This is a genomic window from Roseibium sp. RKSG952 (genome assembly GCF_009711355.1).
The window spans coordinates 49,039-106,709 of sequence record NZ_SMMF01000961.1 but is presented as its reverse complement, the minus strand read 5'-3'; the positions used below and the strand labels follow the sequence as shown (position 1 = coordinate 106,709).

General features: G+C 53.8%; 52 protein-coding genes (1 of these 52 running past the window's edge). 24 read left to right on the top strand and 28 right to left on the bottom strand.

The genetic code is table 11. From position 1 onward, the window contains the following. From E1297_RS43135 to E1297_RS43110, 6 genes are all read left to right on the top strand, one after another. On the top strand, nt 1–1,003 hold the 3' portion of the coding sequence (locus E1297_RS43135; RefSeq protein ID WP_155149360.1) for a carbohydrate ABC transporter permease. The gene continues 5 nt to the left of window position 1, outside the view; only the last 1,003 of its 1,008 coding nucleotides appear in the window; its start codon lies beyond the left edge, outside the window; its stop codon occupies nt 1,001–1,003. A 3-nt stretch (nt 1,004–1,006) separates the two neighbouring features. Then, nucleotides 1,007–2,155: a carbohydrate ABC transporter permease gene (locus E1297_RS43130; protein WP_155149358.1), complete on the top strand. Its 1,149-nt coding sequence runs from the start codon at nt 1,007–1,009 to the stop codon at nt 2,153–2,155. A gap of 9 nt (nt 2,156–2,164) precedes the next feature. After that, nucleotides 2,165–3,820: an alpha-amylase family glycosyl hydrolase gene (locus E1297_RS43125; protein WP_155149355.1), complete on the top strand. Its 1,656-nt coding sequence runs from the start codon at nt 2,165–2,167 to the stop codon at nt 3,818–3,820. 3 nt (nt 3,821–3,823) lie between these two features. Next, nucleotides 3,824–4,906: an ABC transporter ATP-binding protein gene (locus tag E1297_RS43120; protein ID WP_155149353.1), complete on the top strand. Its 1,083-nt coding sequence runs from the start codon at nt 3,824–3,826 to the stop codon at nt 4,904–4,906. A 218-nt stretch (nt 4,907–5,124) separates the two neighbouring features. Next, nucleotides 5,125–5,433 carry a helix-turn-helix transcriptional regulator gene (locus E1297_RS43115; RefSeq protein ID WP_155149352.1) on the top strand — a complete coding sequence of 103 codons (309 nt, stop codon included), beginning with the start codon at nt 5,125–5,127 and terminating at the stop codon, nt 5,431–5,433. After that, nucleotides 5,430–5,822: a VOC family protein gene (locus tag E1297_RS43110; protein WP_155149350.1), complete on the top strand. Its 393-nt coding sequence runs from the start codon at nt 5,430–5,432 to the stop codon at nt 5,820–5,822. Before E1297_RS43115 ends, E1297_RS43110 begins: the two co-directional genes overlap by 4 nt. 209 nt (nt 5,823–6,031) lie before the next feature. Here E1297_RS43110 and E1297_RS43105 read toward each other — a convergent pair whose 3' ends face one another. Then, nucleotides 6,032–7,018 (bottom strand): aldo/keto reductase, encoded by a 987-nt coding sequence (locus E1297_RS43105; RefSeq protein WP_155149348.1) that lies wholly within the window; start codon nt 7,016–7,018, stop codon nt 6,032–6,034. 80 nt (nt 7,019–7,098) lie between these two features. Here E1297_RS43105 and E1297_RS43100 point away from each other — a divergent pair, with 80 nt between their 5' ends. From E1297_RS43100 to E1297_RS43070, 7 genes are all read left to right on the top strand, one after another. Continuing rightward, nucleotides 7,099–7,926, top strand: coding sequence for a LysR family transcriptional regulator (locus E1297_RS43100; protein WP_155149345.1), 828 nt, complete (start codon nt 7,099–7,101; stop codon nt 7,924–7,926). A 370-nt stretch (nt 7,927–8,296) separates the two neighbouring features. Next, entirely contained in the window at nt 8,297–9,184 is an 888-nt protein-coding gene (locus E1297_RS43095) for an AraC family transcriptional regulator (RefSeq protein WP_196223553.1), read from the top strand. A 112-nt stretch (nt 9,185–9,296) separates the two neighbouring features. Further along, the gene (locus E1297_RS43090) at nt 9,297–10,250 is read left to right on the top strand and encodes an alpha/beta hydrolase (protein ID WP_155149341.1); all 954 of its coding nucleotides are present in this window, start codon (nt 9,297–9,299) and stop codon (nt 10,248–10,250) included. 60 nt (nt 10,251–10,310) lie between these two features. Continuing rightward, nucleotides 10,311–10,805, top strand: coding sequence for a nuclear transport factor 2 family protein (locus E1297_RS43085; protein WP_155149339.1), 495 nt, complete (start codon nt 10,311–10,313; stop codon nt 10,803–10,805). Nucleotides 10,806–10,838: 33 nt separating this feature from the next. Then, nucleotides 10,839–11,345: a nuclear transport factor 2 family protein gene (locus tag E1297_RS43080; protein ID WP_155149337.1), complete on the top strand. Its 507-nt coding sequence runs from the start codon at nt 10,839–10,841 to the stop codon at nt 11,343–11,345. Between the two features lie 18 nt (nt 11,346–11,363). After that, the gene (locus E1297_RS43075; RefSeq protein ID WP_155149336.1) at nt 11,364–11,738 is read left to right on the top strand and encodes a nuclear transport factor 2 family protein; all 375 of its coding nucleotides are present in this window, start codon (nt 11,364–11,366) and stop codon (nt 11,736–11,738) included. Between the two features lie 21 nt (nt 11,739–11,759). After that, the gene (locus E1297_RS43070) at nt 11,760–12,452 is read left to right on the top strand and encodes an SDR family oxidoreductase (RefSeq protein WP_155149334.1); all 693 of its coding nucleotides are present in this window, start codon (nt 11,760–11,762) and stop codon (nt 12,450–12,452) included. Nucleotides 12,453–12,454: 2 nt separating this feature from the next. On the opposite strand, the gene E1297_RS43065 is transcribed toward E1297_RS43070, so the two are convergent. Further along, the gene (locus E1297_RS43065) at nt 12,455–13,291 is read right to left on the bottom strand and encodes a LysR family transcriptional regulator (protein ID WP_155149332.1); all 837 of its coding nucleotides are present in this window, start codon (nt 13,289–13,291) and stop codon (nt 12,455–12,457) included. Between the two features lie 90 nt (nt 13,292–13,381). Here E1297_RS43065 and E1297_RS43060 point away from each other — a divergent pair, with 90 nt between their 5' ends. Beyond that, complete coding sequence (locus tag E1297_RS43060) at nt 13,382–14,416, top strand: quinone oxidoreductase (protein WP_155149329.1); 1,035 nt, start codon at nt 13,382–13,384, stop codon at nt 14,414–14,416. Then, nucleotides 14,413–15,153 carry an SDR family oxidoreductase gene (locus E1297_RS43055; protein WP_155149327.1) on the top strand — a complete coding sequence of 247 codons (741 nt, stop codon included), beginning with the start codon at nt 14,413–14,415 and terminating at the stop codon, nt 15,151–15,153. Before E1297_RS43060 ends, E1297_RS43055 begins: the two co-directional genes overlap by 4 nt. A 61-nt stretch (nt 15,154–15,214) precedes the next feature. Here the strand turns inward: E1297_RS43055 and E1297_RS43050 are convergent, their stop codons facing one another. Then, complete coding sequence (locus tag E1297_RS43050) at nt 15,215–16,132, bottom strand: MBL fold metallo-hydrolase (protein WP_155149325.1); 918 nt, start codon at nt 16,130–16,132, stop codon at nt 15,215–15,217. Nucleotides 16,133–16,227: 95 nt separating this feature from the next. Between E1297_RS43050 and E1297_RS43045 the strand changes: the two genes are divergently transcribed. Then, nucleotides 16,228–17,124, top strand: a complete 897-nt coding sequence (locus E1297_RS43045) for a GlxA family transcriptional regulator (RefSeq protein ID WP_155149323.1) — start codon at nt 16,228–16,230, stop codon at nt 17,122–17,124. 149 nt (nt 17,125–17,273) lie between these two features. Here E1297_RS43045 and E1297_RS43040 read toward each other — a convergent pair whose 3' ends face one another. Next, the gene (locus E1297_RS43040; RefSeq protein ID WP_155149321.1) at nt 17,274–18,218 is read right to left on the bottom strand and encodes an alpha/beta hydrolase; all 945 of its coding nucleotides are present in this window, start codon (nt 18,216–18,218) and stop codon (nt 17,274–17,276) included. Nucleotides 18,219–18,336: 118 nt separating this feature from the next. Between E1297_RS43040 and E1297_RS43035 the strand changes: the two genes are divergently transcribed. Further along, on the top strand, nt 18,337–18,927 hold the full coding sequence (locus E1297_RS43035; RefSeq protein WP_196223552.1) for a TetR/AcrR family transcriptional regulator: 591 nt from the start codon (nt 18,337–18,339) through the stop codon (nt 18,925–18,927). 168 nt (nt 18,928–19,095) lie between these two features. After that, nucleotides 19,096–19,350: a DUF1289 domain-containing protein gene (locus E1297_RS43030; protein WP_155149318.1), complete on the top strand. Its 255-nt coding sequence runs from the start codon at nt 19,096–19,098 to the stop codon at nt 19,348–19,350. A 1-nt stretch (nt 19,351) separates the two neighbouring features. On the opposite strand, the gene E1297_RS43025 is transcribed toward E1297_RS43030, so the two are convergent. Further along, entirely contained in the window at nt 19,352–19,822 is a 471-nt protein-coding gene (locus tag E1297_RS43025; RefSeq protein ID WP_155149316.1) for a Dps family protein, read from the bottom strand. Nucleotides 19,823–21,223: 1,401 nt separating this feature from the next. Here E1297_RS43025 and E1297_RS43015 point away from each other — a divergent pair. The 3 genes from E1297_RS43015 (at nt 21,224) to E1297_RS43005 (ending at nt 25,539) form a co-directional block, all read left to right on the top strand. Continuing rightward, a complete protein-coding gene (locus E1297_RS43015) occupies nt 21,224–21,907 on the top strand; it encodes a TetR/AcrR family transcriptional regulator (protein ID WP_196223551.1) in 684 nt (227 codons plus the stop codon). A 122-nt stretch (nt 21,908–22,029) separates the two neighbouring features. Further along, on the top strand, nt 22,030–23,334 hold the full coding sequence (locus tag E1297_RS43010) for an MFS transporter (RefSeq protein WP_155149310.1): 1,305 nt from the start codon (nt 22,030–22,032) through the stop codon (nt 23,332–23,334). 24 nt (nt 23,335–23,358) lie between these two features. After that, nucleotides 23,359–25,539 carry a TonB-dependent receptor gene (locus tag E1297_RS43005; RefSeq protein WP_155149308.1) on the top strand — a complete coding sequence of 727 codons (2,181 nt, stop codon included), beginning with the start codon at nt 23,359–23,361 and terminating at the stop codon, nt 25,537–25,539. Between the two features lie 97 nt (nt 25,540–25,636). Here the strand turns inward: E1297_RS43005 and E1297_RS43000 are convergent, their stop codons facing one another. From E1297_RS43000 to E1297_RS51465, 11 genes are all read right to left on the bottom strand, one after another. After that, nucleotides 25,637–26,482: a TonB family protein gene (locus E1297_RS43000; RefSeq protein ID WP_155149306.1), complete on the bottom strand. Its 846-nt coding sequence runs from the start codon at nt 26,480–26,482 to the stop codon at nt 25,637–25,639. Continuing rightward, on the bottom strand, nt 26,479–26,862 hold the full coding sequence (locus E1297_RS42995; RefSeq protein ID WP_155149666.1) for a biopolymer transporter ExbD: 384 nt from the start codon (nt 26,860–26,862) through the stop codon (nt 26,479–26,481). Before E1297_RS42995 ends, E1297_RS43000 begins: the two co-directional genes overlap by 4 nt. A 4-nt stretch (nt 26,863–26,866) precedes the next feature. After that, nucleotides 26,867–27,238, bottom strand: coding sequence for a biopolymer transporter ExbD (locus E1297_RS42990; RefSeq protein ID WP_155149305.1), 372 nt, complete (start codon nt 27,236–27,238; stop codon nt 26,867–26,869). A 4-nt stretch (nt 27,239–27,242) separates the two neighbouring features. Continuing rightward, nucleotides 27,243–28,196 carry a MotA/TolQ/ExbB proton channel family protein gene (locus E1297_RS42985; RefSeq protein WP_155149303.1) on the bottom strand — a complete coding sequence of 318 codons (954 nt, stop codon included), beginning with the start codon at nt 28,194–28,196 and terminating at the stop codon, nt 27,243–27,245. 270 nt (nt 28,197–28,466) lie between these two features. Then, nucleotides 28,467–29,528, bottom strand: a complete 1,062-nt coding sequence (locus E1297_RS42980) for a siderophore-interacting protein (RefSeq protein WP_155149301.1) — start codon at nt 29,526–29,528, stop codon at nt 28,467–28,469. Nucleotides 29,529–29,540: 12 nt separating this feature from the next. Further along, entirely contained in the window at nt 29,541–30,323 is a 783-nt protein-coding gene (locus E1297_RS42975) for an ABC transporter ATP-binding protein (RefSeq protein ID WP_155149299.1), read from the bottom strand. Between the two features lie 2 nt (nt 30,324–30,325). Then, on the bottom strand, nt 30,326–31,336 hold the full coding sequence (locus E1297_RS42970; RefSeq protein ID WP_155149298.1) for an iron chelate uptake ABC transporter family permease subunit: 1,011 nt from the start codon (nt 31,334–31,336) through the stop codon (nt 30,326–30,328). After that, on the bottom strand, nt 31,333–32,364 hold the full coding sequence (locus tag E1297_RS42965; RefSeq protein WP_155149296.1) for an iron ABC transporter permease: 1,032 nt from the start codon (nt 32,362–32,364) through the stop codon (nt 31,333–31,335). The genes E1297_RS42970 and E1297_RS42965 overlap by 4 nt, the downstream gene beginning before the upstream one ends. Before the next feature lies 1 nt (nt 32,365). Next, the gene (locus E1297_RS42960) at nt 32,366–33,352 is read right to left on the bottom strand and encodes an ABC transporter substrate-binding protein (RefSeq protein ID WP_155149294.1); all 987 of its coding nucleotides are present in this window, start codon (nt 33,350–33,352) and stop codon (nt 32,366–32,368) included. A gap of 59 nt (nt 33,353–33,411) precedes the next feature. Next, nucleotides 33,412–35,661, bottom strand: a complete 2,250-nt coding sequence (locus E1297_RS42955; RefSeq protein WP_155149292.1) for a TonB-dependent siderophore receptor — start codon at nt 35,659–35,661, stop codon at nt 33,412–33,414. Between the two features lie 435 nt (nt 35,662–36,096). Beyond that, on the bottom strand, nt 36,097–36,240 hold the full coding sequence (locus E1297_RS51465) for a DDE-type integrase/transposase/recombinase (RefSeq protein ID WP_368669842.1): 144 nt from the start codon (nt 36,238–36,240) through the stop codon (nt 36,097–36,099). A 318-nt stretch (nt 36,241–36,558) separates the two neighbouring features. Between E1297_RS51465 and E1297_RS42950 the strand changes: the two genes are divergently transcribed. Then, nucleotides 36,559–37,296 carry a methyltransferase domain-containing protein gene (locus E1297_RS42950; protein ID WP_155149289.1) on the top strand — a complete coding sequence of 246 codons (738 nt, stop codon included), beginning with the start codon at nt 36,559–36,561 and terminating at the stop codon, nt 37,294–37,296. Between the two features lie 10 nt (nt 37,297–37,306). On the opposite strand, the gene E1297_RS42945 is transcribed toward E1297_RS42950, so the two are convergent. Continuing rightward, the gene (locus E1297_RS42945; RefSeq protein ID WP_155149287.1) at nt 37,307–38,488 is read right to left on the bottom strand and encodes a GSCFA domain-containing protein; all 1,182 of its coding nucleotides are present in this window, start codon (nt 38,486–38,488) and stop codon (nt 37,307–37,309) included. A 194-nt stretch (nt 38,489–38,682) separates the two neighbouring features. Between E1297_RS42945 and E1297_RS42940 the strand changes: the two genes are divergently transcribed. Further along, nucleotides 38,683–40,422, top strand: a complete 1,740-nt coding sequence (locus E1297_RS42940; protein ID WP_155149285.1) for an FkbM family methyltransferase — start codon at nt 38,683–38,685, stop codon at nt 40,420–40,422. A gap of 78 nt (nt 40,423–40,500) precedes the next feature. Here E1297_RS42940 and E1297_RS42935 read toward each other — a convergent pair whose 3' ends face one another. The 7 genes from E1297_RS42935 to E1297_RS42900 all read right to left on the bottom strand — a co-directional run bounded on the left by E1297_RS42935 (nt 40,501) and on the right by E1297_RS42900 (nt 52,090). Continuing rightward, on the bottom strand, nt 40,501–41,427 hold the full coding sequence (locus E1297_RS42935) for a hypothetical protein (protein WP_155149283.1): 927 nt from the start codon (nt 41,425–41,427) through the stop codon (nt 40,501–40,503). Between the two features lie 141 nt (nt 41,428–41,568). Beyond that, entirely contained in the window at nt 41,569–43,641 is a 2,073-nt protein-coding gene (locus E1297_RS42930) for a hypothetical protein (protein WP_155149281.1), read from the bottom strand. 18 nt (nt 43,642–43,659) lie between these two features. Next, nucleotides 43,660–45,795 (bottom strand): sulfatase-like hydrolase/transferase, encoded by a 2,136-nt coding sequence (locus E1297_RS42925; RefSeq protein WP_155149280.1) that lies wholly within the window; start codon nt 45,793–45,795, stop codon nt 43,660–43,662. A gap of 2 nt (nt 45,796–45,797) precedes the next feature. Then, nucleotides 45,798–46,712: a hypothetical protein gene (locus E1297_RS42920; protein WP_155149278.1), complete on the bottom strand. Its 915-nt coding sequence runs from the start codon at nt 46,710–46,712 to the stop codon at nt 45,798–45,800. Nucleotides 46,713–46,717: 5 nt separating this feature from the next. Then, a complete protein-coding gene (locus tag E1297_RS49995) occupies nt 46,718–48,334 on the bottom strand; it encodes a hypothetical protein (RefSeq protein WP_209016339.1) in 1,617 nt (538 codons plus the stop codon). A gap of 103 nt (nt 48,335–48,437) precedes the next feature. Then, nucleotides 48,438–50,291, bottom strand: a complete 1,854-nt coding sequence (locus E1297_RS42905; protein ID WP_209016338.1) for a glycosyltransferase family 2 protein — start codon at nt 50,289–50,291, stop codon at nt 48,438–48,440. A 662-nt stretch (nt 50,292–50,953) separates the two neighbouring features. Next, nucleotides 50,954–52,090 carry a glycosyltransferase family 2 protein gene (locus tag E1297_RS42900; protein ID WP_155149274.1) on the bottom strand — a complete coding sequence of 379 codons (1,137 nt, stop codon included), beginning with the start codon at nt 52,088–52,090 and terminating at the stop codon, nt 50,954–50,956. 444 nt (nt 52,091–52,534) lie between these two features. Between E1297_RS42900 and E1297_RS42895 the strand changes: the two genes are divergently transcribed. Beyond that, entirely contained in the window at nt 52,535–53,410 is an 876-nt protein-coding gene (locus tag E1297_RS42895; RefSeq protein ID WP_155149272.1) for a hypothetical protein, read from the top strand. An 88-nt stretch (nt 53,411–53,498) separates the two neighbouring features. On the opposite strand, the gene E1297_RS42890 is transcribed toward E1297_RS42895, so the two are convergent. From E1297_RS42890 to E1297_RS42875, 4 genes are all read right to left on the bottom strand, one after another. Next, entirely contained in the window at nt 53,499–54,449 is a 951-nt protein-coding gene (locus E1297_RS42890) for a formylglycine-generating enzyme family protein (RefSeq protein WP_155149270.1), read from the bottom strand. Nucleotides 54,450–54,971: 522 nt separating this feature from the next. Then, complete coding sequence (locus tag E1297_RS42885) at nt 54,972–55,814, bottom strand: fumarylacetoacetate hydrolase family protein (protein ID WP_155149268.1); 843 nt, start codon at nt 55,812–55,814, stop codon at nt 54,972–54,974. 17 nt (nt 55,815–55,831) lie between these two features. Further along, nucleotides 55,832–56,587 (bottom strand): SDR family oxidoreductase, encoded by a 756-nt coding sequence (locus E1297_RS42880; protein ID WP_155149266.1) that lies wholly within the window; start codon nt 56,585–56,587, stop codon nt 55,832–55,834. An 8-nt stretch (nt 56,588–56,595) separates the two neighbouring features. Next, on the bottom strand, nt 56,596–57,671 hold a 1,076-nt coding region (locus E1297_RS42875), incomplete at its 5' end, for an aldehyde dehydrogenase (NADP(+)) (RefSeq protein ID WP_155149662.1).

Below are 57,671 nucleotides of genomic sequence, written 5' to 3'. Positions count from 1 at the left end.
TCCGGCAATTCAGGGCCTGCTGACCATCGCCATAGGCGTGTCGGGCTGTGTGGGCTATTTCTTTCTGTCCAACCAGTTTCTGGACAAGGTTCTGTTCCCTGCGCGCGGGCCGAATGCTGGCCGCAACATCAACCGCGCGAACATGATCCGTCCCTGGCTGTTTTTGCTTCCGGCGCTTGTGGCGATTGGCCTGTATCTGGCCTATCCGGTGGTTGAGACGTTGCGCCTGTCGCTCACGGATCGCGTGGCCGGAGGCGGGTATAAGTGGGTTGGTCTCGATAACTACGTCCAGATGGTGGCAGAACCGAAATTCTGGGAAGCCATGCGCAACAATATGTTCTGGTTGATCGTGGTCCCTGCGATGTCGACCGCATTTGGCCTGTTGGCAGCTCAGTTAACTGATCGGATCCGCTGGGGTAACATTGCAAAAGCTCTGATTTTTATGCCGATGGCGATCTCTTTCGTCGGGGCTTCGGTCATCTGGAAACTGATCTACGATGCGCGTCCGGCCGAGCAAGACCAGATCGGGATTCTGAATGCGCTTTATCTGTTCTTTGGCGGGGCCGAGCCACAAACCTGGCTAACCATTCCGTTCTGGAACAATTTCTTCCTCATGGGGATTCTGATCTGGATTCAGACAGGCTTTGCCATGGTGATCCTATCCGCTGCTTTGCGCGGCATCCCCGAAGAAACCGTTGAGGCGGCGGTTTTGGATGGGGCCAATCCCTTCCAGATATTCTTTAAAATCAAGGTGCCTCAAATCTGGAACACAATTCTGGTTGTTTGGACAACCATCACCATTCTGGTCCTGAAGGTATTCGACATCGTTTTCGCGATGACCAATGGCCAGTGGGAGACACAGGTTCTGGCCAACTACATGTACGACAAGATGTTCCGCGCCAATGATTGGGGCGTGGGTTCGGCATCGGCCATGGTGATCATGTTGCTGGTGACGCCGATCCTGGTCTGGAACATCCGCAACGCACGCCGGGAAATGGAGTAGGGGATGAGCGATATTGCAGGAACCAAACCCGCCCTCAGATGGATCGTCCAGGCCTCAGTCCTCTTTCTCGTGGTGCTTTGGGTAATACCGACACTGGGATTGTTGATCTCATCCTTTCGCACGGCTGACCAGATCGCGACGAGTGGCTGGTGGAAATCCCTGTTCCCGTCCGAGCAAAACCTGACGCTGCGCACGGCCGCGCCCGATACGCAGATTCTGGAAAACGGGATGTATGTGATTGAAGGGAACCTGTTCGACGAAGGGCAGAAGGCTACGATCTCAAAGTGGGGCGTCAGCTCCCGCGCGGTGGATGCGTTTGAACCCGGTCAGACAGCGGAATTGCGTCGTGGCGGGACTATCACGGTCGATGCAAACGGGAACTACAAAGCGCAAAATGCTGAGGAGTTTACTGGCAGCCGCGGTCCGCGTGTTTTTGTAAGTGCTGAACTTCCACCCGAGTTCACGCTGGACAATTACCACAAGGTTCTCTTGGCCGAGGATAGCACTGACAGTATGGGTCGGGCGTTCTTTAATACTCTGACCGTGACTATTCCTGCTACGATCATCCCCATTTTGGTTGCGGCATTCGCGGCTTATGCGTTGGCGTGGATGGAGTTTCCGGGCCGCGCGTTGCTGATTGCAGCAATTGTCGGGCTTTTGGTTGTTCCGCTTCAGCTCGCACTGATCCCCTTGTTGAAATTCCATCTTAATATTGGGATCGGCAAAGGGTATCTGGGTGTCTGGATGGCTCATACTGGCTTTGGAATGCCGCTGGCCATCTACCTTCTTCGCAGCTACATGGCCGGACTGCCACGCGATTTGATCGAAAACGCGCGGGTCGACGGGGCATCTGAGTTCCAGATATTCACGAAACTGATCCTTCCACTCAGCTTCCCGGCGCTGGCGTCATTCGCGATCCTGCAGTTCCTGTGGACCTGGAACGACCTTCTGGTGGCCAAAGTCTTCCTGATTGATGCATCAGGTCAAACCACCGTCATGACCAATCGAATTGTTGAACTGCTGGGTACAAGAGGGGGCAACTGGGAAATCCTCGCCACCGCTGCGTTTGTTTCGATCATCGTTCCACTGATTGTTTTCTTCGCAATGCAAAAATACCTGGTCCGTGGCCTGCTGGCCGGATCCGTCAAATAGAGGCGTCTGATGAACGTGCAGAACACTGTAGAACTTTCCAAATCAACCAAAGCAAAGTCAGAGTGGTGGCGCGGTGGCGTGATCTATCAGATCTATCCGCGCAGCTTTCAGGACAGCAATGGTGATGGGATCGGTGATCTGAAAGGGATCACACAACGTCTGGATTACATCGCTGATCTGGGTGTCGACGCGATCTGGATTTCGCCCTTTTTTAAATCTCCGATGAAGGATTTCGGCTACGACGTCAGCGACTACCGCGACGTGGATCCTATGTTCGGCTCGTTGGAAGATTTTCGCGTGTTACTCGATCAGGCCCATGCCAAGGGTCTGAAAGTGATGATCGATTTGGTGCTGTCACACACGTCGGATCAGCACCCCTGGTTCGGTGAGAGCCACGCCAACCGAGACAACCCGAAATCCGACTGGTATGTCTGGGCCGACCCTAAACCGGACGGCACACCGCCCAACAACTGGTTGTCTATCTTTGGCGGTTCAGCGTGGCAGTGGGAGCCTCGTCGCCTTCAATATTATCTGCACAATTTTCTGAGTTCGCAGCCTGACCTGAACTTTCACTGTACCGAAGTGCAAGACGCACTGCTGGACGTGGCTCGGTTCTGGCTGGAGATGGGCGTGGATGGTTTCCGCCTGGACACGATCAATTTCTATTTCCATGACAAATATCTGCGGGACAATCCGGCCCTCCCGGCCGAAGAACGCAACGCATCAATTGCGCCTACGGTGAACCCATATAACCACCAGGACCACCACTATTCCAAAAGTCAGCCCGAGAACATCGCCTTCCTTGAAAGGTTGCGCGCACTGACCGACGAATATGAAGGCCGTGCCTGTTTGGGTGAAGTCGGTGATGCACAGCGCGGGCTGGAGATTATGGGTCAGTACACTTCGGGCGATCAAAGGATGCATATGTGCTATGCCTTCGAGTTTCTGGAAAAGCGTGCGTTGACTGCACCTTATGCAAAGCAGGTCTTTGATCAGCTCGAGGAAAAGGCAGGCGATGCATGGCCATGCTGGGCGTTTTCGAACCACGATGTTGAACGTCATGCCTCGCGCTGGGACCTAAACGATGCGGCCATTCGCCAGCATGCGGTTCTGATGATGTGTCTGCGTGGCTCTGCCTGTCTGTATCAAGGAGAGGAACTGGGCCTGCACGAGGCAGATGTTCCGTTCGAGAAACTGCAAGACCCCTACGGTATCGAGTTCTGGCCCGAGTTCAAGGGTCGCGACGGATGTCGCACGCCTATGGTTTGGGCGACGCAGGACGAACATTCAGGTTTTAGCACCGGTGAGCCTTGGTTGCCGGTCAGTACGGCCCAAACGGAAAGAGCCGTAGATCGGCTCGAGGCGAACGACCAATCGATGCTGCACCATTATCGTCGCGCAATCGCGCTGCGCCACGCCCACCCGGCGTTAACTTCGGGTGCGCAGTCCAACATGAAACAGATTGGACCTGTGCTGACATTCCAGCGTGAGGATGCGTCTGAAGCGGTGTTTTGTGCTTTCAACCTTGGAACGGAAGCTCAGCGGGTCGACTTGCCCTTGGGCGATTGGAGGGTCATCGGGCAGGAGCTCGGCGGTAGCGACGGTGCGGGAAGCGTTACGCTGCACCCCGCACAGTTTTGTCTGATGGCTAAGGACAAGGGGTAAACCATGTCAGAACTCAAACTTACGGATGTGGCGAAATCCTATGGTCCGATCGATGTTCTGAAGCATATCGATCTGGACATCGAAAAGGGCGAGTTGATCGTCTTTGTCGGTCCATCGGGTTGTGGAAAATCAACCTTGTTGCGAATGATTGCCGGGCTGGAAAAGATCACCGGCGGCACCTTGGAGATCGAAGGGCAGGTAATGAATGATGTGCCGCCCGCCCAAAGGGGCATTGCCATGGTGTTTCAGTCCTATGCGCTTTATCCACATTTGACCGTGCGCGAGAACATGGCATTTGCGCTGAAGATCGCCAAGATGCCTGCCGCCGAGATCGATGCCGCAGTTGAACGCGCAGCCCAGACCCTTCAACTGGATCCGCTCTTGGATCGTCTGCCCAAGGCCCTGTCCGGAGGGCAACGCCAGCGTGTCGCTATCGGGCGCGCCATCGTGCGAGACCCCAAGGTCTATTTGTTCGACGAACCCCTCTCGAACCTCGATGCTGCGCTGCGCGTTGCAACCCGGATCGAGATTGCGCGCCTGAAAGAGGCGATGCCCGAAAGCACAATGATCTACGTGACCCACGATCAGGTCGAGGCGATGACGCTGGCCAGCCGGATCGTCGTTCTCGCCAACAAAGGCATCGCGCAGGTTGGTACGCCACTGGAGCTGTACGAAACGCCGGATAACGAGTTTGTGGCGCAATTCATCGGATCGCCCGCTATGAATCTGCTGTCTGGCAAAATTTCCAAAACCGGAGATCTGACTGAAGTCACACTTGATGCGGGTGGAACAGCCGTTTCATCCATTCCAACTGAGCCCGAAGAAATGGGTTTGCAGGTCAATGTCGGCGTACGGCCAGAGGATTTTGTTGCCGACGCCGCCGCTGGGTTTCTGGATGGCACTGTCGATTTTGTCGAAGCTCTGGGTGAAGTAACCTTGCTGTATTTTGCCAGCAGGCCGGGGGCTGATAATATCGTCGCCAAGTTTCCTGGCGTTGAAAGAAACCGACGTGGGAAAGCTGTCAAATTGAATGCGGACCCGGGCAAAGTGCATCTGTTTCACAATGGTCTGTCGATGCGGAAATGAGGATCAATCGATCCACTCAGTGCTTAGGTTGATTTGGGTTTGTTTAACCTCAGTCGAGGTGCACAGAAGAGTTAAGGAACTAAGGAGCAACTGATGTTTGCTCTACGGACTCTGGAGCCTTTCTTTTGCTAGTCAATGACGTTCGCATTTCAACGCCCGCAGTTATGCAGTAAATTTACTGCACTTGACATGCAGTGATTATACTGCATATAGGGCGCATGACAGATGACCAGCTCGACTTGATTTTCAAGGCTCTTTCGGACAGCACCCGTCGTCGCATCATCGACCATTTGAGCAAAAGGCCAGCTCAATCGTTGTTCGAGGTGTGCGCGGCCTCGGTTGCAGAGGATGGGATTGCGTTGTCCCGACAAACGGTCTCCCAGCATCTCGCCGTCTTAGAGAAAGCGGGATTGATTGAGATCGAGTGGAAGGGGCGAACAAAGGCGCATTCTCTGAGCGTCAGCGAAGACGACATAGCGGCGGCATCATGGCTCACGAAATACAAACCGAAGGGAACCAAGACATGAAAATCTATGTCACAAGCGTCTTTGTTGACGATCAAGACAAGGCCGAGAAATTCTACACCGAAGTCCTCGGCTTCAAGGTGAAGCACAACATTCCTTTGGGCACCAACCGCTGGTTGACAGTTGTTTCAGAAGAAGACCCAGATGGAATAGAGTTGCTACTTGAGCCAAGCGACCATCCTGCCGTTGGGCCCTACAAAGAAGCGATTGTCTCCGATGGCATCGCCGCTCACTCATTTCAGGTGCAAGACCTCGATGCCGAGTGGAAGAAGCTGACTGATCGAGGCGTGGAGTTCACAACTGAGCCAATGGATGCGGGCGCTGTTCATATGGCTGTTTTTGATGACACTTGCGGTAACTTGATCCAGTTGATCCAGATGAAAGACGCCTGAACAAAGCTAATCCTTGGACGAACGCAACAAAAAGTTGTCGTTCGGCTAATATGCAGGATCTGGTAGATTTAAACTCTCGCAACGCACAAAAACTCAGACATATCACGTTTCTGCGCACGCCGCTTTCAAGGCAGATTGCCGCGCTTTTACGGCGATCAACAAACCACCTCGAAAGCACTCGGTGCGGGTTTTTTGTGCCGTACTTTAGGTTATCTCGGGCGGTCTGGTTCGTCGGGGATGCGCGTGACCAGGGTGTCTATTTCAACCATTGTTTCGACCGGCAAAGCACCGAAGTTTAGTGCTCCTGCAATACCCTCGATTTGCTCTTCTGTCCGTGCACCCGGAATCGGAACATAGGTTTCAGATTGGCCCCATATCCACCCGAGAGCCCCTTGCACAAGTGTTCTGCCATTTGAGGTCAGTAAGTCGCGAACTGCATCTAGTTTTCGCATGAAGTCAGGGTTTGCCTTACCATCCTTGAAGTATTCCATCCAGTTTTCGCCGGATGCACGTACGTCGTCCGATGCCATGGTAGTGTTCTGATCGTATTTCCCTGAAAGCAAACCCATCGCGAGTGGTGAGCGAATAAGAGACAATAGCCTTTCTTCTTGCACTACGTTCTGCATGCGGGGCGCATCAAAGAACACGTTCATGACATATTCAACTGCCTTGAAGTTGTTTCTCGCTGCAACGGCTCGTGCGCTTTGAGAATAGTCGGTGCTCCAGCCGTAGGCGCGTAGTTTTCCGGCGCTTTTCAACCGATCCAGTTCATCGAATACGGCTTCGGCCTTGCCTATCGACATATCGTTCACGTGCAGCAGCATCAGATCGATCCGATCACGGTTCAAACGCGACAGACACCCGTCAACGGCTGGAGAAACTTGATCAGGGGAGAAGGGTTCGAATGAAATCTGTTTGCTCGTCTCATCAATGCCAACTCCGATTTTTGTAACAACCAAGGCATCGGGTCGATGTTTCAACGCTTTACCCAGCAACCGCTCTGAATGTCCTGCACCATACGCAGCTGCCGTGTCGAACAGGGTGACCCCACCATCTAAGGCAGCGTGGATCGTCCGAATGGAAACATCGTCGTCTGAACGGGTGTAACCCAGGGATTGTTCGCCCCAATACATCTTGCCGCCGATTGGCCAGCATCCCATGCCAAGTGGGGAGATTTCGGTTTCGAGAAAATTCATCTGTGGGTCTCCTATGTGACCCTTTGAAAAAATGTGATCTCTATCTTTTCATCAACAGTACAGAATGTAAGCATTGTTTCATGAATGAACGTGACTTTGACTGGGATAACCTGCGGCTTTTTCTTGCGGTCGCCAGAGCAGGTGGACTTGGGCCAGCGGCAGCACAGACCGGCAAGAGTGCACCAACGCTGGGCCGACGTATGATCGAGCTTGAGCGCAATCTTGGGATCGAATTGTTTCGGCGCAAGCCGCGAGGCTATGACCTGACTGTGGATGGGCAAGCATTGCTGGAAAAGGCGGCAGGCATCGAAGCGCGTGTTTTGCCTATCACCGAAACCAGCCTCGCAACTGCACCACCTTTGGTGAAGATTTCGGCTGGAACTTGGGTTACCAGGTTATTGGTAGGTGCTGTTGGAAAGCTCTACGGATCAATACCGGTGCGGTTGCGGTTCATTTCCTCGGAAGAGGTGCTGAAGATCGGGCACCGGGAGGCGGCGATTGGAATTCGAAACCACCGGCCTGAAGAGATTGGCTTGGCTGGCCGCAAAATCGGGCGAGTCCGGTTTGCCGTCTACGCCGTAGATGAGAGTGTTTCGACCTGGGCTAGGGTCTTGTCCAATACACCTTCCGCAAATTGGCTGAGGGAGAATTCGCAAGGAGACGAGGCCATTGAAGTAACTGCGCCGCAAAACGCCCTTGATCTTGCAAATGCAGGAATAGCTCGGGCTGTTCTGCCAACATTCATCGGAAATGCGCAGCGAAAGTTAAAGCCGGTGTCACCTCTGATTGTTGATCTAGAACATGATCAGTGGCTTGTGTCCCACCAAGACGACAGGTTTCTCCCTGAGGTGCGACACGTCATAGATCGCACCTACGCGATGTTGTCTGAAGCTTGTGAAAACGGGTGATTAGACACCTAAAAAGGACTGCATCATATCAGGCTTGTGGTTCTCGATCACGGTCCGGAGCAATCTTGTGTCGTGATAGACAGCACTGTGATGTGGCTTGCCAAAGGCAGACCCCAGTCCCGATAGTGTGCGTAAGTCAGTGCTCTTGAAATTAGAGAAAGTTCAGGAGCGTCCTTGATTTCCAGCGCGGCTGAAGACCCCGCACAACCACTGCTGCATCTTGATTAAGTGCTGGGATTGCATTGTAGGGTGATCTTGTTTTTCTCAGATGGACTTAGTGCAGTTCGGCGTCACTTGATGATATGCTATGGCTTTGTCACTTTGGCTGGGACCATTAAGAATTGATCCCGCCTGCTGCAGGACCCAGAGATTGCCGATAAAATACGCTGACATCTACCCGTCTGAACCGCTGCTCAACAGCGATGCGATGGACCGTCCTTCGGCGGCGGGTCTGATGTCTGTGCGATATTTTCAGGCCGAACCGGATCAGATGCCCGAAGAGGTGTTCGAGGAACATCACGTGCTTCTGAACCTTAATCCCAAGGCACATCGCGTACAAAATTGGCGAGATGGTGAATTGCGCGATTTCACGTTCCTGGTCGACGAGATTGTCGTCACGCCGGCCGGGATGCGATCGGGCTGGCGCTGGCATGAAAAGTCAGATGTGATCGTGATCACGTTGGATCCCGCCAAGATAGAGCAGTTTGCACAGTCCGAGTTAGGCATGTTGCTGGATCCTCAGCAGTTTCGGGATTTGCCACAGTTTTCCGACCCCGACCTTTGCGCTGCTGGTGTCATTCTGAGAGATGCTCTGGAAACGGACGACATGTCCTCCGCCGTTATGTTCGAGGCGATGAGCCGCGTGTTCCTGGTCAAGCTATTGCAAAAATATGGGAAACGCCGCGCAGAAGATGTCGAACTCTCTTCGCGTTTCACTTCGCGGCATTACCAACGTGTTCTGTCCTTTGTACAGCGCCGGCTGGACCAGACGATCACGGTGGATCAACTGGCTGCCGAGGCAGGAATGAGCCCGTCTCATTTTGCTCGGGTGTTCAAGGAAACACTTGGTTCAACACCCATGCAATACGTCATGGCTTATCGGATCGAGCAGGCCATTAAGATGATGGATGACGCTGAACGCCCGTTAGGAGACATTGCTCTGGCCTGCGGATTTGCGGATCAGGCGCATTTCACACGCAGTTTCAAGCAGGTTGTGGGCCAGACTCCGCGGGCGTATCGGGCTGCAAAACCAACCTGAGCAGGATCCTTCAAAAACCCGGCAGTCAGGTGCAATTAATCCTGGCGAGGGCGTCGTATCTCTTTGGTCATAGGGCCTGAGCCCAGTTGAACCAATCAACGGAGATACAACTATGAAACTGACTGCTTTGACCACTGCTACCACGCTGTTGGCTTCCACTGCTGCCATCGCTCAGGTCGAAACTCGCACTGTGACGTTTGAAAACGAAGGCACCACCTTGTCAGGCACGCTGTATCTACCAGAAGAACGTGGTGACGCCCCGCTGCCGACTGTCGTCGTGACCGGTGCATGGACTTCGGTTCAGGAACAGATGCCCGCCAACTATGCCCGCGAAATGGCCGAACGTGGCTTTGCCGCCTTCACCTTTGATTTCCGTGGCTGGGGCAAATCCGGTGACCTTCCAAACAAAGTGCGTTTCGTAGAAAGTCCCGAAGCCAAGACCTCGGACATCAGGGCTGCGTTTGAATTTGTCGCAACCCTGCCCGAAGTCGATGCGGATCACATCAACGGTCTGGGGATCTGTGCCTCGGCTGGCTACATGGTTGACGCTGTGGCGGGCAACCCGCTGGTGGATCGCCTTGGTCTGGTGGCCCCGTGGTTGCACAACAAAGAGATTGTTGAGGCCGTTTATGGTGGGGAAGAAGGTGTTGCTGGCCTGATCGAAATCTCGCATGCCGCTGAAGCCAAAGGGGGCGAGATAATTCCCGCGGCAGGTCCTGAAGGGGCAGAAGGCGTTCTGATGCCGATCGGTGGTTATTATTACGAAAGCGATCGTGGCGCGATCCCGGAATATGACGACAAGTGGAACAATGCAGGCTGGGAAGGCTGGCTGACCTATCACCCTGCCGACAACCCACAGCGTTTGGACAAGCCTCTGGCCATCGTGCATTCGGAAAGCGCCGCCATCCCGCAAGGTGTGCAAACCTTCCTGGCAGGCTTTGCCGGCGAGGCTACCGCACAGTGGCTCGAGGATGTGACTCAGTTCGATTTCTACGACAACCCCGAGGATGTGACCCGCGCTGCTGACACCGTGGCCAACCACTTCCGCCTCGGCCTTGACGGCTGAATTGATCCGGTAGGTGCCGGGCCATGCTACCCGGCATCATCTCATTTCGGAGAAAAACAAATGACCCGCAAAACTCTCGCTACCCTTGTAACCGCAACCCTTGTCGGAGGCGCTGCTATGGCCGGAACACCCGAAGAAAACATGAAAGTCGTTCAGGACTTCTTTGCCGCATACGGCGCAAATGACCTTGGCGGGATCGCTGCCGTCATGGATGAAAACGTGAAATGGTACATTCCGGGTCGCCATCCCCTCAGCGGTACCAAGAATGGTCGCGATGAGGTTCTGGCCTTTTTTGCCCAGCTTGGCATGGCCGGATTTCAGGCAGACCCGATCTATTTCGGTGCTGATGACACCCACGTGGTTGATATTCACCGAGGCTGGTCCAATGCCGAAGGCAAGCCGAATGTCGATACTACCTGGGCGTTGGTCTACCGGATCGAGAACGGCAAGATCGTTGAGGCAACCAACCTCAGTGCCGATCAGGACGCAGCCAACACCTTTTTCTGGTCGCAATACCAATTGGCTCCTGTGCCTGAACGCTTAGCCAATGAGTGAAGTGACGCCTCCAATCGAAGTAAGGACACAGAAATGACCCGCAGAGTTATCGCAACCCTCGCAGCCGCAATCGTTATCGGAGGAGCCGCAATGGCCGACCAAACCGAGATCACCCGCACCTTGACCGACATCGCCGCCGGTGCCGATCGTCACGATTGGACCCGCGTGCGTGATGCCTTTGCCGATATCGTAACCACCGACTACACCAGCCTTTGGGGCGGAGATCCGGTCACTCAGCCCGCAGACGATCTGGTCACAGGTTGGGCTGCTTTCATGCCGGGTTTCGATGTCACTCACCACATGGTGACCAACCACACGGTGAACGAGATGACCGACACCATCGCTAAGGCCGAAGCTGACTTCACTGCCACCCACCGGATTGATGATGGGTTATGGGTGTTGGGCGGGCGCTACAGCTATGAGCTGGAGAAGGACGGCGCCGATTGGAAGGTCACCTCAATGACAATGACTGCCTTATGGGAAACCGGTGACCGCGTCCTTGTGGCAAAGGCTGGCGAACGCGCTGCGGCAGCGAACTAATCCCGAAGATACCGATCCATGTTCAGATTGACGTTTTTGGCAGACCTAGTCACCCTTGCGACCCCGACTTGGGCCGACGACCTGCCCACCGCGATCAGCTGTTACGAGACCGCGACCAACTCACAGAACATTGAAGCATATCTGGCCTGCTTCACTGATGACGCCGTGATGATCGATGTCAATCGCGAGTTCGTCGGACATGATGCTATCCGAGCCTGGGCTGAGCGCGAGGTCATGCCCGGTGGACAGAGCTTCAAACATCTCCAGATCCTGAAATACGAAGACGGTTACGCCAAAACCGAGGTCAATTGGGCCTTCTTAGTGGTGCACTATCACTATTGGTGGAACGGCGAAGGCAAGATCACCAAAATGTCGCTTCAATATGCCGACTGAGAGACTCGGGAGTGCATTCTCATGACCAAACAACGTATTGCCCTTGTGACCGGTGCCAATCGTGGCATCGGTAAAGAAGTTGCTCGCCAGTTGTCACACGATCACGGATTGAAAGTCCTTGTCGGGTCACGCGATCTGGAGAGGGGACAGGCGGCGGCACATCAGATCGGGCACGGCGCGGACACCTTGCAGCTAGATGTGTCAGATCCAACTTCGGTCGTGGCCGCCTTTTCCCGGATCGAAGCTGATTATGGTCGCCTCGAAATCCTCGTGAACAACGCCGGCGTGGATTATGACACCGATCAACAAGCACATACCGCAGATCTCGCTCGCGTTCACCGCGCGTTTGAGACCAATCTTTTTGGTCCTTGGGCTACGACAATCGCCGCGGTACCGCTTTTGAAACAGGGCCAAAACGCCCGGATCGTGAACGTATCTTCCGGAGCCGGGGCGTTTAGCGGCATGTCTTCCGGCACACCGGGCTATGGTATCTCAAAGGCGGCTCTGAATGCTCTGACACTCAAGACCGCAGCGGAATTGAAATCAAAACGCATCCTCGTTAACGCTGTTTGCCCGGGTTGGGTGGCGACTGACATGGGGGGCGGTGGTCGCCCAGTGTCCGAAGGCGCAGCGGGCGTTGTTTGGGCTGCAATGCTCCCTGATACAGGCCCGACTGGTGGCTTCTTCCGAGATGGGCAACCCATTGATTGGTGACATTAGCCGGAGGCCATGTGGTCGATCAGCTTCCTGACCCGCACCGGCAACAAGCGGCGGCTTGGGTAGACCGCAAACATGTCTCTGGTCAGCGGGGTGGCATTCTCTACCTGCAAAGGTTGAATGCCGTCCCCGACCATGTCACGTGGCAACATCGCGATCCCCAGATTGCGGCGAACTGCCTGTTCGATAACATCCAGATCAATGAAATTGTGGGAAATCTGGGTTGGCTGAAGCACCTCTCCGGTTTCGAGTACCCATGACTGTCCCGCGACTAGCGCGGGAAGGTTTAGAAACTCTTCCCGGGACAATTGTCCCCTCAAACCACGGTCAGAGATGAACTTCGCCCCGGCGCAAAAGCAATAGTGCACGGACCAAAGTCGTTTAGCAACGAGGGTGGAATCCGATAGCGGCCCCAGTCGAAAAGCCAAGTCGATGTTGTCGCGAAAAAAATCCAGAAACAGGTTGGTCGTCGTCAGTTCAAACTCCACTTCCGGGTGCTGCTGTGCAAAGTCCAATAGACGGGGACCAATAGTTTTACGGGCGGCCAGCGGTGGGGCTGTGATACGGATCTTGTGTCGCCGTGTATCATCGGCAAAACCCGCAACCTCTTGAAGCGCATCTATCGGATCCTGGCACCGATCCAGCAGACGGCGCCCCTCCTCGGTTAAGCGGACATGACGGGTCGTGCGTTCAAACAGTTTGGAGCCAAGGTGGTCTTCAAGTTCCGCAATCCTGCGGCTGACCCGGCTGAGCGGTATGTCCAATTGTTTAGCGGCGGCGGAAAAGCTGAGGTGATTGGCAACAGCGGTGAACAGGGCAAGGTCGTTGTAGATCATTATCCCATGATTGGGATTATATCTTCCTAAATCAACTATTATCCCCAACGGTTCCGATCTTTATCTTCTCCCTAACACAAGGAGAACATCATGACTTATGCACTCGAAATCACCCGGATCGGTGGACCAGAAGTCTTGCACAAAACTGCACTTGCAGTGGTAGCGCCGGGTGAGGGCCAAGTCCTGATCCGAAACTATGCAAGCGCAGTGAACTTTATCGACACGATCATCCGCCGGGGCGAAATGCCCGAAGGAATGATGCCCGATCTGCCTTTTGTGCCGGGTGTTGAAGGGGCAGGGGTTGTTGAAACTATTGGCGCAGGTGTTGACGGGATTGCGGTGGGTGACCGAGTGGCTTGGATGGGGCCTGTTGGCGCAGGTGGCTATGGTACGCATTCAGTAATCGAAGCGTCATTTGTAACCCGGTTGACTGATGACGTCAGCTTTGAAACCGCCGCTTCGATTCCCGTGAATGCAATGACCGCCTATCACATGCTGGTCAATCTGGGCGCTGCCAAAGCAGGAAAAACGGTACTGGTTCATGCGGCTGCCGGGGGCGTTGGCACTATGGCCCTACAGATCGCAAAACATCTGGGTTTGACAGTGATCGCCTCAGTCAGCACCGACAAGACTAGCTATGCGCGCGAGCAAGGTGCAGATCATGTGATCAACTATCGGAAAGAAGACGTGGCCGCACGGGTAATGGAACTCACCGGTGGACGCGGCGTTGACCTGACGCTGAATCCGGTTTCGGGCGATACGCTCAAATCCGATCTCGATGCGCTGGCCCCCCTTGGAACGGTGGTGCTCTTTGGGTTCCTTGCCGGTCCGCCCGCAGGCAGCTTCGCTGAGGATCTGGCGAAGCATTTCCAGAAGTCGGTGGCAGTGCGCGTCAGCGATATCTACACCTATTTCAGCAATCACCCCAATGCGTTCAATGCAGATATGGCGACTGTATTTGAAATGTTGAAGCAAGGTGTATTGCGCCCGCAGGTCACGACCCTGCCCATTGAAGAGGCGGCAGAAGCACATCGCCGACTGGAAGCGGGCGACACCACTGGGAAACTGGTGCTGCGCATCGACCGACCCATTCAAATCGACCGATTTATGGAAAGACTGAAATGAACACTGTTTTTGAAACTGCCCTTGCAAACAAACACGTCGTCATCGTTGGCGGCAGCAGCGGGATGGGAAAGGCCACGGCCAAGTTGGCCTTAACTCTTGGGGCAAAGGTCACCATCGCCAGCCGCAACACCGCAAAGCTCGAGGCTGCCGCAACAGAGATTGGGAGCGCCGTACAAGTTTCTACGCTGGATATGACGGACGAAGTCGGCGTGAAAGCCTGGGCCGGAAAACTTGGTAGAGTGGACCACTTGGTGATCTCGGCCTCCAGTGCGGCGCACGGAACCTTTACTGACCTGCCGACAGATCAGTTGCGCAGCATGTTCGAGGCCAAGTTTACAGGCCCCTACGTCACCGCAAGACAAGTGCTGCCGTCATTGACCGATGGGGGCTCGATTACCTTCTTCTCAGGTGTCTTGAGTCGCCGTCCTTCCGTGGGTGCGACGGGTCTTGGGGCTGTGAATGCGGCGGTCGAAGCGTTGACTAAAGGATTGGCGCTTGAACTTGGCGGACGCGCGCGCGTGAACTGCATCAGCCCCGGCATGGTCGACACAGAGGCATATAAGGAGATGCCTCAGCAAGCGCGGGATGCCATGTACGACGAGGTCGGTGGCAGCTTGCCGGTTGGGCGTGTGGGGCAGGCCGAAGACATCGCGCAGGCCGTTATCATGGCTATGACAAACGACTATCTGTCGGGCGCAGTGTTGGACGTGGATGGCGGGCATCTGGTGCGGGCCTGAGGCATCTGTCGCAATCGCAGGGGATGAAAGCGCAATGCGCGCTTTCTCCCGCTTGTGACCGTCATGTCAGTGGAACAAAGACAAACCCGTCGCCACTGCGCGTGACGCGCCCGGTTCCGGGGTAACTCAGATGGGTGGCCGAGAAGACGGTTTGATCGTCGGCCAACTGGCCAAGAAGCTTTGTTCGGGTTGCAATCGCCTGTTCCGGATCGGAATCGAGGGCATAGCGCACTGTTGGGTTCGCGAACTGAAGCGCTTCCGAGATGATGGCGTCACCAACAATGAACAATTCCTCGCCATTGTCGGCCAATATACGCACACCGCTGTGCCCTGGGGTGTGACCAACCAGCGGCACCAATGTGATACCACCACCCAAATCCGCTTCGCTCGCATAGGTCTTGATGCGATCCGCAAGCGGGCCTGCGATGGATTGCAACAGATCAATCATGGGCTTGTCAGCATCCGGCGCGGCTGCTGGCAGGTCCGGGTTGGTCCAGAAAGCCCATTCGGCCTCTGCGACATGGATGGTCGCATTCCGGAACCCGCCCGCATCCGGCCCCATCAAGCCGCCGATGTGATCGGCATGCATATGGGTCAGGATGATGTCGGTGATCGTGTCTTTTCCAATTCCCTCAGCAGCAAACAATACGTCCAGTTTGCCAACGGTTGGGAACATCTCGGACAGGGCTGCACCCGAGCCTGTGTCGACAAGGATGGTGCGCTCCCCGTCACGTACCAACCAGACGGTTGCCCCAATGTCGATGGGGTCACCTGCCAACGCCATCGCCGCGCGGTCGGCACCCTGAAAGAAGGCGGATGGGATTTCGAAATGGCCGTCGGACAGCATCGAAACGGTTGTTGCGCCTATTTTCAAAGTAGCGATTTCTGCTGCAAATGCGGCCTTGGGTAATCCGGCGATGGTGGCGGCCCCAAGAAGAGCTGTGGAGAAAGTGCGGCGGGTAAGCTCAGGAGTTTTCATCGGCTGATCCTTTCATGTTTCTGGATCCCAATTTGCTGTTTCCCAAATTTTGAGCTACTGGCATGGAAGACAAAAACTATGCATAAATTGCCATTATGACCGATCAATCACGTATTGCGATTGTCAGATACCGGGGCGCTTTGACTTCAGCCGTTCACGGTATCGAAGAAATGTTGAGTTTTGCTGGAGGTCTTGAACGGTATCGTTCTTTACGTGTGACCATCACCGACACAGTTGTCCCCGGATATGACGCTTATATCCTGCCGCCTGCGGGACAGGAGGTTGATGTCTCAGCCCAACCTGACATTCCAAAATTCCTGAAACAAGAACATACGCGCGGGGCGCTTGTATGCTCGGTTTGCGTGGGATTGGTTTGGTTGGCAGAGGCGGGAGTTATAGGCAATCGACCTGTGACAACCCATTGGGGATTGGAAGCCCTGATGGCCGAGCGCTACCCCGACGCTGCGACGGACGTCGATCAGATCCTGATTGAACATTCTGATCTGGCAACTGCAGGCGGCATGATGGCCTGGGTAGATCTGTCTATGGCGCTCATTGAACGCTTTGTTGGCCGCGATGCGATGATCGAAACCTCGCGCCGGTTTGTCGTTGACGTCGGCCGTATGGATCAACGGCGCTATCGTAGTTTCACCCCGGATCTTTCGCATCAGGATGCTGCAATTCGAAAGGCACAATTGGCCATCGAAAGTGGCTATGCGTCGCGTCTTTCGGTGGATGATCTCGCCCAACAAGCGGGACTGGCAGAACGTACATTCATCCGACGCTTTACATCTGCGACAGGCATGACGCCGATGACTTATGTACAAGCCATCAGGATAGAGAAAGCCAAAGATCAGCTGATCCATTCGACAAAGCAAATCCAGCAAATCGCGTTTGACACAGGGTACGCTGACCACTCAGCCTTTGGTCGAAAATTCCATCAGGCAACTGGGATGACGCCCAAAGATTTTCGACGGAAGTTCTCGGCCTGAGTCGAAGCCGGGAATTTGTTCAGCACACTGAGCAGGTCTTTCGCTAATCGGCACGGTGTCTCAGGTTATTCGAGAAACCGTACCGCCTCGCCGGTGCTGAAGTTCGCCTAAAAAGGTAGAGGTGCAAGTGTGACCTCTACCAAATTTACTCACTTGCTGAAGAATTCCGCCACAGCGTCGGTTGACGCTTTGACGGCATCTGGCTTGTAGTAGAAATCAACATGGCTGAATTCATCGAAGGCCAGTTCTTCATGCTCGTTGGTTAGCTTTTCGACAAATTGGGTCGAGCAGATCGCTGTAAAAGCCGACTTGCTGTAGATCACCAAAGAAGGCTGAACGATCTTGTCTGCATAGGCTTCACCGATTGAAATCAGAGACTGCATGCCCTGATCACCGACATGCATGTTGGTGTAGGTCGATACAGCCTTCGGTCCTTTGACCCCATCGCGTCCGTAATAGTCATAGGTTTCTCCGGCCATCGGATTAACGCCCAGGTCAATAAACTCCTGCCGTGATTGCTCATCGTTGAGACCGAACGGGGTAACATAGTCAGGCTCGCCGGTTTCGTACATTTTCTGCATCGACGCGTTTGCAGCTGCGATCTGCTGATTGGCCATGTCGCGATCGGCCCATTGGAAGCCATCGGCCGCCATCATCCCGGAAACCATTGCGATCTTCTTGATACGGTGGTCGGTAACGGCTGCCGACGCGATGATCGAACCGCCTTGGCACACGCCCAAGCCATAGATCTCATCAACGAAGGACAGGGTTCCAAGGTAGGAAACCGCATCCCATGTGTTTTCTATCAAACGAAACATGTACCGCGATTGCTTGAACTCCCCAGGCAGCGCAGGTGACTCACCCATGCCCAGATAGTCGAAGCCAAGGTAGATGAACCCTCTTGCAGCCATTTCCGGCCCATAGGTTGCAGGAATTTGGTCTTTGACCTGAGGGAACGGACTGGCGCCTACGATCGCTTTGTATGTCTTGGTCTCATCAAAACCTTCAGGAAGATAGAGGTCTCCGACCAAATCCACTCCGAAGGATTTGAAGGTTACTTTGTTTCTTCCAGCTGTCAGGGTTTGGGTTGCCATCTTCATGGTCCTTTCGGGTCGATCGGCATCTCGCCTTGCAAAAGTAAATTACACTGTTTACTTATGAAGTGTGGGACGTGTTTGTAAACACATCTTTTTACTTTTTGAGATGAGAAACGTGAAACGTACTGAAAAGAAAAGAAAAGATATTATCGATGCGGCCATCGAGGAGTTCCGAGAGCAAGGGTTTCTGGGGGCCAAGACGACCACGATCGCCAAGAATGCAAACGTATCGAGTCGCACGCTTTACAATCATTTCGAAAGCAAAGAGGCGCTGTTCGAAGCGATTTCTGAGATCATGATCGAGCGCAACTGGAGCATGGAACCGGTGCCCTACGACCCAGATCGTGACTTTGTCGAGCAATTGAAGGACGCTCTTTGGCGCTACATTGAGGTGATCACGGAAGAGACCGCGCTCGGTTTGAACCGGATGGTCATATCTGAACTAATCCGTGACCTTGATCGATCCCGGCAGTTCTTCACTGAATCCGCAACCCATGACTACCCGATAACAAGGCTGATCAGCGAAGCCATGGATGCAGGTGTAATCCGTCAGACCGACCCGGTCTTCGCGACCAACCAGCTTCTTGCACTAGTCAAAAACTTCTTCTTCTGGCCAGAGTTCTTCCTTGGCGAAAACCCTACGCCCAAAGAGATAATGGACGATTGCATCGCAATGTTTATGGCACATTACAAACCGAAAGATTGAAGCCAGTAGCTGCTGGCTGCTTTAGATCGATTTTGATTACACTAAATGTTGTGACACACCCGGATTAATGGAATGCCTGCTCGACAAAATTAGTGAACTGGACCATTAGCTTCTGATCAACCAGCCACACGCCGCAGATTCAGCCAATCGTATAAGCGAGTATCAGTGATGAGCAAGAAAGTCCCGTCACCCTGTATCGATGTTTGCAAGTTCCGCCGCGAGGGGCATTGCATCGGGTGTTCGATGACAAAAAGCCAAAAGAAGCTTTTTAAATCGATCAAACGACCCGATCAGCAGGAGGCGTTCATACAGATGCTGATCTGTCAGCAGGAAAAAATGGGCCGGTACACCCATTGGGGACCGGCCTATCTGAAAAAGCTGAAAAAGAAGAAGGCCAAAGTGAACATCACTCTGGCCAAATAGTTCAGCGCAGGTGCGAGCGCAGGAACCACGCGAATTTCTCGTGGGTCTGACCGCGGCTGATGCACAGATCTTCGGTGAGTGTATCGCCATGTTCGGCCGCAAGTTCACCACAGCCCGCGAGGGTTGATGCCAGAGTTTCCTGAGCGTCCAACATGATTTTGATCATTTCCTTGTCAGAAGCATCGCCTTCGTGCTCGCTTACCTTGGATCGTTTGAGCATACCGGCCAGCGTGCCTTCTGCGTGCGCATCCAGGGCCTTTACACGTTCGGCCAGATCATCCTGTGCTACGAAGTGATCCTCGTAGATCTTCTGGAAAAGCTCGTGCAGTGGGCCAAAGGCCATACCGGTTACGTTCCAGTGAAAGTTCTGGGCGAGCATGGTTGTCACGGCTGTTTCCGCGACAGATTGGTTCAAAGCGTCTGCAATGGCTGCACGGGAATCCTTGGTGAGGTCAATAGCTGTTTGGGTCATAATACTTCCCTTGATCCTGCTTGTTACAATGCTGATTTGAGGAACAAATACAGCGCTCCTCTCCATATCTAGAGGATCAGGGAATTTTTCCAAGTACTTTTTAGAATAATTCTAAATCCGATGAAATTGCTCGGAAATTGAACGGATTAGAAAGGCCAGGTTTCGTTGTGTCCAGCGCGGAACGCGTGATTGAATCAGAAACCGAAAGCTGTCGTCATCATTCTGTTCAACAGCTTCGAACAAACGTCCAAGCCATGCCTCGTCAAACGAAAGATCGGTTGTTCCGGGCCTATAAAAAACGGGCCGATTTGAGACAGCCTGTCTGAACCCGCGCATGAGCGTTTCCGCATGGCGCATCTTTGCGTCTGCAGGATCAGCCAGCAGCAGTGCACAAGCTTGCTCAAGATCAACACGTGCGGCTGATCTGCTTCGGCGGGCCACTATCCGAAGATGATCAATAATACGCAGCGACCGCTCCGACATCGTCGGAACAGGAGGCGCATAGGCGTATTCTTCAGTTTTGAAACCGATTGCCTGCATCACGTGGGACCGTTTCATTACTCTGACACTCTCAGGTGCCATCATCAGAACCTGACAATAGTAGTAAGGTATAGTTTCATCAAGTAGCGTTACCGATTTTTTGAACAGGTCTTCAGCATTTTAGCAGTTTTCGGGTTCGTCTGCCTCGACACCTAGAGTCGCGTGAAACGGAAAAGAAGCTTCCAGCTTGAATAGACCTCAAGGCGATCCACGTCTGTTGGGAAGTAGGCGCTTGGCCCTTCCAAGGGTATGAAGGCGTTTGCCATGAACCGACTGACCGAAACTTCAAACCCTGCATCCCGAAATGCTGTGGCAATGTCCTCGGTGCTATGATCCGGTACTTCGATGTTGGAAAACACTTGTATCTTCGGACGCCAGCTAGCCCACAATGGGCTGTCCCTGTGACAGCAGGTTACAGCGTAGTAGCTGCCGCTAGGTTCGGTACATTGCCGCCTACGATTATCAACCCGACCATGTCCCATTCTTAGTGCGGCACGTATATGTGCGCGTATATCCCGGGGACGGTGAACTCGACTGTCAGTTCCTCGTCAATCGCAACATTCCATGGGGCGGTGCATTCAGGGATCATTCCGCGCTTTGAGGCTGAGTTATAACCAGCATCCGTTACAAGAAATGTGACTGCGTCTCCGGCTTAAATAATCAGACTTAAGGGTTCAAACACATTGGGAGTTTCGTGATACTCCATTAGGCAAGACTGCATGTCCCTCGAACAAAGCATGATTGTATTTTGCTTCCGACTTGATGCAGCAAAAGAACATGTGCTCAAACGGACAATCCGGGAATTCAACCGCTACAGAAGTTCATAGCTGTGGCCGAAAGAAACGCGCTCTGCTACAAAAATTGAGCAAAATTCGTTCTTTAGCTGAGATCATGCCAGACTCCCAGAATTCCTCTGTTTCCCCGCGCAAAGCAGCTCAACAACTGCGGTCACAAAAGAAGGTCGAGACCATTCTGGAAACGACTCTGACTTTGTTAAAAGAAGGGCCTGCAGACCGGGTAACCACCAATGCGATCGCAGCACGCGCAAATATTAGCATCGGCAGCCTCTATCAGTTCTTTCCCAACAAAGAGGCCATTTTTTATGAACTGTTCAAACGTTGGCTTGCTCAGACGCTAAATGCGCTGGATGAGGCCGGGCAGGCGCTTCAGGATGGGCTGTCCAAAGAAGAATGTATTGACGCAATTCTTGTGGCGCTGGCCGGTCATCCCGAGATCAACTCGCGCGGGCATTGGCAATTGCGCCGAGCCATGGGCAGTTCGCGAGAATTGGCCGAATTGGAGGCGCAACATTTGCAGCAGATCCTTGAGCGTATTGTTGGGCTGCATGCGAAAATCAGCGGTCATCCGCCCGCCGCGCTTGGGCAGGAGCTGGCTCTGTTACAGAACCAGATCACCATAGCCTGTTTGCAGGTATTGGCCATGACTGACGACTCACCGAACCGCACGCGAATTCTGGGTTGGTGTAAGCGAATGTTGATGCTGGCCTTCGATTTCTCAGAACTAGACGGCAAGAATAGATCGTAATTATCATATAAAACAATCGTTTAATCAAAAATATGAGCTGCAGCTCATTTTTCTTGTAAACCTGAGTAATTCTGTCTAGTTTCGCCGCGGTTTTCACCTGCAAGCAAGGCGTTCGGTCAGTAATGTCCAGGTTCAATACGATTTTCCCAACGAACCAGACGGTCCAGTCGCCGACGCCGGACCGCCTTGATGCGCGTGTGTGGTTGACGCTTGTTGGGCTTTACGTGGCTCAGGCTATCCCGATCTATCTTGTCGCCGCTGCGTTACCGCCGATCCTCCGGGCTCGCGGTGTAGACCTGTCCTTGATCGGCGGGTTGGGGATTCTGATGCTTCCCTGGGTTATCAAACCTCTTTGGGCACCGTTGATCGACCGCCTGTCGCGCTATCGGGGGATCGGGCGCAAGGGGGTCATCATAGGCACTCAGTCAATTGTTCTGCTGACGATTATCGCCTTGTCGCAGCTTGACCCGGTTCGGGACATCAGCCTGTTCTTTCCGCTATTACTGACAACAGCGTTTGCTTCGGCGACGCAGGACATTGCAACCGACGGATATGCGGTCGAGCATCTGCCGCCGCGATACCAGTCTGGCGGAAACGCTATTCAAAGCGGTGCGGTTGCCGCAGGTGTTTTGATTGGCGGATCCGGCACCTTGTTCTTGTATGATATCGTCGGATGGCAAACCGCAGTACTGACCGCAGGTGCGCTTTCTTTCGCGGCAGTGGCGGTTTCAGTGATAGTTCCAGAGGCACTGGGAAAACGAGAAGCTGGAAGCGAAAAGCAGAAACCCGGGTTGCGCCATTTTTTCACGCGACCCGGCGCTTTGACGGTTTTTGCATTTGCATTGATATTCAGGCTGCCTGAGGGGCTGATAAAGGCGCTGGAGCAGTCTTTTCTGGTTGACGCAGGCCTATCCCTGTCCCTGATCGGCTTGATATCCGGCGGGTCTGCTGCTGCCGTAGGCCTGATGGGTGCCTATGTTGGCATGGTCGTGATCAAGCGCCTAGGGCTGGCACCGTTCTTCGCCGCGTTAATAGCCGGTCGCACACTGATCTTCGCGCTATACGGAACTGCCGCCTTGTACGGTTTGCCATACGAAGCGCTGATCGGCCTATCCATGCTGAACACGTTCAGCCGTTATATGGAAATTGTGGGCCTGTTCACCGTGTTCATGCGCGTTTCGTCGCTGTCACAGGCGGGAACGGATTTTACGATACTCTCGAGCGCCAACCTGCTTGTCTACATGGTCGGTTCAATGGCCGCAGGGGTCGCGGCGCAGGCCTTCGGATACGCTTTTGTCTTCTGGCTCGCTTGTGCGTTGTCATTCGTCACGGGGGGTATCGCCCTCGTTCTTCTTTCAAAATCACAGATCAGGCAGGTCGCACCCACCCAGGATCACTCTTCCACCCGGGTGCCCTCACCGAACTAACTTACACACAAAAGGAACAATCTGATGGGACAGAAACGCGTGCTGCGAACCAGCGCGGCCCTTACCGCTTTGCTCAGTGCTTCACCAGTCTTCGCGCAAGACAGCGCAACCGAAGAAGATCTGTTGACGCTCGAGCCAATCACAATCTCAGCCTATCGCAGCAATGCCGACACCTCGACTATTCCGGGGACGGTTCAGGTCATTACATCAAACGACATCGAACAGCGCATCCTTCAGGGCGAGTCCCTCGAGCAGATATTGTCGGATTTCGTGCCCGGCCTCAGCGTTTCGAATGGCACGGTGTCCGGGGCCAGCCAGACGCTGCGTGGGCGAAACATCCAGATTCTGATTGATGGGGTGGCGCGTACAAGTGAACTGCGGGGCTTCGACCGCGAATTGGCTTTGGTTGATGTCAATTCAGTCGAACGGATCGAGATCGTCAAAGGATCGAATGCCCAATACGGGAACGGTGCTACTGGCGGTACGATCAATATCGTGACCAAGCGAGCAGGTGATGCCACCCAAACAACAGTCTTTACCCGATTGTCGGCACAGGGAGAAAGCGTATCAGACTCGTTGGGATACGAGATCTTTGCCGCTCATGATCAGCGTGTCGACAATATCGGCCTGCGGCTTGAACTGAGTGCTGAAAGCATCGGTGATCGTTTTGACGGGGCAGGGCGACGGCTCCCGTCGGACCCGCTTGTGGGTCAAGGCGGTGGGGATAACAGCGATATCTATTCGCTGGGACTGGCTGCTGATTACGAAGTGGGCTCGCATCGGTTCGACCTGCGCTTTGACGCTAACCGCTTCAAACAGACCCCGGATTTCTTCACTGATTATCTGACTGATCCGGTCAGCGTCGATACGGCTCAACCCTATGCCGGTCAGCCGATCAAGGATGAAACACAGGCTTTGACGCTGCGCTATCTGAATTCCGATCTGGCAATTGGTGAGCTTGAGATTCAGGGCTACTATACCGACAATAAACGAACCGCGGCTTTTGTACCTGCTGGTGTTGCCAACCCGCTATACTATCCGGTTTCCCCTACTAACCCACGGCAGAATCCCAACGCGCAAACCCGTCTGGATACAACCACTTATGGTATTCGTACCACAGTGCGCAGCGACCTGAGCCAGCTTGCGTCCGGAGCGAAACTGACCTGGGGCGTTGATATCGGCAAAGACGATGTCAATCAGGCATTGCTGGATGGGACCGAAGTCATTGCCCCAATGGATCAACGCAGCATTGCCGCCTTTGCGCAGTTGGACATTCCGCTTGGTGAAAAGTTCGATCTGTCGGGGGGTGTTCGCTATGAACGCTTCGACCTGTCGGTTCAGAATTTCGTTCGTCCTGATGTTGTCCAGTTGACGCCAGCGGGTGCGCGCCCATTGCCAGCGGTAAACGTGACGGGCGGAAACTTTGACTACGATGCGACGGTCTTTAACTTCGGCGGTGTCTATCATCTGACTCCGAGTACCGAGATATTCGCTGGTTTCTCTCAGGGTTTCTCTCTGCCGGACGTGGGCGCGTTTACCCGCCGTGCGATGGCATCCAACCCTCTCGTTCCTGGTCAGACCATATCCTATGCTGCGATCGGACCCGAGGCTCAGATTGTCGACACCTATGAGATCGGGGCCCGTCATACCGGTGGTGCGTTCCGTATCGAAGCGTCGGCATTTTTCGCCACATCGGACGAGGGCACGGTGTTTAACTCGGCCACCAACGCCATCACGCAGCAGAAAGAGGAAACCTGGGGCGGAGAGATCATCGCGGACTACCAAGTGAACCCTGCCTTCAATGTCGGTCTGTCTGCATCCTTCACCGAAGGTCGTTTCGACAGCAACAACGACGGCGAAGTGGACAGCTGGCTGCCCAACAACCGCATCGCAGCTCCGGTCAAAGCAACGCTCTATGGTGATTACGTCTTTGACAATGGCCTGCGTGTGGCGGGGGAGATCGTCTACACCGGCAAGCGGGATAACAAGGGTTACACGGTTGTCGAAGATACAACCACGGTCAACGCGCGTCTGGCGAAACAGATTGGTCTGGGCGAATTCAGCTTTGCTGTCGATAACCTGTTCGACACCATTCAGTTGAACCCGACAGCCAGCTCGGTTCGCACAAACCCACTGACCGGGCAGGATATTCCTGTGGCAGCTGAAGGGCGCAGGTTCTGGGCAGGATACTCGGTGACTTTCTGACCTGACGGCTCTGCACCATCTAAATCGATACAGCCGCCGTATTCTTACGGCGGCTTTTTTCTGTACGAAACTGTCGCAGCCTCACGGTGATTGTCGTTCAGCGTGGTTCTAGCCTGATCAAAACGGAAAAACTAAATTTGTTACCCTGCAGGTTTTTAGGCGCTTTCGGGAACCGCCCAGCACGGGTTACTGCCTTCAGGGCAGCGTCATCTAAGGCCGCGATGCCTGAAGATTTTCGTATGCCATGGCTTAACAGCTTTCCATCGCGTGATACGTGCAGCTCGATGGTTACACCACCGCTGGCTTTGGTTCCGCGCGGAATGCGCTTGCTCCGGTCGATACGCGCCCGGATTTTCGCGCCCCATACAGCCTGCAGCTTCGCGTTCTGGCCCGGGTTGCCGGTAGTCGCGTTGGCGCTTCCTGTCCCTGCCTGCGCCGCTCCGCCCGACCCGGCTGCCACCTCTTTTTTTCGACCGGATGATGTTGTCTTGGCTTTCTGGGCTTGCTCAGGCTTAGCCTCTGGCGGTCGGGGCTTTGGCCGCGTGTCAGATGACACCTTGATTTCGGGTTCAGGTATTGGGGGCGGGGGCGGCGGTTGGATCGCGTCCGGATTGAAATCATTCAGGCTGTCTGGTGGCGGTGCCGCCAAACGCATTTCTGGACGAGGGGCCGGGCTTGTATCTATTTGCGGAATGGTGGTCGCCAACGAGGTCGGTTCCCTTGGTGCAGTCAGTGGTGTTTGAATTTCCGGCACCGTGACAGGCGGACGCTCCCAGGTTTCGACCATCTCAGCGACAGTGGCCGCGGCGGCCTTTATGGAAACTATGGCTTCACCACCGCTACCGCCGGATTGCTGGCTGGACTCTGGTCTCTGCGCAAAGGCCAGCACATGCACCATCAAGGCGAGGGCGACAAATGCAATGATCTCCAGCGTATGTTTCATTGCGAAGTCACAATCAATTCAACGCGGCTCAGACCAGCGGATGTGAGGTCTTTCAACAATTTGGCCAGTACGTTCGCCTCCAGCTCGGCATCCGCACGGAGTTGAATGATCGGATCCGCCTCGCTGATGCTCGCGAGTGCTTGCAGAGCCGCTTCGGCCTCATGCCCCTCAAATGAGATTTTTCCAGACTTGTCGACATACAGGATGCGTTCGACCTGCGGCTCCGTTTCAGAACCGGCATGGGGCGGGGTAACTTCGAATGGTTCGGGTTTGGCCAGGTTCGAGGTCATCAAAAAAAAGATGAGCAGCAAGAAAACCACGTTGATCATTGGAACGATGGATTCAGATCGCTGTCTGGTCGGGGGTGGTGAAAAGTCCATCATGTCACTCGACCAAAACCACTGAAACATACCCGGCTTGCCGCAGGTTTTCGGTCACCGTAACAATACGTTGCAGGGTTGCACTGTCCTTGCCGCGCAGCACTAGCATGTCGGACGGAGATTGCATCAGCGGTGCAAGCGACTGGGCAATATCGTTGGTTTCTATGCCGTTAAGCGTTATGCGATCCGGGTATACATCGATCAGGCGCGGCGGGCCGGTGTATTCACCGCCTGAGCCAACCAACGGTAACGGTAGCATGGCGTCCGCGCCAAACCGCGATGCCAGCATGAAAAAGACCAGCAGCAGAAACACCACATCGATCATCGGCGTGAGACTTGGTTTGCGCCGGGGTCTGGCTGGCGGTGCGAATTGCATGCGCCTACTCCGCCGCCAGCCTGATCTCTTCGGGTTGTTGGGAAACAAACAACCGGGTTGCTCCATCCTCGACATCTCGGCGAATGCGGTCGATCACGGCTTCGAACCACGTAAGTGCTGCAGATGCGGGAATGGCAACTGCCATACCTGCAGCCGTTGTCAAAAGCGCTTCCCAGATGCCGCCAGCCAACAGGGCAGGGTCGGCGCGGTTTCCAGCCTGCTGAAGAGCCTGAAACGCAGCAATCATGCCCAGAACGGTTCCGAGAAGACCCAGCAATGGTGCAATGGTCGCGATCAGCTCCAGGGCCCGAAGGCCAGTTCCTGCCTGTGCAATCTCACGCTTGGCGACCCGGGCAGTTTCTTCTCTTGCGCGGTCTTCTGACAGTTTGTGGATTGAACGGATGGCATGGGCCACCACTTTCGAGCGAATGCCTCTGCGGCCGCTGACAGTGGACAAAGCGCCTTCTGTGTCGCCGACTTCGAATTTCGCAACAGCTTGCCCGGCTTTTCCTCGTGACCACGCCCCGATCAGGGCTAGACGCCAGATCTTCCACAGTATCAGCGCCAGAGTAACGACCGACAGGGCGGCAATTGCCCAGATCGATAGTCCACCGTTCTTGAGGAATTCTGCTGCCTTGCCGGATGCATTCTGCGCAGTCAGCCAAATGTCTGCCTCCTGCGGGATTTGAGCCTGCGCACTTTGGATACCTGAGTCAGCTTCTAAAATGTCGGTTTCAAGAGCGGTATCCGCAGGTTGTTCTTCCAATGCCGATGCTGGATTGCCAGCCAACGGTGCAGGCGCATCGCCTTCGGGTGTGTCTTGAGGGTTTGCCGCTACCGGGAGTGGAGCTTGCAGCGAACTCGGAAGTTCCGGCGTTGTCGGTGCGGCCGTGCTTTGGGCAAAACCTGCTACGGGAATGGCGAGGAAAGCAGCCAGTATGATCGAGTTGGTTTTCATAAGTGGCTCCAGTAGGCCGAAGTGTGTTTCGAGGTGGCGGAGTCACCTGAGACTGGCGAGATCACCCCGGATGTCAGCACAAGACGCCGAGGGACCAAGATCCCGCCGGCTTCAATTGAGTTTTCTGTGAGTTGGCTGAATTGCGGAAAATAAAAGCGCAATCTGGCTCGGGTCTGCAGACCCGGTTTATAATTCCGTAGAATTCCCGTATGATTTTGTCAACATTGGTAAATTCCAATTGCCTCAGTGGCCACTTGCCGCTCAAATGGCTTAGTCTTCGGTGCCCGGCTGACTCCAATAAGCGGCGATATAGGCACGCGATGAATCGCCATTCTTTGCCTTGTATTCTGCCCGTACCCGTTGGACATCGGCCTTTTCGCAGGCAAACCACAGAAAGTGGTCCGGAAACTCTTCCATGACGGTCAGGGCAATATCCGCCAGGCTGTGTTCGTCGTTCCGATCCAGCCAGGTGACAGACACACCCGGTGGTGTGGTCAGCGAATAGGCGCAGTTGGCCCCGTTTTCTGTAAGTGCTGTTACATGCCCTAACGTGTCTGCTGGCAGAGCCTCAAGGATACGCGCCATCGCGGGCAAGGCGGTTTCGTCAGCGAACATCAGAATTCGATTGGTTTCAGGAATCCCGCCCCCTCCTGGCCCTACAACAGCAACCTGCGAGCCAAGCTCAACACTCCGGGCCCATTCCGTCACGCGACCACCTTCGTGGACGAAAACGTCGAAATCCATCAGCCCCTGTGCATGGTCGATCCAGCGCGTCGTATAGACTGGGCGATGCATGGCTTTGTCACCCTTTGGCCATACCGTTGCGCCGCTTTCGGAGACGTAAGGCCATTCGACATTTACGGAGTCTTTGGGCAGCAGAACGATGCGAAAGTGGATGGCGTCATCCTTAAAACTGGACAATCCGCGGGCTTTGACCCGGACCCGGACAAAAGACGTGCCAACCGGCGTGACGGCCTGAACCGTCGCAAAGTGGAAATTGGGTGGCAGACCCCCGGCCTGATCCGCATCGGACCAGCGAATTTTCTCTTCAACGCCGGGTAGGAAATGGGCCAGGTGTTCGACCAATTGCTCTTTGAGCATGAACAACCAATCTTGCTTGGCTGCAGTCACTTTGAATGTGACACCGCCATTGGCAGTCTCAAAACAGTAGCAGCCGAACGGGGTTTCCAGCGTCACCCGCGTGTCCTCGTTTTCGAGAACGGGCAGATCGTGTTCTTTCGCCTCGTGCAGCATGATCTGCCGCATGGCGTTGAAGTCCAGTTCTGCAACATGTGTTTCGGCATTCAGTGAAAAGTCGGGCCGGATTGTCATAGGAATCTCCTCTCAGGCCGGAATGACATGGGGTGAGCCGTGAACGGGATCGGCGATCACGGTACACGGCAGGGCAAAGACGCTGTCCATATTCGCCTCGGTGATCACCTCGGCCGGAGATCCTGCGCGATGCACGCGGCCATCCTTCAACGCGATGATGTGATCGGCGAACCGGGCGGCAAGGTTGATGTCATGCAGAACCATTGCCACCGTTCGCCCCGTCTCGCGGTTGAGTTTCTGCACCAAAGTCAGGAGTTCGATCTGGTGGGGCAAATCGAGATAGGTGGTCGGCTCGTCCAGCAACAGGATGTCGGTATCCTGCGCCAATGCCATCGCGATCCATGCCCGTTGCCTTTGACCGCCTGAAAGTGCCTCAAGAGGTCGACCAGCATTGTGTGCCATGCCGGTTTGCTCAAGCGCGGTCTCAACTGCAGTCGCGTCTTCTAGTGACCATTGTTTCAGTGCGGATTGGTGCGGGGTACGTCCCCGGATGACAAGATCGCGGACAAGCAACCCTTCGGGAGCGGTGGGCATCTGCGGCAGGATTGCCAGACGCCGTGCCACGGATCGGCTGTTTTGCTTGTGAATGGCTTTGCCATCCAGAACGACCTGCCCCTTATTGACCGACTGCAGTCGGGCCAGGGAGCGCAGGAGCGTGGACTTTCCGCAGGCATTTGGGCCGACAATCACGGTCAGCTTGCCGTCCGGTACGTCAGTGTGAAGTTCTTTCAACACAGGTGTTTTGCCGAATGAAACTGATATGTCCCGTGCCGAAAGGCGACAAAGCTGGGTCATGTCTAAAGTGTCCCTTTCTTGAATTGGACGAGCAGCAGCCACATCAGGACGGGCGCGCCGATGATGGCGGTGAAAACTCCGGTGGGCAGGTGAACAAGTGGAACCGAGCGGGCCGCCATATCGGCCAGCAAAGTCACCAGCGCACCGACAATTGCGGCTTGTAGCAGCGCTGGTTTACCCTGGCGCACAAGGCGTCTGGAGATCGGGCCGGACACAAAAGCCACAAACGGCAGCGGCCCGGCGACACTGACGGCAAGCGCCACTAATGCGACGGCCGTTGCGGTGATCGCAAGACGCATAGGGGACAGCGCAACGCCCAGCCCATATGCAATATCATCCGCCATCGACAGTCGGGTCAGAGGGAATTGCAGCCAAAGTGCAAGGGGCAAAAGGATGGCCAACCCGACCCAAATCAGCTGAACATCCACCCAATTGCGAGCGTTAAGTGACCCGACCAACCACTTTGCCATTTCGGCTGCCGTTAGCGCATCCAGCTTGGTCATAAGAAGATCAGCCCCGGCTGAGAGGGTCAGACTGGCTCCGATCCCAACGAGGATCAGCCGATAGGGGTGCAGGCCGTCTTTCCAGGCAAGACCGATCACCACCAGCGCGGTAACGACACCGCCGATCAAAGCACCAAACAGAACAAATCCGCCTGTCAGAATCATGGCCAGCAGAGCACCACAGCTGGCCCCGGCGCTGAACCCGATCACGTCTGGCGAAGCCAACGGGTTGCGCAGCATGGTTTGAAACATTGATCCAGCCATACCAAACGCCGCGCCGGTTCCGATTGCGGTCAGGATTCTGGGCAACCGGTGATCCAGAACAATCATCCGCTGAATTCCCCCGGCATGACCAAGTACGGCTTGGCCGATCTGCGAGATATTGAGGGGATAAGCTCCGAGGTGAAGCGCAGAAAGAAGCGCAACGACCAACATAGAAATCAGGCAGAGGCTAACAGTGATTGCACGAGCTGACATGTGCATCGACAGGAAAGGCAGACGCAGAATCATAGCTTGCGAACTCCGTTGCGGCGCACCAGCCAGATCAATACCGGGCCACCGATCAGGGCCGACATGACACCGGCTTGCATGTTGCCGCCAAACAGGGGCAGCCGCCCCAGTAGGTCAGCGGCAACCATCAGCGCTGCTCCGATGCTGGCGGAAAACACCAGCATCCAGCGCATGTCAGCACCTGCGATCCAGCGCGCGATATGAGGGACAATCAGGCCGACAAAGGCAATCGGACCGGCCATTGAAACCGTTGCGCCGCACAGGATCATGATTGCCAGGCCGATCAGGATTTGGGCTAGGCCGACCCGGACGCCCAGACTGCGTGCGGTATCTGTCCCCAGCATCAGGGCGTTCAGAACAAAGCTTGCCAGCAACGATAGGACGATGCCGACCGCAAAGAAGGGTAACAGAGCGGTGATTGTTCCAAAGTCGATGCCGTCGAAGCCGCCAAGAACCCAGAACCGGTACACGTCCAGCGTCTGCTGGCTGACCAAGAGGAGTGATCGGCTGAGTGCCAGAAACAATGCGGAAACTGCAGCCCCGGCAAGGATCAGTCGTGCAGGGTTCGCCTGATTGCCGCCACCCAGTAAAAACACCAAAAGAGAAGCGATGAATGCGCCACCGAGTGCAACCCAGACAAAGACGGCGGGATCCGTGATGCCCAACACTAAAACACAGAGCACGACACCCATAGAGGCACCGGCATTCACGCCCAGGAAGCCCGGGTCCGCCAGCGGATTGCGGGTCATGCCCTGCATGAGCGCTCCGGCCATTCCCAGAGAGGCCCCGGCCAGAACGGCCCCGACCAGCCTTGGAGCCCGGATCTCGCGGAGTACGATCTGATCGGGGCTCAGTGGTTCAAATGTGGCGAAGGCTGACCAGATACTGCCCCAGCTTATCGGCCTTAGGCCAAAACGCAGGGCAAATACGGACAAAACAATCAGCCCCAACACCGACAAGCCAAGCCACATGCCTCGGGCGTCGGTGTTGGGGGCTTCCGAGGGAACGGAAGTCGTGTGCGCCGTCATCTCAGAACTCCTCAGGTAAAATGCCTGCATCGCGCGAGGAGGGAACCACGGTTGTCGGGTCACCATCCATCGCGGCCTCAAGCAGCGGGACGAGTTTATCCAGGGCGTAATCCAGACTCAGGGGGCTGGAATGCGAGAGTGCTGCTGACAGCAACGGATCAGAGTAAACTTCGCGCCCTTCTTTGTAGGCGCGCATGGTTGGGCGCAGTGGCATGCGGTTCAGGGCCGATGCAGAACTGCCCCCGTCGATCCACACCAGCGCATCAACATCGATCGGTGACAGGTCTTCAGCCGGGATCAGGACGTATGAAATGTCCAGCGCCCTGCGGTTGTTCACAGCTTCGGGTACAACAAATCCGAGGTCCTCGAGAAATTTCCCACGAATGTCCCGGTTTGTATATGCGCCTGCTTGACCCGCCCAAACCATGACCGAGGAGGCACCCTGCCACTCCGGATGCGCGTCACTGATTTCCTGGAACCGATCCTGCAGGCGCATGATCTGGGCCTCGGCCTCTGCAGATTTTCCAGTTGCCAGCCCCACGGTGCGATGCATCTCCTGCCATGACATGCCGTGGTCGCCATACCCGGCAGCAGGCGGAACGGTTGGCGCGATCTGCGATAACAGCGAATAGTCGCGTTCAGTCATGCCCGACCATTGACCCATAATCAGGTCGGGTTTCATGGCAGCGATCTGCTCGATATTGATTTCGCCCTGCATGACTATGGGTTGCGCATCGCCAAGGGCTTCGTGCCCCCAGGCCCAGACTCCATAGGGGTCGGTCCCGTACCACTTTCGCAGTGCATAGGGTTTAAGCCCCAAAGCAAGCAGAAAGTCATGGCCGATAAAGCTGAGCGATACGATCTTCTTTGGCTCGCTTTCGATCCGGGTCGTTCCGTACTTATGTTCGATTTCGACCGGAAATGAATCGGCACTCGACCCGACGGGGCAGAGTGCCAATACAATACAGGTCAACAGTTTTTGCAGCATCTTTGGACCTTTGAAAGAAAGACCCGGGCGGCATCATGTCCGCCCGGGTTGTGATAAAGTTAGAACCGGCGGCTCAGCGTCAGCTCGACCGAGCGACCTGCGCCATAGGCGCACCCGCCTGCCTGCGACGCATTGATCGCGGGGAACAGCGCGAGAATGCCGGTGTTGTCTATCTGGCAGTAGCTTACGTATTCCTTGTTCGCGAGGTTGCGGGCTGCCAGCGTTGTTACCCAACCGTTCTTTTCATAGGTCAAGGAGGCGTCATAAACCGTCACGCCGCCGACTTTGAAAGCAGCTGTATTGGCGTTGTCCGAGAAACGCTCGCCGGTATAGCGCGCGCCCAGTCCCAGACGCAGACCGGGCGCCTGAGCAACCTCATAGGCCAGCCACAACGAGGCAGAATGTTCCGGGATCCGTGCCAAGCGGTTGCCTTGATTGGTCGCGTTCTTGGTGATTTTCGCGTCGATGTAGTTGTACGCACCCAAAATCGACAGGCCATTTCCGAACGCATAGTTTGCTTCGACTTCGATCCCTTTCGACTTGACTTCGCCAACCTGTTCAAACGCTCCGGGACGTCCGGCAACGGCCTGAGGTGTGTTCTTCTTGGTGATGTCGAAATACGCGACCGACAACAGCGAGTTGGTGCCGAGTGGACGGAATTTCGTACCAACCTCCCAGGAATTTGCTTGCTCGACATCTAACTGCTTGCCCGCGACATCGACACCAGCCGGAGGCAGGTTAAATGATCGCGCCAGTGAGCCGTAGAAGCTCAACCCGTTATCAAGGTTGTAGGACGCAGCCAGATTCCCGCTGGTAAAGTTCCGCTTGTTATCCAGATCGGTGGTCGTATTGGGAACGAATGGCAGCGGTGACACGGTGCTGGTTGTCCCGCTGATATCAACCCAGTCGTGGCGCAGGCCCGCATCAACAATCAGGTTGCTTCCGATTTCAAAATTACCAAGCAGATACAGGCCTGTTTGCTTGATGTTTTGGGAAATCGAATTGGTGACCAAAGTACCGGTTGGAATACCCGGAGGAGTGATAATCGAGTTGTTTTGGAACAGATTAACGCCACCAAACGCGTATGATTGTGTCCCGTCATAGTCACTTTGATAGTAGTCCAGACCACCGATGATGGTTGCATTCACGTTGCCAAACGAGAAGTCTTTCGAGATCGCGTTGTCGAATGTCGCCTGCTTGGCTTTGTTGTCGACGTCGAAGTTGACCAAAACCGCTGCGTCAATCGCATTCGGAACCGGCGGGCGACCGGCAAGGATCGCTGACGAAAAGAAGGCCGCGGCATAACCGGTGTTGTTGGTCCAGTCGTTGTCGGCATAACGCGCGCGCGACCGGAAGGTGAAACCATCGCCGAATGCATGATCGAATTCATAACCAATGTAGTTCTGGGTTGTTTCGATATCGTTGCGGCTTGGGTTGTTCGAATAGAAATCGTTGCCGTAGTGGCGCACGGGGTTCGGCAATTGCGACCCGTATTGCGGAACCAGGATGTATGAATCCGGCACCTTGTCTTTCTGGTACTGTGCAAAGACCGTCAGATTGGTTGCGTCCGTCGGTTTCCAGGTAACGGATGGTGCAAAGTAAAGGCGGCTCTGGTCTGTTTCGTCATATTGGGTGCCTGTTTCCCCACCCAGGAATACAAAGCGATATGCCAGTTCATCAGATGCAGCCGCATTGATATCGACGCCAAGCTCGACACCGCCATAGGCCGAAGCACGCGCCATAAGCTCAGTGCTGTTTTCAAATTTGGGACGTTTGGTGATCGAGTTGACCAGCCCGCCGGGCTGACTTGCCCCATAAAGGCTAGAGGTTGCACCGCGCAAAACCTCGATCCGTTCAAGACCAAAGGTTTCTGTCCGCCAACCTGCAAACCCATAAAGGCGCAGTGGCATGCCATCGCGATAGCTGTTTGAATTCTGGACTTCGAAACCCCGAATGGCAAATTGGTCGAAGCGACCGTCTACGCCAAATGTCTGTGCGGTTACACCGGGCGTATATGAGATCGCTTCTTCGATGGTGGTTGCACCTTGGTCGTCGATCTGCTGTGGGGTGATGACGCTGATCGCACGCGGTGTTGTTGCAACGTCTGCCGGAAGCCCGCGCGTTGCGCTGACAGCTGCCTCTGCCGCATAGCCTTCGACGTTATCCAGTGCGCTGGTCTGACCACCCTCGATGGTAATTGGCTCCAGCACGACTTCGTCTGTTGCGGTCTGAGCCTGCAGCGGTTGCGCGGCCAACCCTACTGTTACCACAAGTGGCCCTGCCGCCAGAACCTTGCTTCGTGTTGACATATTCCGTCTCCAAGCGCCGACAGGCGACGCCGGCGCATTATGTGTTCAAAACACAAAAGCTTTCCCGGTCTGGCTTGGGTGTTTTCACCTCTGCCCGGGTTCGCTGTCCCACATTTTTTGGCTGGACTTTGCGTCGCCGAGGCGGTGACTTGGTCTTGCTTCTTAGCATGCAATGCACGCTCTGGCAGCGGCGTAAAATTGTAGAGTGATTTTGTCAAGTTTACGTGAGGCGTTTCTCGGTATAGTTGACGTAAGGGACAGTGCATTGAGACAGAAATGCTGCAGCTGGCCCGGACGGGGGCTGCTTCCAAGTGACTGTGTCGCAAAATGCAGAGTGATAAGGGTCGATCCTTTTGCTGAGCGACCGAACTGCTTTAGAATCTTGTTTACTTCTCGAATACCAGCTGTATTCGCGCTCTCGGGCCGATTATGATTTTACCTGTAATGCCATTTGAAAAAGAACCTTGTCTCGGTTGGGCTATCGCTCCGCTCAAATAACATGACGTCCCGGGTATTTCCTGCTTTGTCGACCACGCGATACGTATACATACACCCGCCGCGTGCACGCAGGTAAGTCACATTAATTTACAGGGAATTCTGTGCTGGACTTTTCATCAATTGTACTCGAGCTGCGATCAGCGACGCGTAGTTTACAGAAGTGCAGCCTTGGGGATTGGCAGTCTTTCAACAAGAGCAGATGTCAGAATGCGCATGTTCGTCAAAAAGATCCCAAAGCTTGAGGCACATCCTGAATCGTGCAGCTCAGCCGATATCAATGGATCCTGCCCCTAGAAACAACTTGTGCACAGCGGGCCTGAGACGTTACCCGTAAACCCACGACCCGCAGCATGATTGTGCATTGGTGCTGTTCAACTAACTAACTCAGGCTTAATTATCATGGCTATACCCGATACGCTGGCTGCGCGATTGATCGAAGTTACCAAGAACAACAACTTGGGTGGTCACTTTCTTATGCTCGGGCGGCAGCGTTGGATTGGGACGCGCAAGGGTAAGGCAGCCAAGTTGCTGGCAGATACGATTGGCACCTATTTGCCCGGAAAATCTGAAGAGGACCTGAAAAATCCGAACGATGCCTATTCCGAGCAATTTTTCAAAGCGCTTGGATACGACCAGGTCGACTCTCTGGACTTTTCTAAATTTGAAAATGCCAGCATCATACAGGATTTAGGCGCAGAGCTGGACCCTGCCTTGCACGAACGCTTTGACGTGATCTATGACGGCGGCACGTGTGAACACATTTTTGAGTTGCCTACGGCCTATCGCAATATCCATAAAATGCTGAAAAAGGGTGGTGTCCTAATTGCGCATTCGCCGTGCAATAACTGGATCAATCACTCATTTTATCAGATCAATCCCGAAATGGTGTACGGGTTTTGGGAAAAAGCCATGGGTTATGAACTGTTGAGCCTGATCCTTCAGCCCCTGCTGCCAAATTTCTCTGACAGAGTGGTAACCACGACCAATCCCAACGTCACAGGTGTGCGCCCACGCCTCAAGGGAAAGCTACCTCAGAACTCCCCAATTATGATGTGTTATGCGGTTCGAAAACCATTCGACACAGAAGGGAAAGGGGTCGCGTATCAGACGGACTATATGGAAAAATGGCAGGGCTAAGGAATACGACCTATTGGTCTGACTGAAGCGTGCTAGCTTTTCGTTCGGCATCCCAGCGGAACAGTAATCGTTTCAACATGGCGATTTTGCCTGAATGCACCTTATCATCACGATCGAGACGCTCACCACCGTTGATCAGTTGCCTCATGCGGTACGGACGTTTCCCGGACACTATTCCATCCAGCTGAGCGGGTAGCAGCCCGGCGGCGGTACAAGCTTTGACCCAGGCCTCATCAAGTGATGGCGGCGGGTTCTTTTCCGACGATATGCACCAACTGTGCTCGAACCGCGTCATGATATAGTCCAGCACTGGAATGTGCGGATGCCTGCGATCCGATTTGTACGGCATCTTGAAGACATCCGTGACCAGTTCATAGGAAGGCCAATAAAACAGTTTGCCCTCTGCTTTATGCGCGCGCACCACCTCATCAATAGCAACACGCAACGATGCCTTAGAAACTGAATTGGAAGTTATACAAGAATTATCGCGAAAGGTTGCAATCAGCGGTATTGGTGACAAGGTTACGATTACTTTCGCATCTGGACGATGCTTGCGGATCAGCTGGTAGATCGCGTCAATATTCTGACGATTTTCCTCCACACTTGCGACCCGGAACTTGTGACGGGATGGATCATAAACGTCCTTCGGTATCGTGCGCCAAAAGACATTGCCCGTGGGCTCGTCGTACCAAACTTCACTCAACCCGAAGGTCAGGATGAAGACGTCTGTTTTGTCAAACAACTCCTTGGTTTGCGCCTGCGCCACAGGGTCATAGCCATATTCTTCTGCCTTGTACCCATGCCAAAGAACCTGCGAGAAAACCTTGTTTTCCCAAGCCCATTCAAACTGTTGGCGAATAACGAACGAGTTAACCATTCCTTCGCCGCAACTAACTACATAGGCACGCTTGGCCTCTTCGCCCTGGGTCAGAACCCGAAAGTTCCGTTTTGACAGCCAATTTGAGATATTCGCCGCAAAACAAGAACCGAAAGCAGTTATCTGGGTTTCCGGGGTTATACACGGAGTATCTGGTTGCCAACCTTTTAAAACAAATGTCTCCACGGCTTCTTCATCGACCATTTGTAGGGCTGTCGGGTTGAAATTTGTATGTTCGCCCCGAAACCAGGTTCTAAACTCTGAGCCATCTTTCGTCGTGGACTGGAAGTTGTGAGAAATTGCCTTTTTAGTCATCCAGACACGCCCTGATCGCCGAAAAAACCACCTGCCCAAGGTGCCTGAAATGAGTTTCCGAGGCAAGTTCAGCGCAACAATTGGTAACTTCAGAAAATAGCAACAATGATCTTCAGACGGGCAGCAAGGTGTAGAATTCAAACCAAAACAGATAGTATACAGAGGCAGAAACTTTGCATGGGAATTTCTGTAGTATGAATGATCTGAGCTACGATGAGCTGATTGAGGTTCAGGGTATAAAGCTGCCTCTTTGTAAGAACATCGTGACCCCTCGCATCGAAAGACAGATGAGGCTTGGAAATTACGAAGTTGGCGAATGCGCTGCTGCACGAAAATTCATACATAAGGGTGACAGGGTTCTCGATCTTGGGGCAGGTATCGGCCTTGTCGCAAGTGCGGTCTCCAAGATTGAAGGCGTCGAAAGGATAGTGTCAGTAGAGGCCAATCCTGAACTACTGGAAGTTATCCGAGAAACACACAAAATCAATGGAATAGACACGGTTGAACTGCGCCACGGGATAGTGTCAAAGGAAGCGGCAGAACAAGTTCCGTTCTATTTGCGGGGTCATTTTTGGTCTTCCAGTATGGAGCCGGATTCGCGCCCATACAAAGAAGTGGTTCCCATGACCGCTTTTGCCATGAACGATTTGATCGAAGAGATCGACCCAACCGTGATCATCGCCGATATTGAAGGCGGAGAACTCGAGATTTTTGATGGGTTGACGTTGGATAAAGTTCGAACAGTTATCATCGAACTGCATCCGCTGGTCTACGGAGTTGAAGGGCAGCGCAAGGTTCTGAAGTTCTTTGATGACCTCGGGTTCCGTGCCGAAGATGAGTACCGCTCGGGAAGTGTTTGGGTATTTTCGAGAATGCCCATCAAACAAGTGCCAAGGTTTTTGACACGAGGGCCATCCAGCCCGGTGCACACCCAAGACAACCCTCAGTTCGTCATCCCAACTTGCATGCGAAATGAAGGCCCATTCCTGCTGGAGTGGCTGGCCTTTCATCGTTCGATAGGAATCCAGAATTTTGTGGTATTTTCTAATGACTGTTCGGACGGAACTGACCTTCTATTGGATCGGTTGGATGAGTTGGGTGTCGTGACCCATCTGCCCAATCCGGCCAAGGCAGCCAAGTCAACGTACTTTCAACCTCTCGCCATGAAATTTGCGATGGACATGCCTCAGGTACGAAGGGCGGATTATGTAATTCAGACGGACGTTGATGAGTTCATCAATATCAAGGTCGGCGACGGAACGGTGACCGATCTGTTGAATGCAGCGGGGCCTTTTCATGTTCTTTCGATCTCGGAACTGAATTTTTCGAGCGGCGGGAACTGGGAATTGAAAGACGGCTGGCTCACCGAGATGTTCCGGGAGCACGAAACCGACACGCCGGGTCACTGGCAGGCCCGGCGGGGGGTTAAGTCGATCATTCATGGCGCCGATAATTTTGAAACCTGGCCAGTACATCGACCAGGGATATTCGCGGGCTCATTTGATCAATTGGTCTGGCTGGATGGATCGGGTAATCCGGTTCCTGAGGACTTTGTTGTTAACCACGAAAACGGCATCGACAGGCGCGGTCGCTATGATTTGGTCCAATTGGATCACCATCCATTGCGCAGCGCGGAATCTTACCTGATGAAACAGTGGCGTGGGAGTGTTGCCGATAACCGGCGAAGCACGGATCATCATTATTATCGTAAGCGGTCTCTTGGTGGTAATTTTTATGGACACATTGATAGGCTGCTGCCTCGGGCCCGCAAAGAGTGGGATGCGTTAATATCGGACAAGAAACTCCTGGATTTACATCGGGCCTCGATTGACGTGCATCGGGAACGGATCAGGTCAATCGAGAACGAGCCAGCTATCTCTGAAGTTCGCGATTGGATTCGTGAAAACTATTTCGCTGATCAGGGGTCGGATTGATCAAACAGGAATGGGCAGCCAAAGTAATGGAAAAGCAGGGTTAAACGAGGGCATTCCAATCAGGCCCAATATGCTTCCTCAAACAGGTTTTTTCCCCTGTTTGATCAGCACAGCATTTGCCTCGTTTCTGGCGCGTAGAAACTTAGGGCGCTTTTGTGGTTTGCAGGCTTCGAGAACGGCGTTGCAATACTGCGCGGTCCAATACGGCCGCCCTCGTTTCAGCAGATGGTTCAACATACGTTTCTGATAAAAAGCGCTGCTCTTGCGCGCGGTTAGGAGGGCGTAGATCTCTTGTTGCGTCAAGCTGTCTTCAATGCAACCGGTGATGATCTTGCTCAACACTCCCATGTGCCGCCACGTGGTCAGCATCCCGTGACCGTGGTGACGGCACAAATACTTTTCTGTGTTTGACCCTTGGTATAATGCGACATGCAAGGCATCCGCTGCAATTGTCGGGTCATAGAACAAGCGAACCTTACGGGCTTGACGCACACCATCCGGCCCATAGCCGTAAGCGCCTTCATAATCGCGCCTCCATGCGGGCTTAAAACGGGTTTCCCAGCCCAGAGTAACTTTGCGGCTTAGCGTGGCTTGTGGGTTCACAGCCAAAACATCTGCGCCAGGACAAGAAGCGGCGTAGGCGGTCGCAGCATACCCACCCATTGAAACCCCGTAGAAAACTACCCGCTCGAATTGTTTGAAGAAACCGTTGTCTCGAAGTCCGTCGAAAAATGTGGCTATAGCGGGGTCACGATACCAAGTGTGGCCATGGGCCATGATCCCTAATGCAGACCATCCCCGGGATGTTATGAAATCCATTCCCCAGGGCAGACGATTGTCAGGGTCCTGCCGTGCGTCATCGAGATTTTCGAATGCGACAACAAGCACTTTTCCCTTTTGAACGAACAATGCCCGATGTTCATGACTCAACTCCTCAAAGAACCCATTCTCTCCTGCGGCTTCTCGAAAATTGTCGCGCCATTTTCGGTTACGTTCGTGGTTCATGTTTGAGTTCTACTCTTCGCCTTCAAACTACAGGGGCACTGTTTGTCTCTGACAAGTGTTTTATGCGTAATCAACAGTGAACACGACAATTGCTAGCGCGTTTTTGAGCGGATGCGAAGTTCGAAAAAAGAAGCATGCGCTTCACTCTTTCCGTAACAGAGGCACCCGACCCGACAAGGCGTAGCGATGCAGTGTTTGTCCAGAAACTGCACGGCTGTCGGCTTGCCATCGGTCGCGCAAAGCACCATGGTTAGCTGTGCGGTTTTCGCGGTCTTCACTCCCCACATGACCCCATGCGTAAGCAAGGCTTAGTTCGGACTCATCTGGTTCTTCCTCTAAAACCAGGCGGATGTGACGGTCTGAAATTACCTCGGCGCCAATGATTGCCGGCAAATTTTGCGCAATGCCATCGAGACGAAACCCATGTGCATCATTCTCCAGCACCAACCCGTCCATTGATGAAAACTCGGCCAGAATTTCGCGCCCTTCCAAGTGAGCGATCTGCAGAGAAGGGCAGAACCATTGTTTTCCCATTTGCACAGCTTGAACGGCTAGATCACAGAGTTCATCCATCATGAGAGCAGACACAGAACTGGGTGTTGCCAGCGTGCCAGGCATAAGGGGCCAAGGATATGACGGAGTTGCAACAACCGATTTCACACCGGGATTGTCCAAATCAAATCGACCTTCGGACAACAACGCTTCAACACGCCCTGTGTCCTTGAAACCACCCCCTTGGGTGACAACGATTACTGGTTCGGCGGACTGTCCGGTTATCTGTGTCAGATCACGTACCAAAGAGGTGGCGGTTTGCCTGTAGTGTCTTGCCGCATCCAACTCGGAAATTGTCATGTCACCTCGAAGCAGTCCGAGGCGGAGGCGGTCAATAACCAGAGCCTTTTCCCAACCCTTCAACGTAGCGCAAGCAACCTTCACCCTTTCCAGCAACAACCTGTAGGGTTCTGCGTGCGGGTCTGCATCCGCTGCAGTTATACCGGGCTGAGGTTGGCTTAAGGCAACATTGGTAAACAGAGTTTCCCCACTCTCATGGCGACGTTCACTGCTTAGTGTTGCTTCAGACAAGGGGCCGAAAGATGCTCCGGTTCCATCCAGTTTTTCGTTCACGACATGCCAGCGGAATCTTCGCGCCAGAGTTCGGGGGACATGCAGATCGCCCCCAAATCCCACGAAACCCAATGCCGTGGGAGGTGTCTGAGCCAGTGTTACGCCATCGCGTTCTTCAAAACCGATGGTTGTTCTTTCCCACCGGTCGGAAAGATAGCGCAGGCAATCTGGTCGCACGTCCAACATCCAGACGTTTCCTCCTCCGCTAGGCCACGCAGTTTCGGGATTGGAGGGCTTGGATCGTATCCAGGCGCCCACCTTTTGAGGACGCTCAGCCTCTGCACGCATCACCAGCTTCTCAAAAGGTAATTCTGGTTTTGTGAGATAGCTCCGCCGGTTCTGGAAGGCACGGCGGAATCTGGAGGCACGTTCAACTTGGCCGCGCGCGACAAGCGCTGCTTCGATACCTTTGCGGTAAAAAGGAAAATCCTTGCGCCCTCGCAAACGTTCATAAAACAGATCCGGGGGCAACTCACCTCGCAACAAACCTGGAAGGATTGCTTTCAGGAATTTTTTCCGCCTTAGGCCGGGCGTACAGCTGGCCCCGAAACCAAAGCACTTGAGATATGTTGCCTGATTTTCATCATAAACCTGCCGCAGCCCTTTTAGTGGGTCATGAAACGGATCGTACAGGATATAGGTCCGAGCAAGATTGGCTGCGCGCGCCCTGTCCACCCCGGGCGACACGGGAGCGAGATCTTCTGGCGGATCGACAAATAAATGGGTGGCATTCGGCAGGAAATTCCCCAATGCCACCAAGCTGTGAGATGAATCTTCCGCGGCGCAGAGTGTGTGAGAACTAAAGTCATCAACCAGCAAACCATCGGCCAGAGTTTCGAAGAAAGCCATTAACTCGGGTGAAATCGAAGTTGCTTCGTCAGTGCGGACAACGCGCATCTGACTGAGCTCATCTTCCTCGCAAAGTTCGTCGGTCAGGGAAGGCATTCCGTTCTCGGTCAGGAATTGGATAACCAGACGGTTGGGAGTTCGGCGGGTCAGTGCTATGCGATATCCGGCAATAGCGATCTCTTCGCCCGTTCGCAGCGCTGCAATGAGATCGGCATGGGACTTCTCCCGAGCGTGCTCCATGTCACATCCGCTCCTGTTTCAAGCTATTTCCAGGCCGCAGATCGCTGCGAGAAGCGATGCCTGAGGCACACCTGCAAAAACCACCCGTTCCGTCCCACAGCTGAGTATCGTGTCATCTTCGGATTGCCTGACACGCACTTGCCCTAGTGATGCCCAATCACTCAGGTCAATCTTTCCACCTTGGAATCCTTGGACCTTTTGGGGCAGGCCGGTTCGCTGGATAGTGAGTGTTGTGGTCGCGCTGCGCAAAGTAACATCATTGCTGCCTTCGGCCAGAGTGATTTGCGTATCACCATGTCCCCCTGTGATCCGATTGCAGCCGCTACCGGTGACAATCGAAACAGGGCCGTGGCCACCAATCATAGTGGTATCACCGCTGTCGCCGACCATTCGGGCGAACCCCTTTCCGGCCGTCATCGTTGTTTTCCCGGTCCCGCCGTAGAGAACACAATTGGCATTTGCTGCCAGAATGGAGTTCTCGCCCTCACCACAATAGACCACCAGATCGTCATTCTGCACGGTGATACGGTTTTTGCCCGGACCGGGATGCACAGTTAGCTGGAAGCGATTTACGCTCCCAGGGAAAAGAAACTCATTGTCTTGTTGATTTCCGGTCGCAACAAAGCAGTTTACACCGCCGCTTGCATCGGCGCCATAGTGCATGCGGACAAACCCATCGGGCAGTGCTGCTGTACCGTCATGGTTTAGTGTAGAATAGTGAACTCTTGCCCCCGGCGCAGTCGGCGCAATGTCATCAGGAGAAGCGTCCAACGATCCGATGGCCCCAACACTGCCAGCTTTGGGTGGATCCGTCGAATCTGTAAAGCTTACGTGAAATGGCGCCGCACTGCCTTCTGCGTCGGGGAGGAGCAGGCCATGGGAGGCGCAAACCTGACTCAAATCTTGTCGCCATTTCGCGTAGTCTGGATGTTTACCCGCGAGGTTCTTGGTCAGCCATGGGTCGTCTTGAACATTGTGAAACTCGCTTTCACCGTTCTGATACAGCGTGATCCTATATGCGCCTTTCCGCATGGATGTATTGCCATATAGAAATGTGGGAACAGCGCGCTCTGGGTCAGAGGTACCGTGCGTCATATCTTTCAGCGATCTGCCGATCGTACTGTGCATCGGCGGGCAACCAGCATAATCAAGAATGGTCGGTCCGACATCCAATAAAGCAACTGGATCACGAACCTGTCTCGGTTGCGCATCAGGGTCGTGAATGATCAGGGGAACGCGACAGCTTTCTTCCCAGAGCGTGAATTTGCGCATCCGCCCCTTATCGCCAAGATGGTATCCATGATCTGAGGTAAATATCAGGACAGTGTTATCCGCATGGCGCGACGATTTGAGCGCGGCCCAGATGCGACCAATCTGGCTATCAACATGAGAATAGGCTGAGAAATAATTTCGAACCGATTTACGCCAGTAGTCAGCGTCTCGAAGATCCATGTTCTTTCCCATGAATCGGTCGGGATACCCGGTCGTATCGAACCCATCATTCCATGCCTCAGGTATCTGGAAATCCTGTTCGTTGTACAACCGCTTAAAGGCTTCAGGCGTTTTGAACGGTATGTGCGGATGGTGAAAGCCGATCTCGCGATAAAATGGCGCGGCCCCATCGTAGGTCTCCAGAAACTCTACTGCATCTGTCGCGGACTGATGGTCATAATAGAGTGAATCGTGTGCGGGATCAGTAGTACCGGCTCCACCGGTCAAGCCACCAAAACGCCTGACAGGGACGGATTGAGGAGGACCAAGGCGCAACGGGTGTGGGGGGTGCGAATAAAGAATATCATGCACCGGCCTGGGAAGTGGAGCAAAACTGTGGTGAACCTTCCCGGCGGTCGAACAATAGTATCCCCTTTGCTTGAGCTTGAATTGCCAAAGCTGTTCGGGGCGCAACACATCGAACAGGTTCGTATAATTGTCCAGAATGCCAGTTTGGTAAGGTGACAGACCCGACATCAGGCTATTGCGTGATGGACCACAAATCGGGGCCTGACAGTATGCCGAGTCAAACGCCGCCGAGTCCTCGGCGATCCGGTCAAGGTTGGGAAGGTGCAGGGGTGCGCCAAAAGCTTCACGATACTGAGAGTAGGCACCGCCATCGTCGACGGTAATCAGAACAATGTTCTTTTTCTCTTGCGCCATGATTACCTTTCCCCAGGCAATTTGGCCGATTGCTCATCGACGGCTGCAGCCGAAAGCTGAGATTTGCGTCTATTGGTACGAAAGGCGCGGCGAAACCTCGCAATTCTATCGTCTTTGCCACGGGTACTCAGGTGCGTTTCCATGACGATACGGTAAACGTAAAGCTCTCTCCGCTTGCGAATCCATTTATAGAACTCTGACGGTTGGAGCTCTCCGCTGATAGCGCCCTGCATAAATGGCTTCAAAAGCCCCAGTCGTCGCAGAACCACAGCCGATTTGTGCCCAAACCCGAAGCCCTGCAAGTGAATAAGCTTCTGCTGCGGTAAGCGCATGACATGTCGTTTGTCTGGTGCAAAGAAAGGATCATAGAGAACATAGGCTTTCCCCAAACCATTCAACTGAGAAGCAGCATCAGAAAAGGGTAACGACCAGTCTCTATCCCGCCCTTTGCCAAACCGCGTTTCCCAAGGAACCAGATCGCTCTGCAATGTAGATTGCGGACTAAGTGCCACGACTGTGGCACCGGGACAAAGAGAAGAAAACGTCAATGCAGCAAACCCACCCATTGACGTCCCGATCAACGCGATTTTCTCGAAGCCCCTAAAGAAGCCTGTACGCTCTAACTGTTCGAGAAACGCAATCAGCCTTGGATCGCGAAACCAGCTTGGACCACGGGCATATATACCAAGATGGCTCCAGCCGTTTTCGCGAACAAATTTCCCGGCCCAAGGTTCGATATCAGGATACGGGTAGCCCGCATCCGAAAGATTGTCGAAGGATATTACGAGTTGCGCCGTATCGCGTTCGACAAAGGATGCGGCATGTTCTCCGAACTTGTGGTACCAACCATCGTTTTCGCCAGCCGGAAATATTTCTCCGTACCAACTGGGTATCTTGTTGTGGTCCACGTCTTCCATGACAATCAGCGCTTGTGCACAATCAGAACCTGATCGCGACGGGTCTTGTCAAACTGTGCCTGAAATATGAAAGCTCCCGAGAAATCCAGTCTCATTGCATTGAATTCTGCGGCTGTTTTGCTGTCAGAATGGCTGAACACACCGTTTTTGAGGTATGACTGAAACAAAGCCGCGGTTTTTGTGATGCCGGGTTTTTCCATGGTATCGGGTTGCCATCTCAGATCCTCGATAATGTACATTCCGCCCGATTTCAGCTTTCCGAAAAGTTCCAGAAACCCATTCTGCTGATGGTGCGATGCATGGCTTGCGTCATCAATTATGATGTCGAACTCATCGTGCATATCTCGAGCAGCGTTACGGATGTTCTCACGCGTATCCATATCGCAGCGATGGAAGGTAAACCTTGGGTCGCTGAACCAACTAAAATCTGATACATCCAGACCATGAATTTGGGCTTTCGGAAAGAACTCTAGCCACATTCTCACCGAGGGTGCGTCCGTTGTGGTTCGGTCGGCATGCTTGCCGTGCTCGGGGCCCCCGATTTGCAACCCCATCTCCAAAAACGAGATATTTTTATCGCGATAAGGAAGAAAGAGCATCTGGTAGAGTTCTGAATAGCGGTGCTTTTTCGATCCTTTGTCCGAATTGTAGCGATCCGCCAAGTCGGTCAGATTTATCTTCCCTCGACCATATTTTTCAGATGCAGGAACAGGAGATGCAGGGTCAAGATCAATGGTTGTGGCTGGCATTGCAGGAGTGTCTTTAGCAATCGGCTTACTGTTTCTTTCGGGGCGACCTTTGTTGGGGATCGGCGCGAGGTCCGGATCAATTCCATGCTTGATCAGAAGCCTTCCCAACAGGCTTTTGGGGTGGGGTGCGCCGCCCTCTTTTTCTACTAAACGCGCACGCATGCGACGACCGTAAAGGTGAATGGAACAGGTGTTTTCAGTTATGTAAGGAGACACGTCGAATTTGCGCTTCAACATCATGCGACGGTCTTTGAAAGTGAATGGATAGAGCCTGTCCTGAGGCAGCGCAAACTCGATCTCACCGGTCGCGTGCAGAAAATGTGTCACTGCGTGTGGACCCCAAACACCCCATGGCTGTTCACCGACATGAACCGGATTACCTGCATCCCGGGCGGTTTCAAGCTCTTTGACATAATCCTCGCCATACCATGCGGGGATTGCAAATTCATCGCTTGTATGAGCCAGAAGCGCGCGCAGCGTATCGCTGTCACGTGGTAATCCAAGAACACCTCCATTCACGTGCTTTTCGGATTCCCAACCGTAAAAATGGCCATTGGGAGTCTCGAAAGGCTTCATGCAGTAGGCATCTGTATCAGCCCAGATCATGTTGTCGTTCTGTTCAAGCAACCGGTAGCGAAACAGATCAGAATGCAGGGCGGGGCTACCAGTACGCTCATGTGCCAGAAAGTTCTCACGCGGCAAGATATCGGCGGCATCTGCAAATTCGACGCCATCTGGCACGTTTTTTAGTGGCCCATAGTGATACAAGACAGTGGTGTGACCTGCATCCACAAATGATTTAATACAAAGCTGCTCCAGGAAGCTGAGCGATCCTTCCATCCACAGCATTCCAATGACCGGTTTCTGATTCAAGACGACCTCAATAACAAAAGACTACTTAGACTTGGCATTCCTGACCTTTCGAGCAAATTCTGCTATCAGTTACAATGGGTGACGGGCGACCAATTCAGGTAACCTAGTGTTGTGTGACATCCTGACGTTCCACCGTGAAGAACCAATCAGCATCCGGACGTTTGGCGATCACTTCATCTGGCACGACCTCCGGGCCGGACAAAAAAACATTCGCACCAAAGTGACTGTGCAAGAGCGAGAGGCGTTCCATCCGTTGGCTCGTTAACGCAGAATAGAACTGGTTGTAGTCGGGCCTCGCCTTCAGCTCCTCGATCTTGGTCCGGTGGCACTTTAGTGAATAATCATGGGCTTCGGCGATCTCAGGATCTTTGAGAAGTTTATTCAGTTCGCCGCGCATCTTTGGCAGCATCCGGGCAATAGAGCGATCGACTTCAGCGTTATTGTTCATTCGAAACCAGTAAGCGAGTCCCTGATCGCGGTCCACATGGTTCACGCGGCCCCTGTCTCTTTTTACCAGAAAGCTCTCTGCCGAACGCACAGCGTAGTGGTTGAGCTGCACAAGATCGTAACCGTAGGTTCCGGTCGTGGAGCGCCAGCTGTTGCGATACATTTGGCGAGGCAAAGGTTGCCCTGATCCGTTCACCCAATGAACACTTTCCCACAGTTGCGGATTGAGCCCTTTCGGCCGATGAACGCCCAGCTTCTTGAACAGACCAACGTTCCGGAAAAGCGTTTTGAATCCCCATGCCTGATGTGGTTTGGGTGTAAATTCACGTGCGCAACGGATGAATTGCTCGATAACAGGGCTTTCGTCAAAAAGATGCACATTGCCGTTGCCGAACAAACGCCAGGTCATTGCAATCATGTTGGCATCCGGAACGTGTTCGAACAACGCATCAAGCGTGCCATCGCCGCATTTGATATTCACAAACTCATCCACGTCGATACAGGTCACCCATGCGGCGTTGGCAACGATCTCTTCTTCTTGCGCTGAGCGGAGTGCAGCGTGCTGCGGTTTTAACCCCATCTCGCGAAACGGGTTTTCTCGGTGTTGTACGTATCCCCTGCGCTGTAAGAGCTTCAGCATTGTGTCCGTACCATCGGTACAGTCGTTTGTGTATACGATCACATCGTCGAAACCGATTGCACGATGATATGCCAGCCATTCAAGTATGAAAGGGCCTTCGTTTTTCATGGCAGTCACGATGACACGTCCGCCAGTTTGGTTGGCCGTTGGCGTCAGGGCAATTTGTGGAACACGCTCGGGGCTTCCATTCCAAAGTGCTTCAGATTGGTTGATCAGATATGAATCTTCAACCAAAGAGGTTTTGGGCACGATTTGGGAAACTGACGGCGCAGGATGACGTAGAGCAGTGAAACGGTAAAACGCCCCGGTGACAGATCCACTCGGATTGACATTGCCGATCCGAACAAGCCGCCAGACCGCGCGATCGGACACCTGATTTGGTGCTATGCACCAACGATTGCTCGCGCCGGGATTGTCAAACTGAACACAGATATGGTCACTAAAGTGCGGATTGGCCTGATCACGCAAGCGCCAAGGGTAACAGCGCCGGCCAACCAGAGAAATCAATCCACTGGATGTATTCACGGCGAGATCAAAAATGGAATCCTCACCACGAGTGATGAGGTCGCATACATCAATATTTGCGACAGCCCGAGCGTGCGATAGCCCACGCAAACGCATCATTTCATAAACTGCCACCGTGCCCAGAGGGCTATGCCAACGGTCAGGAGACGGCACGTCCATTCGGTCTTTGCCCGGGGCATCCGGGGCACAAAACGGGTGCCATTCGGGTGGTAGGTCAGCTCGGCCAAGAGGCATGTCACTGCTGAGTAATTCGACGTTGCAGTTCAGACCACGTTGCCGCTGACCGGCCTGTAAATCTCGGGCGAAAGCCTCATCCTCTCCGGGCTTTGCGCGGTCGAGGATCATAGCCGCATCCATCTGGTGTTGATCCACGTGATAGGCCAACCAATCCAGCACAACTTCGGCGTCTTCACCGTTGCGCACTGCAGCAAGTGCATTTCGCCCTTCGTAGGCGGCAAAGCTGGGTGTTGCGACCTCAATCGAACATTCCTGGCCGTCTATCGTGAACACCGGGGATACTGCATCGTGCAAATGAAAGCGCATCACCGTTTGGCCGCCGAGTGTGCCATATGTATTTAGCTCGGCACCTTGGCGTGGGCATATTTGTTCGGGCAGGACTTCTCGGTCAAAGAACAGAGTTAGAAGCCGCCCGTCGTCTCGGACCGTTTCAACTGCATCAAGAAGAACGAACGCCCCAAAATCACGGCTCTTCAGGCGGCTTCGATTAAACGCGACCATAAGGATAGCCTCTTCCACAACAGTGTTCGCACAGACAGAACACTGCGCTTCGTTCCTTCAACGGGATTACACCAGTCTGACTTTTCCAATTCAAGTTTCAGACCCATCATTTGCAATCAGTTGCGTCAAAGCGTGCCTTTTTTGTGTTCGGGGACAAACATGAATAGTCAAAGTATCTCGCCAGCGCTCCATCCTTGGTTTCTCAACAAAAGCAGTTTTCCCAGCTTAAGCGCACATCCGCAGCGGGTTTGAGCTATCTTGATCAAAGGTTATCTGGTCTTGCTGTTTTCTTCTGCTTCCGCACGATTGCGCAGTTCCGTCCCCTTTGCGTGCAACTTTCTTGCAAGTTGCGGATCCACGTCGCGCCGTTCCGTTCCAATTATTCGAGTCAAAAGCTGCAGCCCATCCAGCGTATCCATAACCTCGTTCGCGTGCTTTATGTGCCACCGTAAACCTTGTTGTGACAATCTGCTGAGTTCTTTGTCAGCGTTTAGTTCGTCGAGCATTTCCTTCAACGCAGGTAAATGACGCTGGATCGACCTTTCTTCAATCGAGTTGAAATTCCGGTCAGCCCAATATCCCAGGTCAATTTCTTTGTGCGATCGGTTTGGCAGGCCACGAGAGGACTTCACCAGATAGGCAAGGGCAGATTTGACCGAATAGTGATTGAGACAAACCAGATCCATCCCCGCCAAGGGCCCGAACGTTATTAAGCCACGCTGTTGGTAAGAACCTGGTAGTGGTCGACCTGAGCCGTTAACCCACCGAAAACTGTGCACGCGATCTCTCTCAGGTTTTTTGGGGCGATGCACGCCAAGCTTTTGATAGGTCCCGTCATTGCGGAATAAGGTTTTGAAGTGGCTTGCCTCCCAAGGCGAGTAGCAGGGAAACGGGGCTGCACGTGTGAACTCCTCCAGAACGGGCGACGCTGAAAGGTCCACCTTTCCGCTGTTGCCAAAGAGTCGCCATGTCAGCGCGTAGGCATCAGCATCAGGAGCCGAAGCAAACAGATCATCAAGATGTCCTGTACCTGTCTTGATGTTTACGAACTCATCGACGTCTGAAAACAATATCCACTCGGCAGCCTTGGTAAGCTCATGCTTGCCGGCCAGTTCTAACGCGGTCCACTGCACCCCCTTCTTTGCATAGTCTTGATTGCGCTCGTGGGTTACCCACCCCCGTGCCGCAAGCGCATCCAGCAGATCATCAGTGCCATCTGTACAGTCGTTTGAGTAAATGAGAATGTCATCAAAACCGATCAGTCGGTGATACGCTACCCACTCCAGAATATACGGCGCTTCATTTTTCATCGCCGAAATTAGGAGACGTGTCATCAGGGTACCTGCATTGTGCTTATTGATCAGAGTTGGATTGGTGCGAAGAACGCGTTTTTTGCTCGTGTTCACCTAGGTGTCAATGTCGATTGGGTTCGGTGTTTTTGCTCAGGGATTTGTATCAGCTTAGGCACAAAGATTGGGTGCCACAAACTTTGATTTTAGATTGACGCAAGTGCAAGTGCTCCCCTGCTCAACCTTTTGTCGTGCATACCTAGAACTTGCTAAGCATGACGATTTAGTATCGTCACTTGAGTTTTTTGGCATTGTCGGAGGGATATTCCCGGTGGTGCTGTGAGGTCTTTCATCTTTTTCGCTGCTTGTCCCAGTCAGGGGTTCATCTCGAAAAAATCTAACTACTTTCAGCAGGAAATTCAGGTTTCAGAACAAGATCGAAAGTAATATCTTTCAACATGTCACTGGAAGAATTATGTCCTTCTGTCGGGTGCTTTGCGACAATCGATACTTAGACTTGATGCGGGGGCAGGAGTTACAGGATGCAAGGACAAAAATAGAATGCAGTTGGTCATCCATGCTGGTGTCGCTTTTACCGATGAAGGTCGACTATTGCAGTCTCTTCAAGCCAACGGGCGTGTATTCTCAAAAAATGGCGTGGACATTCCCAGGCCTCGCAGATTTAAGCATTCGGTTTGGCCTGTCCTTCAATCATTGTGGACGGAACCACCAAGTTCGGCCCTACACGAACAATTGCGACGAGCTATACCGAACAATCCGGACGTCAAACGGACGATGTTGTCCAGCGATGAAATCCTGGGCGATATCGCCCAAGCCATCCATGAAGGCCAGTTTTATCCATTGGCAGGTCAGCGATTGGCTTATATTGATGAAGTACTGCAAGATACTCAGATTGAGTTGTTTTTAGCGGTACGGAATCCCGGTGTTTTTATTCCCAAAGTACTGATGTCATTAACTGAAGATCAGCGAAGAGCCGTTTTTGAAAACACCGACCTGAGCTGCCTGAGCTGGCTCGGTATGATTGAGGATATCAGAGATCTCGCCCCCAATGTGAAAATGACTTTGTGGAGCAATGAGGACACGCCATTGATCTGGGGTGATATTCTTCGTTTGATGGGGGGCTTTCAGGATGACGTAGCTTTCGACGATGAATATGGGTTACTAAGTTCATTGCTACGTCCGACCGGTCAGCGCGAGGTTTTGTCCTTAATCCGGCAAGATCCAGCGCCAGAGAAAGAAGATTTGCGAAAGGACTTGTCGCGCATCCTGAAAGACTTTGCAGAACCCGACAAAATCGAGGAAGAGATTGATCTACCCGGTTGGTCGGATGATATTCTCAGCGCATTTTCAGAACTGTACGAACAAGATTTGGCACAAATCGCGAACATGCCTGAAGTCCGGTTTCTGGCACCTTAAAAGGGTATTTCTGCCAACCGGATTTGCGTGAATCCCGGGTGCAAACTAAGGGATCTAAGTCGATACGTGTGCGCGTTTCGACTTTGTTTCATGAAGCTATCCTGAAGCCGGTATGCCCAGTTGAACTATCTGGCATATTCCAGGTTCTGGAGTGAACAAAGTAGCGCTCACAATAAGAGGCATGGCATAGATATGACCCACCCCGTATGATTTTACCTGGGCCATCCACCTGGGATAGCGGGTTTACAGCCGGAGATCCTTGGGTGCCATGTGGCAGTGGCCCAAACGCGTCCGCACACCATTCCCAGACGTTACCGGTCATTGTGTATAGGCCATAGTTATTTGGATCATAACTGTCGGCCGGTGCCGTGCCGACGTAACCGTCTTCTGCCAAATTCTCATTAGGGAAATTGCCTTGCCAAATGTTCTGCGCATGGCCTGACCCGGGTATGAGAGCATTGCCCCAAGGCAGACGCTTCCTCTTTAATCCACCGCGTGCTGCGTACTCCCATTCCGCCTCAGTCGGTAAACGCGTACCGGTATATTCGCAAAATGCCACGGCATCATGCCAACTGATGTGAGTTACCGGATGTCGCCCACGGGCAGTAATATCGCTTCCCGGTCCTTCGGGGCTACTCCAGCACGCGCCCTCTACGCCACACCACCAAGGGGTATGTTGGGCAAATCCTCTGGTAAGACTGGTGTCAGGTACAAATTGGTAAAAGACATAAGACCAGCCTTCAATTTCAGCGGTTGTTCGATAACTGGTCTCGGCCACGAATGCTGCAAAAACCTCATTTGTGACGGTAGTGCGCCCAATATTGAAGCCCGACAGTTTTACCCGTCGCGGCGGGCTGTCAAGATCATCCGCGTAGCGTGATTTTCTCGTCCCCATCTCAAAAATACCACCGGGAATAGGAACCATTAACGCATTGATTGTGTCACGCAGAGAACGTGAAACACCAACCTGCGGCAGTGGCGTTCGATGAGTAGTGCGCGAAGGTGTGATGGGTGCGCAGCCGCATACTTTGTTCTTCATCTGCTTGTCTCAAGATGTTCCTTGATTACCCTCATTAAGGGCGACGGTCCGCAACAAACAACACTGTGCCAGTGATCAGCTTCACCCAAGTAGCCAAACTTGATTGTTAGTGCATGATTGTCCTTTGATCCAATCGTCTTTGAAGGGCGAAAGCAAGCTGGTTTGTCAGCGGCTGACCGGAGGATCGAGGTGATAACTGCGCCGACGACAGGGTCCCAATGAGACGACAACAATGGCACCTTCAGGGAACCGATCTCTGACCACCTTGTACAAGCGCAAACTCCGCAGGCAGGGCACCTAACGCACTCAGAACCAGGGCTAAAGCCTTATTTGGAACCGTGTCGCCGCAATTATATTGAGCGGCATTGCCAAATCGGTAAGCCGAACCGGATTTCCAAGTGAAATACGCACGTCAACGCCTGTGTTGTTTGGGTTTGCACATCTCTTTAAGGCCAAACCCCGAACGCTTGATCCGGGGTTTGGCTCAACAAGTGTTTTGAGGATTACTTGAACCTTTTCAGGTTATCCGGCCACAACGTCCTGCCGCTGCACGCCTAATCCTTCTATGCCAAGCTCCATTTTGTCGCCGGGTTGCAGGTAGATCTGCGGGTCTTGCCCCATACCGACGCCGGGCGGTGTTCCTGTTGAAATCACGTCCCCGGGTTGCAGCGACATAAACTGCGACAGGTGAGATATGACGGTTGCCACGCCAAAATGCATCGTTCTGGTTGAACCGTTTTGATACCGGTGCTCATTTACCTCAAGATACATCGGCAGGTCTTGCGGGTCTGGCACCTCGTCCCGGGTCACCAACCAGGGGCCAATTGGGCCGAACGTGTCGGCGGATTTTCCTTTTACCCATTGGCCTGAGCGGTGAAGCTGAAAGTCACGCTCAGACAGGTCGTTGACAATGCAGTATCCGGCGACGTGGTCCAAGGCTTCATCCTCTGAGATGTATTTAGCCTCTTTGCCGATGACCGCGCCCAGTTCCACTTCCCAGTCGGTTTTGACAGACCCGCGGGGGATTTCGACCGTATCGTTGGGGCCAACGATGGCAGAGGTTGCCTTGAAAAAAATCACTGGCTCAGCAGGCAACTCCATGCCGCTTTCCGCGGCGTGGTCGGCATAATTCAGACCAATGCAAATGAATTTGCCGACATTGCCGACACAAGGGCCAATGCGTGGATCGCCGTCTACAACAGGCAGGCTGGCCACATCTACAGTGCGCAGTTTTTCAAGAACGGCATCACCAAGAGTTTCACCAGAGATGTCATCGACCAAATCGGAAAGGTCGCGAACAGTGCCGTCCGAGGCTAACATGCCGGGTTTCTCAGCGCCTCGGGGGCCATAACGTAGCAATTTCATTATAAGGTCCTTCCTGCTCAGATCGTCCAGCCGCCGTCGATGGCAAAGGGCTGACCCGAAGTGTATTTGCTTGCGTCACTGGCCAAATACAGTGCCAGTTCTGCAATCTCTTCCGCTGTGCCAATTCGACCCATCGGTTGACGGGCGATGAAATCGGTCATTGCCTGTTCATAGTCTCCGGTGGCCTGCAGTCTTTCATGCAGGCTCGGGCTGTCGACGGTGCCCGGACATATTGCGTTGCAGCGGATGCCCTGGGTCACGAAATCGGCAGCCACAGATTTGGTCAAGCCAATTACGGCCGCTTTTGAGGCGCAATAGGCAAATCGGTTGGGCACACCCTTCATGGATGATGCGACCGACGACATGTTGATGATTGACCCGCCGCCTGCTTCCAGCATTCCCGGAAGGGTCAGTTGGATCAGTCTGAACATGGCTTTGACGTTGAGATCAAAACTGAAATCCCAGTCCTTTTCGTTGCACTCAAGGATTGAGCCGCCGGCAACATAACCCGCACAGTTAAACAAAACGTCCAGATTTGGCAGGTTGGCTATAGCAGCGGTCACGGCCTCATTGTTCGTTACGTCCAGATTGAGCGGTTCAATCCCGGGGATACTGCCCAATTCGGCAAGAGAAGCATCGTTGATGTCGCTCGCGATCACACGGGCACCTTCGGCCGCAAACAATTCAGCGGTTGCGCGTCCAATGCCTTGACCGGCCGCCGTGATCAGAGCGGTCTTATCCGCAAGCCGGTTGGATGGTTTGAATGTCGACATGGGCAACCTCACAGTTTCTCGGGCAGAAGGTCAGATGGGATGTCCTGATAACAAACCGGTCGCAGAAAGCGCCGGATCGATAATGTCCCGACGGATGTGGCACCAAAATTGGTCGAGGCAGGGTAAGGGCCGCCGTGGACCATGCTGTCGCAAACTTCGACTCCTGTGGGAAAGCTGTTGGCAAGCAGGCGCCCTGCCTTTCGCTCGAGCAGCGGCAGCAATGCCTGAGCCGCTGGTTTGTCGTCTTCATCGAGGTGCAGCGTGCATGTCAGCTGGCCTTCTATGGCCCTGGCGATTTGTTGCATCTGCTCAATGTCTTTCACGCGCACTATAATGCCTAAAGGTCCAAAGACCTCTTCCTGCAACTTGTGATCGGCGAGCCAGTCATCACCGGAAACGGTGAAAAGATATGGGGCAGAGACGCGCCCGTCGCATCCGGTGCCCATGACCTTCGAAACGCCTGTTCCAGCGGCGACACGTGAAACACCGTCCCGATACGCCGCCGCAATTCCATCGGTCAGCATGGTCTGGTCATCCACCGAAGACAGGCCGGCCTCGGCTGCGGACTGAAATGCATCGGCATCCGGACCGGCAATGATCACGGCGATACCGGGATTGGTGCAGAACTGACCTGCGCCCATCGTCAGCGAAGTCGCCCAGCCCGCACCGATCTCAACTCCGCGCGCGGCTGCGGCTCGTGGCAGTATGAACATTGGGTTGACGGAACCCAGCTCTCCAAAAAACGGAATGGGCTCATCGCGTTGCGCGCACAGATCAAACAGGGCGCGCCCTCCACCCAGGCTGCCGGTAAAGCCCACCGCCCGGATCAACGGATGTTGTACCAAACGGGTGCCAATATCGCGTTTGCCGCCCTGAACCAATGAAAACACTCCGGGATGAACCCCGGTTGCCTTGATGGCGGCGTCGATTGCTTGGGCCACGATCTCGCCAGTACCGGGATGGGCCGAGTGACCTTTGACGACGACCGGGCACCCCGCAGCCAGCGCCGCGGCTGTGTCGCCACCCGCGACAGAAAATGCCAAAGGAAAGTTAGACGCACCAAATACAGCAACGGGGCCCAGTG

Bases quoted from the DNA above. Each gene is read 5' to 3' on its own strand.
- E1297_RS43130 (WP_155149358.1), top strand. From the start codon at position 1,007: ATGAGCGATATTGCAGGAACCAAACCCGCCCTCAGATGGATCGTCCAG.
- E1297_RS43125 (WP_155149355.1), top strand. From the start codon at position 2,165: ATGAACGTGCAGAACACTGTAGAACTTTCCAAATCAACCAAAGCAAAG.
- E1297_RS43120 (WP_155149353.1), top strand. From the start codon at position 3,824: ATGTCAGAACTCAAACTTACGGATGTGGCGAAATCCTATGGTCCGATC.
- E1297_RS43115 (WP_155149352.1), top strand. From the start codon at position 5,125: ATGACAGATGACCAGCTCGACTTGATTTTCAAGGCTCTTTCGGACAGC.
- E1297_RS43110 (WP_155149350.1), top strand. From the start codon at position 5,430: ATGAAAATCTATGTCACAAGCGTCTTTGTTGACGATCAAGACAAGGCC.
- E1297_RS43105 (WP_155149348.1), bottom strand. From the start codon at position 7,018: ATGAATTTTCTCGAAACCGAAATCTCCCCACTTGGCATGGGATGCTGG.
- E1297_RS43100 (WP_155149345.1), top strand. From the start codon at position 7,099: ATGAATGAACGTGACTTTGACTGGGATAACCTGCGGCTTTTTCTTGCG.
- E1297_RS43090 (WP_155149341.1), top strand. From the start codon at position 9,297: ATGAAACTGACTGCTTTGACCACTGCTACCACGCTGTTGGCTTCCACT.
- E1297_RS43085 (WP_155149339.1), top strand. From the start codon at position 10,311: ATGACCCGCAAAACTCTCGCTACCCTTGTAACCGCAACCCTTGTCGGA.
- E1297_RS43080 (WP_155149337.1), top strand. From the start codon at position 10,839: ATGACCCGCAGAGTTATCGCAACCCTCGCAGCCGCAATCGTTATCGGA.
- E1297_RS43075 (WP_155149336.1), top strand. From the start codon at position 11,364: ATGTTCAGATTGACGTTTTTGGCAGACCTAGTCACCCTTGCGACCCCG.
- E1297_RS43070 (WP_155149334.1), top strand. From the start codon at position 11,760: ATGACCAAACAACGTATTGCCCTTGTGACCGGTGCCAATCGTGGCATC.
- E1297_RS43065 (WP_155149332.1), bottom strand. From the start codon at position 13,291: ATGATCTACAACGACCTTGCCCTGTTCACCGCTGTTGCCAATCACCTC.
- E1297_RS43060 (WP_155149329.1), top strand. From the start codon at position 13,382: ATGACTTATGCACTCGAAATCACCCGGATCGGTGGACCAGAAGTCTTG.
- E1297_RS43055 (WP_155149327.1), top strand. From the start codon at position 14,413: ATGAACACTGTTTTTGAAACTGCCCTTGCAAACAAACACGTCGTCATC.
- E1297_RS43050 (WP_155149325.1), bottom strand. From the start codon at position 16,132: ATGAAAACTCCTGAGCTTACCCGCCGCACTTTCTCCACAGCTCTTCTT.
- E1297_RS43045 (WP_155149323.1), top strand. From the start codon at position 16,228: ATGACCGATCAATCACGTATTGCGATTGTCAGATACCGGGGCGCTTTG.
- E1297_RS43040 (WP_155149321.1), bottom strand. From the start codon at position 18,218: ATGGCAACCCAAACCCTGACAGCTGGAAGAAACAAAGTAACCTTCAAA.
- E1297_RS43030 (WP_155149318.1), top strand. From the start codon at position 19,096: ATGAGCAAGAAAGTCCCGTCACCCTGTATCGATGTTTGCAAGTTCCGC.
- E1297_RS43025 (WP_155149316.1), bottom strand. From the start codon at position 19,822: ATGACCCAAACAGCTATTGACCTCACCAAGGATTCCCGTGCAGCCATT.
- E1297_RS43010 (WP_155149310.1), top strand. From the start codon at position 22,030: ATGTCCAGGTTCAATACGATTTTCCCAACGAACCAGACGGTCCAGTCG.
- E1297_RS43005 (WP_155149308.1), top strand. From the start codon at position 23,359: ATGGGACAGAAACGCGTGCTGCGAACCAGCGCGGCCCTTACCGCTTTG.
- E1297_RS43000 (WP_155149306.1), bottom strand. From the start codon at position 26,482: ATGAAACATACGCTGGAGATCATTGCATTTGTCGCCCTCGCCTTGATG.
- E1297_RS42995 (WP_155149666.1), bottom strand. From the start codon at position 26,862: ATGGACTTTTCACCACCCCCGACCAGACAGCGATCTGAATCCATCGTT.
- E1297_RS42990 (WP_155149305.1), bottom strand. From the start codon at position 27,238: ATGCAATTCGCACCGCCAGCCAGACCCCGGCGCAAACCAAGTCTCACG.
- E1297_RS42985 (WP_155149303.1), bottom strand. From the start codon at position 28,196: ATGAAAACCAACTCGATCATACTGGCTGCTTTCCTCGCCATTCCCGTA.
- E1297_RS42980 (WP_155149301.1), bottom strand. From the start codon at position 29,528: ATGACAATCCGGCCCGACTTTTCACTGAATGCCGAAACACATGTTGCA.
- E1297_RS42975 (WP_155149299.1), bottom strand. From the start codon at position 30,323: ATGACCCAGCTTTGTCGCCTTTCGGCACGGGACATATCAGTTTCATTC.
- E1297_RS42970 (WP_155149298.1), bottom strand. From the start codon at position 31,336: ATGATTCTGCGTCTGCCTTTCCTGTCGATGCACATGTCAGCTCGTGCA.
- E1297_RS42965 (WP_155149296.1), bottom strand. From the start codon at position 32,364: ATGACGGCGCACACGACTTCCGTTCCCTCGGAAGCCCCCAACACCGAC.
- E1297_RS42960 (WP_155149294.1), bottom strand. From the start codon at position 33,352: ATGCTGCAAAAACTGTTGACCTGTATTGTATTGGCACTCTGCCCCGTC.
- E1297_RS42955 (WP_155149292.1), bottom strand. From the start codon at position 35,661: ATGTCAACACGAAGCAAGGTTCTGGCGGCAGGGCCACTTGTGGTAACA.
- E1297_RS42950 (WP_155149289.1), top strand. From the start codon at position 36,559: ATGGCTATACCCGATACGCTGGCTGCGCGATTGATCGAAGTTACCAAG.
- E1297_RS42945 (WP_155149287.1), bottom strand. From the start codon at position 38,488: ATGACTAAAAAGGCAATTTCTCACAACTTCCAGTCCACGACGAAAGAT.
- E1297_RS42940 (WP_155149285.1), top strand. From the start codon at position 38,683: ATGAATGATCTGAGCTACGATGAGCTGATTGAGGTTCAGGGTATAAAG.
- E1297_RS42935 (WP_155149283.1), bottom strand. From the start codon at position 41,427: ATGAACCACGAACGTAACCGAAAATGGCGCGACAATTTTCGAGAAGCC.
- E1297_RS42930 (WP_155149281.1), bottom strand. From the start codon at position 43,641: ATGGAGCACGCTCGGGAGAAGTCCCATGCCGATCTCATTGCAGCGCTG.
- E1297_RS42925 (WP_155149280.1), bottom strand. From the start codon at position 45,795: ATGGCGCAAGAGAAAAAGAACATTGTTCTGATTACCGTCGACGATGGC.
- E1297_RS42920 (WP_155149278.1), bottom strand. From the start codon at position 46,712: ATGGAAGACGTGGACCACAACAAGATACCCAGTTGGTACGGAGAAATA.
- E1297_RS42905 (WP_209016338.1), bottom strand. From the start codon at position 50,291: ATGATCCTCGACCGCGCAAAGCCCGGAGAGGATGAGGCTTTCGCCCGA.
- E1297_RS42895 (WP_155149272.1), top strand. From the start codon at position 52,535: ATGCAGTTGGTCATCCATGCTGGTGTCGCTTTTACCGATGAAGGTCGA.
- E1297_RS42890 (WP_155149270.1), bottom strand. From the start codon at position 54,449: ATGAAGAACAAAGTATGCGGCTGCGCACCCATCACACCTTCGCGCACT.
- E1297_RS42885 (WP_155149268.1), bottom strand. From the start codon at position 55,814: ATGAAATTGCTACGTTATGGCCCCCGAGGCGCTGAGAAACCCGGCATG.
- E1297_RS42880 (WP_155149266.1), bottom strand. From the start codon at position 56,587: ATGTCGACATTCAAACCATCCAACCGGCTTGCGGATAAGACCGCTCTG.